The following is a 54751-nucleotide window of genomic DNA, read 5'->3' on the forward strand; positions in this document are numbered from 1 at the left end:
CCCCCGTCGCCGAGGTGCCCGAGTCCAGCGGGACCCGGCTCGTCGACCGTGTCTTCAAGATGCGCGAACTCGCCATCCTGGTCGTCTTCCTGGTGATGATCGCCGTCACCCAGGCCGGCAACAGCGAGTTCCTCTCCGAGCAGGGCATCAAGGACCTGCTGCTCAACGCGACCATCCTGGTGCTGGTCGCCACCGGCCAGTCCCTGGTGGTGATCACCAGGAACGTCGACCTGTCCGTCGGCTCCACCCTCGGCATCACCGCCTTCGCCGCCGGCGACTATCTGCACGGCGGCGGCAACCCGGTGGTCGCGATCGTCCTGGCCGTCCTCCTCGGCATCGGCTGCGGACTGCTCAACGGCCTGCTGGTCAGCCTCGGTCAGGTGCCCGCGCTGGTGGTCACCCTCGGCACGCTGTACATCATCCGGGGCGTCGACTCCATCTGGGTCGGCTCCCGGCAGATCACGGCGGCCGATCTCCCCGGCTCCTTCGTCGACTTCGGCTCCGGCGGACTGACGGCGGTCCCCTGGCTGGCACTGATCGCCCTCGCGGTCCTGGTCGCCACCGCCTACTACCTCAAACACTTCGGCAGCGGACGGGAGTTGTACGCGCTCGGCTCCAACCCCGAGGCCGCCCGGCTGGCCGGCATCCCGGTCCGCAAGCGGATCCTCACCGCGTACACCTTCTGCGGCGCCCTCGCGGGACTCGCCGGCGCCATGTACCTGGCCCGGTTCGGGAACGTCGACTCGGGCACCGGCAACGGCTACGAACTCACCGTCGTGAGCGCCGTGGTGGTCGGCGGCGTGGTCTTCACGGGCGGCTCCGGCAGCGTGTACGGCGCCGCGCTGGGCGCGCTGCTGCTGACCTCCGTCAACAGCGTGCTGCCCGCCCTCGGGGTCAGCTCCGTGTGGGTCCTCGCCATCAACGGCTTCCTGCTGCTGCTCGCCATCGCCGTCGACCGGGTCGTCGCGCTGCGGGTGGCGGCCGCGCTGAAGAAGAAGTCGGCCCTCAAGCGGACTGCCGTCAGCAAGGAGAACGCGAACCATGCCTGAGTCCTTGACCCGTGCGGTCCGCTGGGACACCGTCGTCGGCGCCCTGCTGGTGATCCTGCTGCTGGTGTCGTTCGGCTCCGTGGACGGCTTCGGGAACTCCCTCAACCTGTCCTTCCTGATCGGCAACACCCTTCCGATCGCGTTGATCGCGCTGCCGATGACCCTGCTGGTCGTCGCGGGGGAGATCGACCTGTCGGTCGCCTCGACCGCCGGGCTCTCGGGTGCGGTCATGGGCAAGCTCTGGAACGAGGGCATGGCCATCGAGACGATCATCCCGCTGTGCCTGCTCCTCGGGGTCGTCTGCGGGCTGGTCAACGGCCTGCTGGTGACCCGGCTGGGGCTGCCGTCGCTCGCCGTCACCATCGGCACGCTGGCGGCCTACCGGGGCATCGCGCAGATCGTGCTCGGCTCGGACGCGGTGACCGACTTCCCGGCGCAGTACCTGAACTTCGCGGCCGGGCGGCTCGGCGACACGTTTCTGCCGCGGGCCTTCCTGCCGTTCCTCGTGCTGCTGGCGATCGCCGTGGTGGTGCTGCACGCCACGCCGTTCGGGCGGTCGCTGTTCGCGGTGGGGGCGAGTGAGGAGGCGGCGCGGTTCGCGGGGATCCGCGTCAAGCGCAACAAGCTGATCCTCTTCGTCGCCACGGGGTTCATGGCCTCGCTGACCGGAGTCTTCTGGGCCCTGCACTACGCGAGTGCGCGGTACGACAACGCGACCGGGCTCGAACTGAGCGTGGTGGCCGCCGTGTTGCTCGGGGGGATCGACTTCGACGGGGGCAGGGGGACGCTCGGCGGGGCGATCGCGGGGGTGTTCCTGCTGGGGGCGCTGCAGAACGTGATGAGTCTGCTGAATGTGTCCGCGCAGTCGCAGATCGTCGTCACCGGTGTGTTGCTTGTCGTCTCGGTGCTGGGGCCTCGGGTTGCCCGTCAGGTCTCGTTGGCTCGGCAGAGGGCTGCGAAGGCCGTCTGAATGCGGCGGGCCGTGTGTGGCTGGTCGCGCAGTTCCCCGCGCCCCCGAGAAGGGGCGCTTCCACAGCCGTTACTCAAAAAGGAACCCGTCATGCGTAAGTCGTCCCTCCGGCGTGCCTCGATCGCCCTCGCCGTGGTCTCCGCTCTCTCGCTCGCCGCCACCGCCTGCGGCGGAACCACCAAGAACAACTCCAACAGCGACGAGTCGTCGGCGGCCACCTCGACCGCCAAGGCCGACCCGAACGCGGCCCTGAAGAAGGGTCTGACCGTCGGGTTCCTGCCCAAGCAGGTCAACAACCCGTACTTCACCTCCGCGGACAAGGGTGGCGAGAAGGCGCTCACCGAGCTGGGCAGCAAGTACAAGGAGGTCGGGCCGTCCAGCGCGACGGACACGTCGGGGCAGGTGTCGTACGTCAACACGCTCACCCAGCAGCAGGTGAACGCGATGGCCGTGTCCGCGCAGGACCCGGGGGCGCTGTGCACCGCGCTGAAGCAGGCCATGAGCAGCGGGATCAAGGTCGTCACCTACGACTCCGACACCAACGCCGGCTGCCGCAACGCCTTCGTCTCGCAGGCCAGCGCCGAGGACCTGGGCCGTACCGAGGTGCAGCTGCTCGCCGAGCAGATCGGGTACAAGGGCGAGATCGCGATCCTGAGCGCCGCGCAGACCGCGACGAACCAGAACACCTGGATCGGCTTCATGAAGGACGAGCTGAAGGACCCGAAGTACAAGAACGTCAAGCTGGTCAAGATCGCGTATGGCAATGACGACGCCCAGCAGTCCTTCCAGCAGACCCAGGGCCTGCTCCAGCAGTACCCGAACCTGAAGGGGATCATCTCCCCGACCACGGTGGGCATCAAGGCCGCCGCCCAGTACCTGTCGGGGTCGAAGTACAAGGGCAAGGTCAAGCTGACCGGTCTGGGCACGCCGAACGACATGCGCCAGTACGTGAAGAACGGCACCGTCGACGCCTTCGAGCTGTGGGACCCGGCCAAGCTCGGCGACCTCGCCGCCCGCACCGCCGTCGCGCTGGTCTCCGGGCAGATCACCGGCAAGGAGGGCGAGACCTTCAAGGCCGGCGACACGACGTACACCATCGGCAAGGACGGCGTGATCAACCTCGGCAAGCCGACCGTGTTCGACGCGAAGAACATCGACCAGTTCAACTTCTAGAGCATTCGACTTCCGGAAGGAGAGCGGTACTCATGCAGCGCGTCTGTTTCCTCCTCAAGGTCCGGCAGGACCGCCTCGCCGAGTACCGCGAACGCCACGCCGCCGTGTGGCCGGAGATGCGCGAAGCGCTCTCCGCCACCGGCTGGCACAACTACTCACTCTTCCTGCGCGACGACGGCCTGTTGGTGGGTTATCTGGAGACCGAGGACTTCGAGGCCGCCCTCGCCGGCATGGAGGCCACCGACGTCAACGCCCGCTGGCAGGCCGAGATGGGCCCCTTCTTCGAATCCCTCGACGGCGCCCGTCCCGACGAGGCGATGAAACCGCTCACCGAAGTGTTCCACCTCGCCTGACGCACCCCCGTCCCCCTCAGGAGCCGCTCGTGAAAAGACGTACCGTGCTCGGCGCCGCCCTCCTCGGAGCCGTGGCCACCCCCGCCCTCGCCGCCGGCACCGCCCGCGCGGCCGACCCCGGACCGTCGGTGAACAAGCAGCAGAGCACCCAACTCGACGCCCAGGCGATCTTCTTCGTCTCCTACGACGGCCTGGTCAACAACAACTCGTTCCAGAAGAACGGCCTGTTCACGTACAAGGGCTACCAGTACGCCGGCTGGTACACCTCGACCGGCTACGCGGTGATCGGGCGCCGGGTGCTCGGCGGGTCGACGTGGTCCACCGTCACCCTCTCCCACCAGCTCAAGTCCAGCGACTCGCACAACGTCATCTCGATGGGCGTCTCGAAGGTCGACGGCCGGCTCCACCTCAACATGGACTCCCACAGCGACGGCTTCTTCTACGTGAAGTCGGTCGCCGGGCTGCTGGACAGCCCCGCCTCCACCGCCTGGACCTCGGCCGTCTTCGGCGCCGTACAGACCTCCCTCGACGGGGTGTCGCTCACCTCGCAGTTCACCTACCCGCAGTTCGTCTCCACACCCGAGGGGAAGCTCCAGCTCAGCTACCGGGTGGGGATCTCCGGCAACGGCCGCAACGCCCTCGCGGAGTACGACGGTTCGAGCTGGACCGCGCTGGGGGAGTGGACCAGCTCGACGGGGACGTACACCAGCTCGCACGGTTCCAGCACGGCCCGGAACATGTATCTGCACGGCATCGACTACGACGTCAACGGGCGGCTGCACGCCTTCTTCACCTGGCGCGAGCAGTCGGCCGCCGTCATGTGCAACAGCGGGGGCATCACCAACCACGACACCGGCTATGTCTACTCCACCGACCGCGGCCGCACCTGGCTGAGCGACGCCGGCGCCCTGGTCGCCACCACCGGCACCTCGGACACCGTCGCCGTCACCGACTCCGGACTGGTCGTCGACTCGCTCAACCCCGACCACTCCCTGATGAACCAGGAGAGCCAGTGGACCGACTCCACCGGCCTCCCGCACGCGATCATCAGCTATGTCCCCGGCCGCTTCGGCCAGTGCACCACGAACTACGTCAGCGACCGCACCGCCAACGGCCGCGCCTTCCACGTCCGCAAGAACTCCTCCGGCACCTGGCAGAAGACCGAGATCCCCGTCGTACTGAACTCCAGCCAGCGCACCAAGCTGGTCCTGGACAAGTACGACAACGCCTACGCGGTCTTCCCCTACGGCCGCATCGCCGGCGCGTCGAAGTCCTCCGGGTACACCGACTGGGCGCTGCTCTACGACGGCAGCGACCTGAACGCCTTCGGCGAGGTCGTGATCGACGAGATGCGGGTGAAGGCGGACAACGTGCTGTCGTTCCTGTACCAGGAGACGTCGAGCGGTACGACGCCCTCCGCGCTCCATGTCGTCGACTTCGCGCTGCCCGGCTGACCCGCCCTGGTGTGCGAGTCATGCCGTAATGTGAAGCCCTTCCCGGTGTGCCCTTCCGTGCGCTGAAGGCGCCGCCCATGTTCCCTGGAGGTCTCGCCCGATGGCCCAGTCGGTGGGTATCAAGGACGTCGCCCGTGCCGCCGGAGTCTCGGTCGGCACGGTCTCCAACGTCATCAACCGCCCGGACACCGTCGCGGGCGAGACCCGGGCGCGGGTGCAGTCGGCGATCGACCGGCTCGGCTACGTCCGCAGCGAGTCCGCGCGCCAGCTGCGCGCGGGCCGCAGCCGGATCATGGGCCTGCTCGTCCTCGACATGGGCAACCCCTTCTTCGTGGACGTGGCCCGGGGCGCCGAGCGGGCGGCGCGGGACGCCGGGCTCGGCGTGATGGTCTGCAACAGCGCGCAGAACGCCGGCGAGGAGGCCGAGTACCTCTCGCTCTTCGCCGAGCAGCGGGTGCGCGGCGTGCTGCTCACCCCGGCCGACGCCACCGGCCGCAACATCGAGACCTTCCGCCGGCACGGCATCCCCTTCGTGCTGGTCGACCGGGTCGCGGAGGGCACCACCGAGTGCTCGGTCAGCGTCGACGACGTGGCGGGCGGGGCGCTGGCCGTGCGCCACCTCGTCGACGCGGGCCACCGGTCGATCGCGTACGTCAGCGGGCCGCCGGGACTCAACCAGGTCCGGGACCGCCGTACCGGCGCGCTGAACGCGCTCGCCGAGGCGGGCCTCGGCCCCGACGCGCTGCGCGAGCTGCCCACCGAGCGGCTCGACGTGGCCGCGGGCCGGGACGCGGGCGCCCGCCTGCTCGGCCTCGCCGACCGGCCCACTGCCGTCTTCTGCGCCAACGACCTGCTCGCCCTCGGCGTCCTGCAGGCCATGTACGCGGCCGGGGTGGTCGTCCCGGACGACCTCGCGATCGTCGGCTACGACGACATCGAGTTCGCCGCCGCGGCCGCCGTCCCCCTCACCTCCGTACGCCAGCCCGCCGTCACCATGGGCGCCATGGCCGCCGACCTCCTCCTTGAGGAGACCGAGGACCGCGAGGGGAAGGCCGCGCACGAGCACCGCCGGGTGGTGCTCCAGCCGGAACTGGTGGTGCGCCGCTCCAGCCTCGCCGCCCGCTGATCGGAGATTCAGTAACGATTTCTTGATCCCGGGCGCGACCGGGCCCCTGACGTGTGCTGAACTGGGTCGCGACCGTCCGTCCGTACCGGGAGAACCGTTGAGCCTCAGCTACCGCCAGCCCGGCGTCGTCCTCACCGACCGCCACTTCACCGTCCCCCTGGACCACGCCGACCCCGGCGGCGAGACCATCGAGCTGTACGCCCGGGAGGCGGTCGCGAGCGACAAGGCGGACCAGGAGCTGCCCTGGCTGCTGTATCTGCAGGGCGGGCCCGGCTTCGGGGCGAATCGTTTCGTCGGACGGCAGGCCTGGCTCGACCGGGCCCTGCGGGAGTACCGCGTCCTCCTCCTCGACCAGCGCGGCACCGGCCGCTCCACCCCGGTCAACCGGCAGACCCTCCCGCTGCGCGGCGGCCCGGCCGCCCAGGCCGCGTACCTGGCCCTCTTCCGCTCCGACTCGATCGTCCGGGACTGCGAGGCGATCCGCCCCCGGCTCACCGGCGGCGCCCCCTGGACCACCCTCGGCCAGAGCTTCGGCGGCTTCTGCACGGTGACATACCTGTCCTTCTTCCCCGAGGGCCTCAAGACCTCCGTGATCACCGGCGGCCTGCCCTCCCTGGACGGCCACGCCGACGACGTCTACCGCGCCGCCTACCCGCGCATCGAGCGCAAGGTCGCCGCGCACTACGACCGCTATCCGATGGACGTCGAGCGGGTCCGCCGGATCGCCGAGCACCTCCTCGACCGCGAGGTGCTCCTCCCCGGCGGCTACCGGCTCACCGTCGAGGCCTTCCAGTCCCTCGGCCTGATGCTGGGCACGGCCGACGGCAGCCACCGCCTGCACTTCCTCCTGGAGGACGCCTTCGTCCGCACCCCGGCCGGGCCCGAACTCTCCGACGCCTTCCAGGAACAGGTCCAGGGCCTGCTGTCGTACGCGAGCAACCCGCTCTACGCCCTGATCCACGAGCCCATCTACGGCCAGGGCACCCGCCCCACCGCCTGGGCGGCCGAGCGGGTGCGCGCCGAGTTCCCGCAGTTCGACGCGGCCAAGGCGCTCGCGGGCGACACCCCGGTGCTGTTCACCGGCGAGACCGTCCACCCCTGGGTCTTCGACACCGACCCCGCCCTGCGCCCCCTGCGCGAGGCCGCCGACCTGCTCGCCGCCCGCACCGACTGGCAGCCGCTGTACGACCCGGCCCGCCTCGCCGCCAACGAGGTCCCGGTCGCCGCCGCCGTCTACCACGACGACATGTACGTCGACACCGCCCACTCGCTGCGCACCGCCCGCGCCATCCGGGGCCTGCGCACCTGGGTCACCGACGAGTTCGAGCACGACGGACTCCGCGTCGGCGCGCCGAGGGTCCTCGACCGACTGCTGGCGCTCGCCCGCGACGAGGCGTAAGCGGCCGCCAGGCGCGGTGAAAGGGCGGTCAGACGGCGGCGGCCGAGGGCCGGTGCGGGCTCACGGTGCGGCCGTCGGGCAGGAGTTCACCGGTGTCGTCGAACACGATCGTGCCGTCGCACAGCAGGCTCCATCCCTGTTCGGGATGGGCCGAGACGATGACGGCTGTGTGGTTGTCGGGGCGGTCGGCGCCGGGGCACGGGGGCTGATGCCTGCACATGGTCCGTCTCCTGTCCTACGGGCTCCTGCCTCTGTGGTAGCCGAACTTGTTTTCCGTTGGATGAGGGGACCCCCACAGGGCCGGAAACTCGGCGGTGAGTTTCCGGCCCTGTGGGGGTCTCCGCGACGGAGATCCTCGCCCCGGAGGTGACGGTCTGGATCGACGGCGGGGGCGCCCGGCAGGCGGCCGGGCTGCGTCCGTTCCACGGCCGGGAGAGGGCCACCCGCATGCTGGCCGGCTACGCCCCCCGGCGCACCGGGGACATGGACGTCCACTACCGCCGGGTCAACGGGGACGACGCGGCCGTGCTGTTCGCGGACGGCGCCCCGTACGCGGTGATGGTCATGGACCTCACCCCGGACGGCGACCGGGTCCGCGGCGTCTACGCCGTCACCCACCCGGCCAAGCTCACCCACGTACGGGCCGACGAGGAGGACCCCGAACAGGCCCCGGCTCAGTAGCGGGCCGTGCTCGCCAGCAGCGGCGGATACACCGCGCTCGGCACCCCGTCGACGGTGGCCCCCGCGTACTTCAGCATCGCGCCGACCCGGCGGTTCAGGTCGTACGGGAAGTTGAGGGCGGGGGCCGACACCTCGTCCAGCAGTGCCGTCTGTTCGGGCGTCAGGCGTACGCCGAGGGCGGCCACGTTGGCCTCCAGGTGGGCGAGGGTGCGCGGGCCGATGAGGGTGGAGGTGACGCCGGGCCGGTTCTGGACCCAGGACAGGGCCACGGCGGCCGGGCTCGCGCCGGCCTCCTCGGCGACGCCGGCGAGCGCCTCGATCACGGTGAACTGCTCGGCCGTGGGCTGTCCGAGAACCGCCGACCGCTTCGCGTCCGCCGGCGCGGTCCGCCCCTGGCGGTACTTCCCGGACAGGAAGCCGTTCTTGAGCGGGCTCCAGGGCAGCAGACCCATCCCCGCGTCCTCGGCGAGCGGGATCAGCTCACCCTCGATGGTCCGTTCCAGCAGCGAGTACTCCATCTGCAGCGCGGTCACCGGCGTCCAGCCGCGCAGCAGGGCCATGGTGTGCGCCTTGGCGGTGAACCAGGCCGGGGTGTCGGAGAAGCCGACGTACCGGATCTTGCCGGCCGTCACCAGGTCGTCCAGGGTGCGCAGGGTCTCCTCGACGGGCGTGGCCCAGTCGTGGTTGTGCAGCCAGTACAGGTCGATGTGGTCGGTGCGCAGCCGGCGCAGCGAGTCCTCCAGCTGGCCGAGGATCGCCTTGCGGCCCGCGCCGCCGCCGTTGGGGTCGCCGGGGTGCAGGTTGCCGAAGAACTTGGTGGCCAGCACCAGCCGGTCGCGGAGGCCGGGGCGGGCGGCGAGGAAGTCGCCGAGGATCGCCTCCGAGTGGCCGTTGGTGTAGAAGTTCGCGGTGTCGACGAAGTTGCCGCCGAGGTCGAGATAGGCCTGGAGGATCTTCTCCGACTCCTCGACCGAGCAGCCGAAGCCGCCGTCCTCGCCGAAGTTCATCGCGCCGAGGGAGAAGGGGCTGACCTTGAGTCCGGACCGGCCGAGACCGACGTACGAGTCGAGTGCCATGGAATGCTCCGTGGAAGATGCGTGGGGAATCCGTCTCTTCGAGCAAACCAGCCTGAGCTGCGGGAACGTTAGGGCGATCGCGCCGCACGCTTGCACGATCCTGTCGATGTGCGCGGGGAGGGTGTTGCGGTCGGTCCCCGGCCGGCGTTTGAATCGGACGTGTCCCTCGACGAACTGCGCACCTTGATCGACCGGCACGCCCCGCGCGGCGCCGACGTCGTCCCCGCGATCGACGGCCTCATGCTGACCCGCGCCGAGCGGCCCACCGGACCCCGCTCCGGCATCACCGACCCCGTCTTCGCGCTGCCCGCCCAGGGCGCGAAACGGCTGACGCTCGGCGGCCGGATCTACGACTACGAAGCCGGCCAGTACCTCGTCGTCTCGGTCGATCTGCCGGTCTCCGGGCACTGCACCCGGGCCACCCCCGAGGAGCCCTTCCTGGGGTTCGGGCTGCGCCTGCGGCCCGCCCGGCTGGCCGCGCTGCTCCTGGAGTCCGGCATCGACCCGCAGGCCGGCGCCGCCCGCCGCCGTACGGACGACCTGCCCGCGCTCGCGGTCGGCGAGGCCGGCGCCGACCTGGTGGACGCCGTGGTCCGGATGGTCCGGCTGCTCGACCGGCCCGCCGACATCCCGGTCCTCGCCCCGATGATCGAGCGGGAGATCCTGTGGCGGCTGGTCACCGGCGCGCAGGGGCCGCTGGTACGGCAGATCGGGCTCGCCGACAGCCGCCTCACCCAGATCAGCCGGGCGATCCGCTTCATCCGCGACCACTACACCGAGCCGCTGCGCGTCGAGGACCTGGCCCGGCTCACGGGCATGAGCGCGTCCCCGTTCCACCGGCACTTCCGGGCGGTCACCGCGCTGACCCCGATCCAGTACCAGAAGCACATCCGCCTCCAGGAGGCCCGGCTGCGGCTGATGAGCAGCACCGACGACGTGGCCGACGTCGGCTACGCGGTCGGCTACGACAGCGCCTCCCAGTTCAGCCGCGAGTACCGGCGGCAGTTCGGCCGGCCACCGGGCGCGGACGCGGTCCGGCTCAGAAATGCGGACGAGGAAGTCCTCGCAGCTCAGTAGGGTGGACGGATGCCAGAACAGATATCCGGACGGGCCCGGCTGCGCGGGGACTGCGCCCGCTGCTTCGGCCTGTGCTGTGTCGCCCTGCCGTTCACCGCCTCGGCCGACTTCGCGGTCAGCAAGCCCGCCGGGCAGCCCTGCCGGAACCTCGGCGGCGACCACCGCTGCGGCATCCACACCGAGCTGCGGCAGCGGGGGTTCAATGGCTGCACGGTCTACGACTGCTTCGGCGCCGGGCAGCAGGTCTCCCAGGTGACCTTCGGCGGCCGGGACTGGCGGTCCGGGTCCGGGGAGGACGCCCGCCGGATGTTCGACGTCTTCCCGGTCGTCCGGCAGCTGCACGAACTGCTCTGGTACCTGACGGAGGCCCTGGCCCTGCCCGCCGCCCGCCCCGTCCACGCCGAGCTGAGGACGCTGCTGGAGACGACGGAGGAACTGACCCGGCGGACGCCCGGGGAACTCGTCGCCGTGGACGTGGCCGCCCACCGGCAGACGGTCAACGTGCTGCTGCTGCGGAGCAGCGAGCTGGCCCGGGCGGGGGTGCGCGGCCGGAAGAAGGACCGCAGGGGCGCGGATCTGATGGGTGCCCGGCTGCGCGGCGCCGACCTGCGGGGCGCGAGCCTGCGCGGGGCCTTGCTGATCGCCGCCGACCTCACCGGCGCCGACCTGCGGGGCGCGGACCTGATCGGCGCCGACCTGCGGGACGCCGACCTCACCGACGCGGACCTCACGGGCGCCCTCTTCCTCACCCAGCCGCAGGTCGACGCGGCCCGGGGCGGCGCCGGCACCCGGCTGCCGGCGTCAGTCACCCACCCCGTGCACTGGGCAGCCGCCGCCCTCTGAGACGGGCGTGTCCGGCACGGTCACCGGCGCCGGGGCGGAGCTGCGCCGGTCCAGCCGCAGCCGCAGGTTCTCCGGCATGATCGTCAGCCGCTCGGTGACCCGAAGGCGGTAGTCCGGGTCGGCCCCGAAGTCGTAGCGGCGCAGCAGCAGGCCCAGCACCAGGGTGGCCTCGTGCAGGGCGAACTGGCGGCCGATGCAGGCCCGGGCGCCCGTGCCGAACGGCTTGAAGGTGTGCGGGGCCCGGCCGCGCGCGGCCTTCGCCTCGAACCGGTCCGGGTCGAAGCTCTCGGCGTCCGGGCCCCACACCTCGGGGTCCCGGTGCAGCATCGGCGTCAGGACCAGCGCCCAGCCGCCCCGGCGCATCGGATACTCCCCGCCCAGCACGGTGTCCTCGACCGCCTCGCGGGCGAAGGCCGGGGCGGTGGGCCACAGCCGGAGCGACTCGTCGAGGACCCGGCGTACATACCGCAGTTTGGCCACCTGCTCGTAGCCCGGCGCGGGTGCGTCGCCCCAGACACGGTCCACCTCTGCGGCGGCCCGGGCGGCGATCTCCGGGTGCCGGGAGAGGAAGTGCAGGGCGAAGGAGAGCGCGCCCGAGGTGGTCTCGTGGCCGGCCACCAGGAAGGTGATCACCTGCCGCCGTACGTTCTCGGCGGAGAGCCGCTCCCCGGTCTCCGGGTGGGCCGTCTCCAGCATCCGGTCGAGCAGGTCGCCCTCCCCGCGGCCGGTCCGGCGCCGCTCGGCGACCAGGTCGTCGACCGTCCGGTTGATGTAGTCGATGTCGGCCGTGTTGCGCCGGGACGCCTGCCGCAGCATCAGCGGCGCCAGCGGCGAGGGCACGCTGTTGAGGCGCTGCGCGTAGGTGAGGGTGCCGATCATCGCGGTCACGAAGGGATGCGGCCGGTCCCGCTCGAACGACCCGAAGTCGTGCCCGAAGCCGGTCCGGGCGATCGTCTCCAGGGTCAGCTTGGTCATGTCCCCGGGCACGTCCACCCAGCGGCCGGCCGCCTGCTCCCGGTCCCAGTGGTCGGTCAGCCGCCCGGCCACCGACAGCATCATCGCGTGGTAGCCCTCCATGGCCTCCCGGCTGAAACCGGGGGCCAGGACATCGTGCGCCAGCTGCCAGTTCGGCTCGTGGTTGTACGCGGTGAACAGGCCGTCCCCGGCGATCGGGCGGAGATTGGCGACCCCGAGGCCCACGTGCTTGGCGAACCGCGACTCGTCGGCCATGTCGGCGGCCAGCGCGGCACCGCACACGAACACGAACTCGTTGCCGAACGCCTTGCGCCGGAAGATCGGGCCCAGCTCCCCGGCGAGGCGCATCGAGTCCTGCAGCGGGGTGCGCGGGTTGACGCCCAGGATGTCGCCGAGCAGCGGCAGCCGGCGCGGCGGGTGCGGGATGCGGCGCAGTTCCGGCCAGCCCTGTTCGGCGCCCCGGAACCCCTTCGGCAGCGGGCCCTGCGGCCCCGTCCCCGGCTGCGTGACCGTCTCCGCCATGACGCGATCTCCCTCGATGCTGCGGCAGGTTGAGCTAGTTGTACGTGGGTTCAATAAGCGGCTTCAGTCTCGACCTGTTGTTGAACCCGCGTCAAGTAAAGTGCGGACATGGTCGCGAACCAGGGTGAGCGCAGCCGCCGCAGACTCAGCACGGCGGAACGCCGCGAGCAGCTCCTCTCGGTCGGGGCCAGGCTCTTCTCCGAGAGCCCTTACGACGACGTGTGGATCGAGCAGGTCGCCGAGATCGCCGGTGTCTCCCGGGGCCTGCTGTACCACTATTTTCCGACCAAACGGGATTTCTTCGCGGCGGTCGTGGAGCGGGAGAGTGAGCGGATGCTGCGGATGACCGCGTCCGGGCCCGGCGTGCCCGCCCGTGAGCAGCTCACCGCGGGTCTCGACGTCTACCTCGACTACGTCCACACCCATGCCCACGGCTTCCGGGCCTTCCATCGCGCCGAGGCCTCCGGCGACCAGGCCGTGCGCCGCGTCTACCGGCGGGCCCAGACGGCCCAGGAACGCCAGATCCTCGCCTCCCTGGCCGCCGACCCCGAGTTCGGGCCGGCTCTCGAAGGGCGTCCCGACGCCCGGCTCGCGGTGCGCGGCTGGCTGGCCTTCACCACGCAGGTCTGCCTGGAGTGGCTGCGCACCGAGGAGCTGACGCGGGAACAGGTGCGGGACCTGTGCGAGCGGGCGCTGCTGGGCGTCATCTCCTGACGACGCGGAAGTCACAGCGGTTCTTCACGTCCGTGGCGCGCTCCGCGCTTGGCGTGCTCCCCGATCTTCGCTAAGTTAGGTGAGGCTTACCTAAGGAGGTTTCGGGATGGGTGACGAACAGGCGGCCTGGGCGGCCGGACCCGGCGCGGCCGAACAGGCCCGGTCGCTGCTGGCCACCGCGTGGTCGTGCTTGGTGACCGCGGACGGCGGACGCGAGGAGTTCGTCGGCGCGCACGCCGTCGCCGACGACGGCCGGGTGCTGCTGCATGTGCCCGAGGACAGCGCGCTGCTCGCGGCCGCGATCTGCGCCCCGCGCGGCGAGCCGTCCGCGGTCCTCGAGTTCGCCGACGTCGCGCCCGTACCGGTGCGGGGCCGGATCCGGGCCCGGCTCTGGATGGCCGGCTGGTTCGTCCTCGCCGACGGGCATCTCGTCTTCCACCCCACCCGCGTGGTGCTGCGCCGGCCCTCCGGGGCGGTCGTGGTCGACCTGGACGAGTTCACCGCCGCGCACCCCGACCCGCTGGCCGGCGCCGAGGCCAAACTGCTCACCCACCTCGCCGACGCCCACCCGGACGCGGTCGAGCGCCTCACCCGGCTCGTCGAACCGGAGAGCCTGCACGCCGCGACCCGCGTCCAGCCCCTCGCCGTGGACCGGCACGGACTGACCCTGCGCATCGAACGCACCCGGGCCCACGGCGACGTCCGGCTCGCCTTCCACGCGCCCGCCGACGACGTCGCCGAACTCACCGAGCGCATGCACGTCCTGCTGGCCCAGGCCAGCGCCGCCGCCTCCTGCCCGCGGACGCTACAGCGGCAGCGCGCAGACGGCGACCGGTGACGCGAACGGCTCGCCCGCGAGCCGGAGTTCACCGGTGCGCGGGTCGACGCTGAAGACACTCACGGTGCCGGACCGCTGATTGGCGGCGAACAGCAGCCCGCCGTCGGGGGAGAACGCGATCTGCCGGGGGAAGTCCCCCTGCACCGGCACCGTGTCCAGCAGCCGCAGCCGGGCCCCGTCGGCCTCGACCGCGTATCTGGCAAGGGTGTTGTCGCCCCGGTTGGCCAGATAGGCGTAGGCGCCGTTCGCGGTGACCAGGATCTGCGCCGGGTAGTTGGTGGTGCCCGGCGCGCTGCCGGTGGACTGCGGCGCGCCGATCGTGAGACGGCCGGAGGCCGGGTCGTACGCGCACACCGAGACCGTGTCGTCCACCTCGTCGGCCAGGTAGGCGTACCGCCCGCCCGGATGGAAGGTCAGGTGGCGCGGGCCCGCCCCCGGCTTCGTGTGCGCCTGGGAGACCTCGGTGAGCGTGCCCTTCGTCAGGTCGAGGCGGTAGCTGTAGACGGTGTCCGTGCCCAGGTCGACGGCGAGGACATGGCCGCCGTCCGGGCTGGTGACGAACTGGTGGGCGTGCGGGCCCTGTTGGCCGGGCCCGGGGGCCGGACTGGAGTGCGTGACCAGGGCCGTGCGCTCCCCGAGGGCACCCGTGGCGTCGATCGGATGGACGGCCACGCTGCCCGAGGCGTAGTTGGCGCTCAGCAGCCAGCGGCCGGTGGGGTGCACCGAGAGGTGGCAGGGCCCTGCCCCGCCGGTGCTCCGGCTGCCCAGGATCCTCCGGTCCGCCAGGCGTACGGCGGTCACGCTCCCGGCGGTGTGCTCGTTCACCGCGTAGAGCGTGCGGCCGTCCGGGTGGACGGCGAGATACGACGGGTCGGAGACGCCGGTGAGCGTGCCGGTCCCGGTGATCTCCCCGGTCGCCGGGTCATAGGTGGCCAGGCCGATGCCGGTGCCGCCGCCGTCCACGGAGGTGTAGGTGCCGAGGCAGAGCGGACGGGGGCGGGCGGGCGACTTCGCCGACGGGGTACTGGTGACCGCCGACGCCTCGGCGCGGGCCTCCTCGGGCGGAGCCGCCGGTGCCGGGACCGCCACCACCGCGGCGGCGCCCGCCATCACGCCGACGAACCGGCGCCTGCTCCAGCCGCCGCCCGTCACTTCCGTACCGCTGTCCATGCCCGCACCTCAGGTCGTCGGTCACCTCGGTCGTGACAGCAACCTTGGCGTGGAATCACGGTCGAAAGCAAGAAGGGCAACGGCTGTTGCATTCCCTGCAACGACGATCACCAGTCGCCGTCCTCCACCGGCTTGCCCGGCGCGTCCTTGAGGGGGAGGACCTGCCCCTGCGACGGCTGCTGCCAGGGCTCCAGGTCGTCGCCCAGCCAGTCGCCGACCGGCTTGACCGCCTCCAGGGCGTCCGTGGGCGCCAGGTCCCGGGCGTCCTCGTCGTAGTAGTCGTACCAGGGCAGACCCGCGCGGGTGTACGCCGCCCGGTCCACCGGCGACGGCGGGGGCGCCTCGCCCGTGATGCGGCGCCACTCCGGGGGCGTGACCAGGTGCACGAAGACCCGGCCCGCCGGGGTCTCGGCCCAGTCCCGCGACGGCCGGTCGTCCTGGTAGACCTCCTGGCGCATCGAGCCGCCGACCCCGAGGCCCATCCCGGCCGACCGGGACCGCGGGGCCGCGCCGGGTGCGGGTGCGGGTGCGGGTGCGCCGGGCGCGGGTGCGGCGGGTGCCGCGGACATCATCGGCAGGGCCGCGCCGTAGCCGCCGAGCGGTCCCGGCGCGGGCGTCCGCTCCTGCCGCAGCCGCTCCTGGCGCCGCCACGCGGCCAGCGGCTCCGCCTTGAGCGCGAAGGACTGCAACTGCACCCCGCCCCACACCTCCGCACCGGTGACCTGCCCCTCCACGGTCGCGCCCAGCCCGAGCGGGACCGCCACGAACTGGCGGACCGTGCCCTTCCCGGAGTTGATGCCGTCCAGCCAGGGCTGCCGGGGCAGGACCAGGTAGTTCTGGGGTTTCCGGGACAGCCGGTCGCTCCACGGCTCGCCGGACACCGCGCACACCTTTCCGACGCCGACCTGGAGCGCGGCCGGTTCCGACGTGCCCGCGAAGCTCAGCCACATCGCCTCGCGCAGATACACCGGCAGCATCACCCCGCCCCGCGCCAGCCACTCGGCCGGGGCGGTGCCGGGGTAGTCGCCCACCCGCCGGACCGGGAACTCCCCGAGCCCCGGCGGCAGCGGATGCGTGCCCGTCTCCGGCAGCCGCAGCGTGCGCACGAACCGCACCGCCACCCCGCCGGGCAGCCGCAGTGTGTTCCCGTCGATCCGTACCGCCGTGTCGGTCATCGGCGTGCCCCCTTCCGCGTCCTTCACAGAGAACGCCCCGGGCCGCCGCCCCGGTTCCGCCGCAGCCGCTCCGGTACGCCCACCCGCTCCCGCAGCCAGGTCAGCCACGGCGGCCGCTTGGCGCGCTGCTCGGCGGAGACCCGGTCCAGCTCCTCCAGCAGCCGGCGGGTGCGGTGCTCGGTGTCCAGCTCGTCCAGCAGCCGGTTGACCTCGGTCAGCACGGCGCCGAGCAGCTGCCAGTTCCGGTCGTCCCGGCGGACGTCGTCCCGGAGCAGCTCGGCGAGCTTGTCGCGGGTGCCGGCCGCGCTGTGCAGCTCGGCGGTGAGCCGGGCCTCGGCCGACTCGGCGCTCTCGCTGATGCTGGTGGTCACCAGCACCGCGAAGCTGACCACGGCGTCGGCGATCTGGGACAGCAGCCGCTCCACGGCCGCCCCCGCGTCCGAGGCGAACAGGGGTTCGGGTTCGCGGGCCTTGGCCAGGTCGGTGAAGGTACGGGCCAGCACCCGCAGCACGACCGTGCAGATCTCCAGCGTGTCCAGGCCGGTGCGCAGCACCACCCGGTGCAGCAGGCCCTCCCTGACCCGCGGATTGAGCCGCAGGCTGTCCTCGGCCTGCCGCAGCGCCGCGTCCACCTCCACGATGGCGTGGTCCAGCCGGCGCGCCTCGTGCAGCCGCTCGGCCGCCTGCTGCCACGGCGTGAGCCCCGCCGCCTCCTCGCCCATCCGCAGCATCAACTGCCGCAGCCGGCGCGCCAGGCCCTCGATCGACTCCCCGGCCTCGTCCACCCACACCGGCGGCGGGAGCAGCAGATTGCAGCCCATCCCGACGACCGCGCCGATCAGGGTCTCCACGATCCGCGCCCACGCCGTACTGCTGATCGTGGTGACCCCGAGCACCAGCATGGCGCTGATCGCCACCTCGGGGATGTACTCGTCGACGCGGACCAGATGCCCCACCGCCAGCGAGGCCACGATCAGCAGCGCCAGACTCCACCAGGTCAGCCCCACCAGCTGGCTGAACGCGATGGCGACCAGCACACCGGCCACCACCGAGTTGACCCGGCGGAAGCCGTTGGTCAGCGTGGCGTACAGGGTCACCTGCACCACCAGCAGCGCGGTCAGCGGGGCGGTGAGCGGGGCCGGTTCCGGGCTCAGATGGAGCGCGACGACATAGGCGATCGTGGCCGCGGTGGCCGACCGCAGCGTCTGGACGACCACCGGGTCCCGATGGCGCCGCAGCAGTCGCCGCAGCGCCTCGCCCCACTTCCGTACGTCTTGCATCCCTTGGCCTGTTCCCACTCGTGTGTCACGTCGAACGTATTGTCCACAGATCACTCACGCGCGCTAGTGGCTGGACGACCAGAGGTGATTACGGACGGTTTCCGCGGCCCGCCCGGCGGTGAAACGGCCGCGACGGGTCCGGCCGTGATCGGTTAGGGTCGGCCGACAGCGGACCGGCCGCAGGGGGAGGAGCCCATGGGGGAGGATCCGGGACACCCGGGCATCGGGACGGCACGGGCCGCGGCGGCGCTGCGGCATGTGGCCGCGCTGTCCTCGGGACCGCCCCTCGACCCCGGTCTGCGGGTCACCCTGAACTTCCACCCCGACCGGCTCTCGGCCGGCCTGCCGATCCTGCGGGCGATGGCCCGGGACGGCGTCTACCATTCGCAGTTCGTCACCGGCACCAGCAACGGCGGGCTCACCGCCCACCCCGGCGGCGACCGCCGGCGCTGGGAGAGCCGGATCTTCGGCGGGACCTACGACGACGCCCGCCCCGCCGAGCGACCGGTGTACGGCGCGCTGAACTTCCGCCGCCAAGTGGTCGGCGCCGCCCCGCGGTTCGGCTCCTCGCACCTGCGGCTGACCGGCCCGGCCCTGGACCGGGCCACCTTCTGCTACCCCGACAGCGCGGCCGAGCCGACGGACTTCGGCGTCGCCGCCGGAACGCATCTGCTCGCCCTGGCCGAGGCCGACGAGCAGGACGCCCTCAACGACTACATCGAGACCCAGGTGCACGGCGGGGTCCGGCTCGACCGGGACGTGGAGGCCCTCGTCCTGGACGCCGGTTACCGCTCCACCCCGGTGGCGACCGCCGCCCGCCTGCTGCCCTTCCCGGTGGAATGGCACCCCGGCTACCGGCTCACCGTCGCCGCCCTGCGCCGGCACGCCGACTACCGGGGCCCCGAGTACGCCGAACTCGGCGCCCTGATCGCCGAGAAGGGCGTGATCGACCCCCGGATCATCGGCGACGCGGCCCGCACCGGCCGCTACACGATCCAGGACCTCAAGATGGTCTGGCACACCCTCGCCCGCTTCGGCGCCCCGGAAGGCGCAGGCACCGCCTACTCCGTCGGGGCGGGCGGCCAGACACCCGGCCTGAGCACGCCCAAGGCATAGGCGCGGGCGACCAGTTCGGTGCGGTTCGCCGCGTCCCAGCGGGCCGACAGCCGACGCAGATGGTAGGTCACGCCGTCGCCGGTCAGGCCCAGCTCACGGGCGGCCTGCGCGGTCGAGGCACCCCCGGCCAGCAGCGCCAGCACCCGCCCCTCGACCGGGGTGACCCGGGCGGGCTCCGCCTCGGGCGCCGCGCGCTCGCCCGCCACCCGCAACATCACCAGCAGCGACGGCGTCTCACCCACCGCCTCGCTCACCGGGTCCGCCGTCAGCTCCCCGTACCGCTCGACCCCGCCGGGCGCCCGCCACCGCACCGACACCTGGTAGCGCGAGCGGTGCCGCAGCCGCAGCGCCTCGGCGATCCGCTCCACCTGGGCCTCCTCCTGCGGGCGGAACAGCTCCAGCACGTCCCGGCCGCGCAGCCGGCCCGGCGGTGTCCCGCACTCGGCGGCCATCGCGGGGTTGGCGAGCACCACCACGCCGTACACGTCGCACACCGCGACCGGCACCGCTACCCGGTCGAACAGCGTCAGGGCACGGTTGCGCCACACCACCCCGTCGAGCCCGCCCGTCGCCATGCCCACATCGGCTCCCTTCTCCCTCATCCAAGGCGAGCCACCAGGTCAGAGGCAACTCCACCGGTGGGGCGCAAGACCCGGCGGGCACTTTCGACTGCACGATCGTGTAGTGCGGGCGCGCCGGGCCGCGCCCTCCGAGGACCACGCTGGAACGCAGGACTTCCGTACCGCGAAAGGCAGTTGCCGCGCCATGCCCCCCACCGCGCCGTACCCCGTCACCGCACCCGCCCTGCCCGGCGTCCCCGTCGCCGACATCACCGCCACCGGCCCCGGCCGCACCCCGATCCAGCAGGTCATGGACCTGATGCGGGAGCACGGGCCGGTCCTGGTACGACGGCTGCACGGACGGGACACCCTGTTCGTCGCCGACGCCGACCTGGTCGCCGACCTCGCCGACGAGCAGCGGTTCGCCAAGCACGTCGGACCCGCCCTGGAGAACGTCCGCGCCTTCGCCGCCGACGGGCTGTTCACCGCCTACAACGACGAACCCAACTGGGCCAAGGCGCACGACATCCTCATGCCCGCCTTCGCGCTCGGCTCGATGCACACCTACCACCCGGTGATGCTCAAGGTCGCCCGCCGGCTGATCGACTCCTGGGACCGGGCCGCCCGCGACGGACGCCCGGTCGACGTCCCGGACGACATGACCCGGATGACCCTAGACACCATCGGCCTGGCCGGCTTCGACTACGACTTCGGCTCCTTCGAGCGCGCCGAACCCCACCCCTTCGTCGAGTCCATGGTCCGCTGCCTGGAGTGGAGCATGACCCGGCCGGCCCGCAGGCCCGGCGCCGACCACACGGCCGCCGACGCGGCCTTCCGCGCCGACGCCGACCACCTCGCCCAGGTCGTCGACGACGTCATCGCCTCCCGCGCCGGCACCGACCAGAGCGCGGCCCGGGACCTCCTCGGCCTGATGCTCTCCGCCCGCCACCCCGACGACGGCACCACCCTGGACCCGGCCAACATCCGCAACCAGGTCATCACCTTCCTCATCGCGGGCCACGAGACCACCTCCGGCGCGATGTCCTTCGCCCTGTACTACCTGGCCAAGCACCCCACCGCGCTCCAGCTGGTGCGGCGCGAGGTGGACGCCCTGTGGGGCGACACGCCCGACCCGGAGCCGACGTACGACGAGGTCGGCCGGCTCACCTACACCCGGCAGGTGCTCAACGAGGCGCTGCGGCTGTGGCCGACCGCGGCCGCCTTCGGCCGGCACGCCCTCGACGACACCCTGCTCGGCGGCCGGATCCCGCTCAGGGCCGGTCAGTCCGTCACCGTGCTCGCGCCGATGCTGCACCGTCAGCCCGTCTGGGGCGACAACCCCGAGCTGTTCGACCCCTCCCGGTTCACCCCGGAGGCCGAGGCGGCCCGCCCGGTGCACGCCTTCAAGCCCTTCGGTACCGGCGAACGCGCCTGCATCGGACGGCAGTTCGCGCTGCACGAGGCGACCATGCTGCTGGCCATGCTGGTCCACCGCTACCGGCCGCACGACCACGCGGAGTACACGCTCACGGTCAAGGAGACCCTCACCCTCAAGCCCGAGGGCTTCACCCTGACCCTCACCCCGCGCACCCCCGCCGACCGCGCACACCGGCCCCTGCCGGGTGCCGCGCCGACGGTCACCGCGGACCCGCGCGAGACGGCCGCCCTCCCCGCCCGCGTCCGCACCGGCACCGGCGCCCTCCTGCTGCACGGCAGCACCTACGGCACCTGCCGCGGCTTCGCCACCCAACTCGCCGACGAGGCCGCCGAGATCGGCTGTGCCACCGAGGTCGCGGCCCTGGACGCGTACGCCACCGGTCTCCCCACCGACCGGCCCGTCGTCATCACCGCCGCCTCCTACAACGGCCGCCCCACCGACGACGCCACCGCCTTCGCCGCCTGGCTCGACGGCGGCCCCGACCTGACCGGCGTGACCTACGCCGTGCTCGGCGTCGGCGACCGCAACTGGGCCGCCACCTACCAGCACTTCCCGACCCGCGTCGACGCCCGCCTCGCCGAACTCGGCGCCACCCGCCTCACCGACCGGGCCGCCGCCGACGCCTCCGGCGACCTGACCGGCACGGTCCGCGCCTTCACCGCCCGGCTGCGCACCGCCCTGCTGGAGCGGTACGGCGACCCCGACGCCACCCCCTCGGCGGGGCCGGAGCCCGCCACCGCCTACGAGGTCCGCACCCTGACCGGCGGCCACCTCGACGCCCTCGCCGACCGCCACGGGCTCGTCCCCATGACGGTCACCGAGGCGTACGACCTCACTTCCCCGGGACATCCGCGCACCAAGCGTTTCCTGCGCCTCGCCCTGCCCGAGGGCGTGCGCTACCGCACCGCCGACCACCTGACCGTGCTCCCCGCCAACGCCCCGGAACTCGTCGCCCGCACGGCCGCCGCCCTCGGCGTCGACCCCGACACCGTCCTGGACATCCGCGCCACCCGCCCGCGCCGCGACGGCCTCGCCGTCGACCGCCCGCTGACCGTACGCCGGCTCCTCACGCACCACGTCGAGCTGCAGGAACGCCCGAGCGCCCAGCAGCTGTCCCTCCTCGCCGAGGCCAACCCCTGCCCGCCCGAGCAGGCCGCCCTCGCCGCCCTCGCCGCTGCGGGCGACGACCCGCGCACCCTCGTCGAGATCATCGAGGACCACCCGGCACTGCGCGGCGCCCTCGACTGGCCCCGCCTCCTGGAGCTCCTGACCCCGCTGAGGCCCCGCCACTACTCGATCTCCTCGTCCCCGGCCGCCGCCCCCCGCCACGCCGACCTGATGATCTCCCTCCTGGAGACCCCCGCCCGCTCCGGCAAGGGCACCTACCGCGGCACCGGCTCCGGCCATCTCACCGCCCTGCGCCCCGGCGACACGCTGTACGCCCGCGTCCAGCCGTGCCGGGAGGCGTTCCGCGTCGACGCCGGCGCACCGGTCATCATGATCGCCGCAGGCACCGGCCTGGCCCCCTTCCGGGGCGCGATCGCCGACCGCACGGCCGCCCTCGCCGCGGGCGCCGAACTCCCGCCCGCCCTCTGCTACTTCGGCTGCGACGCGCCCGACGCCGACTTCCTGCACGCCGAGGAGCTGCGCAGGGCGGAGGCCACCGGCGCGGTGTCGATCCGCCCCGCCTTCAGCACGGCCGGCACCTTCGTCCAGCACCGCGTCGCGGCCGAGTCCGACGAGGTCTGGACCCTGCTGGCGGCAGGCGCCCGGGTGTACGTCTGCGGCGACGGCAGCCGGATGGCACCGGGGGTGCGGGAGGCGTTCCGTACGATGTTCCGGGACCGCACGCCGGGAGGAAACGCCGACGAATGGCTGAACTCCCTGGTGGCGGACGGCCGTTTCGTAGAGGATGTGTACGCGTCATCCTGATTGACGCCCTCGTCATCGGCGCCCTCGTCCGGAGCGCCCCGTCAGGGGCGCGGGGAACTGCGCGACAAGCCCCCACCGGCCCGTCGCCCGCACACCACCCGCACCCCTACCCCGCGACCCCGTACTACCCCCGCCTTAGCTCACAGCGTGAACTAAGGGTTGGGGAAAATATCGCTTCCGGCCCCCCGAAGGAGTATGTTGCAGGTCGGGCAGGGTTCGTGAAGGGAGCGGAGCCACATGACGGGGCGGAACGGGCGCACGGTACGCGACCTCAGAAGGGCCAACCGCACGGCCGTGCTGCAGCGGCTCTATTTCGACGGCCCGCTCAGCCGCTTCGAGCTGGGCCCGGCGACGGGCCTGAGTTCCGGCTCGGTCAGCAACGTGGTCGCCGACCTGGTCGCCGACGGCCTCGTCGAGGAGGCGGGCAGCGTCGACTCCGACGGCGGCCGCCCCCGCACCCTGCTGCGCGTCGCCCCGCACAGCGGCCACATGATCGGCGTGGACGTCGGCGAGACCCGCGTCCGCGTCGAACTCTTCGACCTCAACCTCACCGAACTCGCCCGCGTCGAGCGCCCCCTGGAACAGCAGGGCTACGACGTCGAGGTGATCGTCGGCCACATCCGGGACGGCATCGACGAGGTCCTCGCCACCGAGGGTGCCTCGCCCGAACTGCTGCTCGGGGTCGGTGTCGGCGTCCCCGGCATCGTCGAGCACACCGTCGACCGGGGCGCGGTGGTGCACGGGCAGACCATCGGCTGGGACGCCGTCCCGCTGGAGGAACTGCTCCGGACCGGCTGCCAACTCCGGGACTCCGTGCCGTACTTCATCGACAACGGCGCCAAGACCCTGGGCCAGGCCGAGATGTGGTTCGGCGCGGGGCGCGGCGCGGACAACGCGGTCGTGGTGCTGTTCGGCTCCGGCGTCGGCGCCTGTCTGGTCACCGCCGAGGTGGAGCACGGCCGGGCCGTCGAATGGGGGCACCTGACCGTACGGGTGCGGGGCCGCCGCTGCCGCTGCGGCGCGCTCGGCTGCCTGGAGGCGTACGCGGGAGCCGAGTCGCTGCTCGCCCGCTGGCGCGAGGAGGGCGGCCGGCCGGCCGAGGGCCTCGACGAGGAGTCCGCGCTCACCGCGATGCTCGCCGCCGCCTACCCGCCCGAGGGCACCGAGCCCGACCCGGTCGCGCTCGCGGTCCTGGAGGAGACCGCCGAGTACCTGGGCGCCGGCCTCTCCGACCTGATCAACCTCTTCCAGCCCGAGCGGATCCTGATCGGCGGCTGGGCCGGCCTCCAGCTGGGCGCCCGCTTCCTGCCCGCCGTACGCCGCTACGCGACCACGTACGCGCTACGCCACCCCGCCGAGCAGGTCACCATCGACCTCGGCCGGCTCGGACCGGACGCGGTCACCGTGGGCGCCGCGATCCTGCCTCTCGCCGACTTCTTCGGCCGGGGCGGACGCCGTGCGGAACCCGTGGCCGAGGACCGGCTGCCGGCCTGGCGGACGGCGCTGGAGGAGCGCTCCCCGCGCTGAGCCGGCCCGTTTGAGGACTCCCCGGCGAGGTACTCGCCCACCGCGCGGACCGACACGAGGGGAGTACGCCGTGGGCGACCGACGGGGCGAGCGGCCCGTACCCCGCGACATGCAGGACCAGCAGGCCGGGACCGACGGCCGGGATCCGTGGGACGTGGCCGAGGGCCGTCACCCGGACGGTGGCGACGACGCCGGCCTGCCCGAGACCGACGAGGCCGGGACCGGACCCCGGGGTGCACCGAGCTCGGGGGCGGTGCACCCCGGCGACCCGCTGCCGGACGAGCCGTCCGACTGATCCGGCCGAGGACCCGGTTACCGGGGCGCCGCGAGGATGCGGGCCGCAGGAAGTCCGCTGGCCGGCAACTGGCGGGAGATCTCCGGGAGTTCATCGACCCGGGTCGGGTGGCGCGGCGCGCGGCGGCCTGAGCGCCCCGGGGATCAGGCGAACGCGTTCACGCCCGTCAGCTCCGCCGACAGGTCCCAGAGGCGGGCGGCCTGCTCCGGGTCGACCGCCCAGGCCTTCACGCCCGTCGTCGCGCCCTCCACGGCGGGCTCGGCGATGTCGCAGTCCTCCAGGTACACCCCGCCCATGTCCGCCAGCTGCGGGGAGGTGGCGGCCCAGGTCTGGGTGGCCGCACCCTGCTCGGGCGTCTTGAAGCCCTCCGGGTTCAGGACGGTGCCCTGCTCGTCGATCCAGCCGCGCTCGATCATCTCCTCGCGGGGGATGTGGCGCTGCAGCGGGGTCATGATGCCGCCCGGGTGCAGGGCGAAGGCCCGCACGCCGGCGTCCCGGCCGAGCCGGTCCAGGTGCACGGCGAACAGCACGTTCGCGGTCTTGGCCTGGCCGTACGCCTCCCACTTGTCGTAGCCGTGCGTCCACTGGACGTCGTCCCAGCGCATGCCGGAGAAGTGGTGGGCGCGGGACGAGACCGACACGATCCGGGCGCCGCCCGGCTCGATGGCCGGCCAGAGCCGGTTGACCAGGGCGAAGTGCCCGAGGTGGTTGGTGGCGAACTGGGCCTCCCAGCCGGGGCCGACCCGGGTCTCGGGGCAGGCCATGATCCCCGCGCTGTCGATCATGAAGTCGACGGTCCGGCCGGAGGCCAGGAACCGCTCGGCGAAGCCGCGCACGCTGTCCAGGTCGCCGAGGTCCAGCTCGTCCACCTCGACCCGGTCGAGGCCGGTCAGCGCCTCCCGGGCGGCCTCGGCGCGCCGCGCGGGGACGACGACCTGGGCACCCGCCTCGGTCAGGGCCCTGGTGGTCTCCAGGCCGAGCCCGGAGTAGCCCCCGGTGACGATCGCCAGCCGGCCGCCGAGGTCGAGGCCCGCCAGGACGTCGGCGGCCGTGCTCTCGGCGCCGAAACCGGAACCGATCTTGTGCTGAGGAGTCGTGGTGTTCATGAGGGGAACGCTACGAATTGGAGCGCACTCGAAGTCAAGCGGAGCATCCGGGGGTGCCCCGAACGGCTCCCAACGGCTCCGGAGGGCCCCGAACAGGAGAAAGCCCCGGCCGCGACGGGGGATTCGCGGCCGGGGCGGCCAGGTGGTGGGCACGGATGGCGGTCGCCTCTCGGCGAAACGCTCCACAGGGCTTCAGCCGAACGATCGTCCCTGTGGGCAAAAGGTGAGGCCCGGGGACACTGTCCCATCCGCACCCACGGCTGGTTCAACGGGCAACCACCCTACGGTGTTCCAGACCCGCCCGTGATCCGCGTCACCCCAGGGAACCGCCGGTGCTCCGCGGCCCTCTCACTTCTCAAGTCCGCGCAAACATCCGGGCAAATCTCCGGCCGCCGAAGCGCTGACCAGCGGGGCCACCCCGCCGTCCGGGTGACTCGGGCAGGCCACTTCGGCCCGGGGAGATCTACCCTCGATTGCATGACCGAGATAGCGAGCCCCCACATCTCCCAGCCGCGGATCCTGGTGCTCGGGGTCATGACCGGCAAGCCGGGCTCCTCGCCCTTCCGCATCGTGGAGATCGACGGCGAGGTGGTCGCCGAGGCGAGGGACATCACCCAGGTGCTGTCGGTCGCCGCGGCCTACGGCATCACGGTCCACGACCTCGACGACCCGGGAGTGGTGTGCTGGGTGGGCGGGGACAAGTACACCTGGACGCCCCGCCCACCGCGCCGCTAGCCGACGGGCCGGACGCTCAGCCGACGGTCCACTTCTGGTTGGCGCCGCCCGTGCAGGTCCAGATCTGCAGCCGGGTGCCGTTGGCCGAGTTGTTGCCGGTGACGTCCAGGCACTTGTTCGCCTGGGGGTTCACGATGTCGTGCGCCGAGGAGACGGCCCACTTCTGGGCGGCGGTGCCGTTGCAGTCGTAGAGCTGGACCGTCGTGCCGTCCGCCGTGCCGCCGGAGGTGACGTCCAGGCACTTGCCCAGCGCGCGGATAGTCCCGTCGCTGCCGACCGTCCACTGCTGTGCGGCGGTGCCGTTGCAGTCGTAGAGCTGTACGGCCGTGCCGTTGGCGGAGTTCGCCCCGGCCACGTCCACGCACTTGCCGGCCAGGCCCTTGATGGCGACCCCGGCCGCGGTGTCGCCGGTCGTCACCGACACCGAGTCCACGACCAGCTGCTGCGGGAAGGAGGTGGAGCTGTCCGGGTCGCCCGGCCAGTAGCCGCCGACGGCCAGGTTCAGGATCAGGAAGAACGGCTTGTCGAACGCCCAGGTGTTGCCGCCCACGTCGGCGGGGGTGCGGGTCTGGTAGACGTTGCCGTCGACCGACCACTTGATCGAGTCGGGCGCCCAGTCCACCGCGAAGGTGTGGAAGGCGTCCGCGAAGGCCTGCCCGTTCGACAGTGAGTAGGCCGCGCCTATGCCGGCGGAGCCGGAGTAGCCGGGACCGTGGATGGTGCCGTGCACGGTCGAGGGCTCGTAGCCGACGTTTTCCATCACGTCGATCTCCCCCGAGTTCGGCCAGCCGACCGAACCGATGTCGGTGCCGAGCATCCAGAACGCGGGCCACATGCCCTGCCCGCGCGGGATCTTCATCCGGGCCTCGACATGCCCGTACTGGGCGCTGAACTTCCCGGACGTGTTCATCCGGGCCGAGGTGTACTGACAAGTGCCGTACCAGCACTGGTAGTTGGCGGGATTCTCCTTCTTGGCCGTGATGACCAGGTGGCCCTGGCCGTCGAGGGCCGCGTTGTTGGTGCCCGAGGTGTAGTACTGCCGCTCGTGGTTGTTGACGTTGTCGCCGGTCTCCATCGACCACTTCGAGGAGTCGACCGCCGAGCCGGCGGCCCCGTCGAAGTTGTCGGAGAAGGTGACGGCGGCCGCGCCGGCGTCGGCGGCCCGCGCCTGGCGGGCCGGGCCGACCGCGAAGGAACCGGCCAGTGCGGCGGACAGGACGGCGAACAGGCATCTGCGGAGCAAGCGTGGGGAGGCCACGGCTCCTCCTTCCGTACGGCGGCCGGGCGCGGGGAGGCAGCCGGCCGAGGTGGGGGGTGAAGGCGTCGCCTGTTGATTTAAGGAGTGAGATAAGTGACCCGTCAATACCTTGGTACGGACCAGTCTCGGACGTTCGGGCGGTCGTACTCCGGGCTTACGCCTTGCGCTTGCGCGCGTGCACCGCGCGGCCGAGCCGGCGGCCCAGCAGCAGCCAACCGACCAGCGCCCCGCTGGTGTTGAGGATGACGTCGTCCACGTCGAAGGCCCGGCCGGTGACCAGCGCCCCCTGCGCCAGCTCCACCAGCAGCATCACGATCGCGGTCAGCGCCAGCACCCGCAGGACGCTCCGGGCGCCGGGCGCCAGGACCGGCACCAGGATTCCGAACGGGACCCCGAGCAGGATGTTCCCGCCGATCTGTTTGACGGCGTCACGGAAGGCGGGCTGGTCCAGATAGATCTTGAGGGTGGCGCCGGGATGCAGATTGGTGTGGGCGATCGACACCGACGCCGGGGACGGATCGAGGGTCAGCTGGGCCAGGACGACGGCGAACGCCACCATCGCGGTGAAGGCGCACGTCATGGCCAGCAGCCGCAGCGGAAGGGGCAGCGGACGGCGGTCCGTACCGGACTTGGTCGCGGCCGCCTTACCGCCGCCCGAGCCGCCGGCCTTGGCGGAGGCGCCCTTACGGGACGCGCCGGCCGCCTTGCCAGTGCTACCGGCCTTGCCGGCGTTGCCCGCCTTGCCCTTCTTGGCGGTGCCGCCCGGTTTGGCGGCCGTACCCTTCTTCGGCGCGCCCTCCGGCTCGGCACGGCGGACCCGGACGACGCGTGCGGCCCTGGTGAACAGCCCGGCCCTGCCGCCGGTGCCCCCGTCCTTCTTCGTCTCCTCGGTGGTCCCGCCCTTGCTGGTGCGCGGGCGCGAGGCGGCGCTGGCCATGTCGGTCCTCCACTCTTCAACGTCTCGGCGTGGTAAGCCAGTTACCCAGGAAATGCCCGGCGATGCCGCCCCGCCCGGCGGTGGCCGGAGCACACCGCCGGGCCCTTGGCGCCCGCCCGTCAGACGGTGCCGTAGGACACATGCACCTCCGTGAAGCCGAGGGAGTGCAGCAGGCCCTCCAGCATGTTGGTGGTGTTGGTCTCGGCCCGGGTGGTCAGCCCGCTGTCCTTGGCCGCCGCCGAGATGTGCTTCACGGCCAGCTTCTGCACCGCCTGCTCGCTGTTGGGGTTGTCGGAGAACAGGTCGCCGAGCCGGTCCAGCAGGCCGCGCTCCTTGGAGACGGCGTAGGAGTGGTCGGGGTCCAGGGACGCCTTGCCGAGCTGCGCGTGCGGCAGCCGGATGGTCGCCTCGGTCCGGTCGCCGTTGACCGTCACGTCCTTCTGGTGGATCTTGCCGAGGTCGACATAGGCGTCGACATTGCCCGCCCCGACGTACAGGGTGCGGGTGCCGCGGATCGCGCTGGGCAGGTACTTGGCGTCCTTCTCCAGGTCCACGACGACCTGGAAGTTGCCGGACGCCGCGTCGTAACGGCTCATGTCCGTGATGGACTTGAGCAGCGCGGGACCCGTGTTGTCCCGGGTCTCGGTGCCGAACAGGTCCTTGATGCCCGGCAGCACCGCCAGCTTGATCCCGGCGAACAGCACCACGAGCACCAGCACGAACGCGGTGAGCAGTTTCGCCCAGCCGGGCATCCGCCGGGGCAGGGCCTTGACGGGCGTCTCCTTGGTGGAGCTCGCCTTGCTCTCCTTCGTGGAACTCGCCATGTGACGGTCCTCCTTTCCACCGAGACGAATGCCCGGCAGAAGCCTTGTCAGACCGCGCTGTCGGCCGATTGAGACAGCTGACGCAGGACTGGTACAGAGTGGCGTCCGGTCAGGCCGGTTCGGCCAGTTCGGCGATCCGTCCGGCCGACGGCGAGCCCGGATCCGCCGTGACGAGGACGACCTCCTGGTCGTCCTCCGGCACCAGCAGGACGTCGCAGTTCAGCCGCAGCCGCCCCAGCCCGGGATGGTCGAGGACCTTGGCGCGGTGCCCCGGGGCGTGCACCGGGTGCAGCGCCCAGATCCGCCGGAACTCCGCACTGCCCGCGTGCAACTCGCCCAGCAGGTCGGCGAGCCGGGCGTCGTGCGGATAGCGTTCGGCGGCCCGCCGCAGCCGGGCCACGACGATGTGCCCGAACTCCGCCGCGCTCGAACTCTCGTACATCCGGCCCTGGCCCAGAAAGCGCCGCCGGGCCAGGTTGACCGTCCCGTGCCCCAGGTCCCCGCCGAACAGCCGCTGGGCGAGCGGGTTCCAGGCGACCAGGCCGTACCCGGCGTCGGTGACGATCGCCGCGGTGCCGGGCAGCCGCTCCAGCATCCGGGACACGTGCGGGCGTACCTGCCGGGGCGCCGACGTGCCGGGCGGCGGGGCCGCCGAGCCGGCCAGCCGGAAGAGGTGGCTGCGCTCGGCGGGGGCCAGCCGCAGGGCGCCGGCCAGGGCGTCCAGGACGCGCGGCGAGGGGCGGGGGCCGCGGGCCTGCTCCAGCCGGGTGTAGTAGTCGACCGACACATGGGCCAGCTCGGCGACCTCCTCGCGCCGCAGTCCGGGCGTACGGCGCGGGACGGTGCCCGGCGCCAGGCCCACGGCGGCCGGCCGCAGCGCCGCCCGGCGCTCCCGCAGGAATCGGGCCAGTTCCTGCCTGGCCATACCGCCGCCTCCCCGGTCCGCCTGGTACATCCGCCTGGTACATCCGCCTGGTACAGACGGTCCCTGGCAGGACGGACGCGACCGGGGAACCGTGGCTGTCATGAACGATCGCACAGCACTCGTCACCGGTGCCAACAAGGGCATCGGCTTCCATGTCGCCCGGCTCCTCGCCGAGGAGGGCTGGACCGTCCACGTCGGCTCCCGGGACACCGGGCGCGGCGAGCGGGCCGCCCTGGAGATCGGCGGGGCCGCCCGGCTCCTCGTCCTCGACGTCACCGATCCCGGCAGCGTCGAGCGCGCCGCCGCCCGGATCGAACACCTGGACGTCCTGGTCAACAACGCGGGCGTCCAGCCGGTGACCGGCCCGCCCGCCGCAACCGGCGTCGAGGACCTGCGGCGGACCTACGAGACCAATGTCCTCGGGGTCGTCGCGGTCACCAACGCCTTCCTGCCCGCCCTGCGCCGCTCCGCCCACCCGCGCGTCGTGAACGTCTCCAGCGGCACCGCGTCCCTCACCTGGAGCACGCACCCCAATCCGCAGTTCGCCCACGGCAGCCCCCGGTCCGCCGCCTACCGCTCCTCGAAGGCCGCACTCAACGCGCTGACGGTGTTCTACGCCCAGGAACTGGCCGAGGACGGGATCAAGGTGAACGCCCTCGCCCCGGGGCGGCGGGCCACCGACCTGGTCCCCGGGATCACCGGCGGCGGTGACCCCACCGAGGCCGCGCGCGGCGCCGTACGGCTGGCGCTGCTGCCCGACGACGGGCCGACCGGCGGGTTCTTCTCCTGGGACGGCGCACCCGTGCCGTGGTGAGAGACCTCAAGCAATTTCCGGGCCGGTCTCAACCCGGCTGGCGCCGGTCGTGGAAGACCTGAGTCCGTGAGCGCCCTGTTCGACGAGCCGCGCAAGCTCTAGACAGGAAGGAGGAGTTGTAGCGCTGAACCGCGCTCGGCGGCACCGAGGCGGACGGGAGGCCCCCAGTGGCGAAGGCCAGGTTCGAGCGGACGAAACCGCATGTGAACATCGGCACCATCGGGCACATCGACCACGGCAAGACGACACTCACCGCGGCCATCACCAAGGTGCTGCACGACAAGTTCCCGCAGCTCAACCCGTTCACCCCGTTCGACCAGATCGACAAGGCGCCCGAGGAGCGGCAGCGCGGCATCACCATCTCCATCGCGCACGTCGAGTACCAGACCGAACGCCGGCACTACGCGCACGTCGACTGCCCCGGCCACGCCGACTACATCAAGAACATGATCACCGGGGCCGCCCAGATGGACGGGGCGATCCTGGTGGTCGCGGCCACCGACGGGCCGATGCCGCAGACCAAGGAGCATGTGCTGCTGGCCCGTCAGGTCGGCGTGCCCTACATCGTCGTCGCGCTCAACAAGACCGACATGGTCGACGACGAGGAGATCCTGGAACTGGTGGAGCTGGAGGTGCGCGAACTGCTCACCGAGTACGAGTTCCCCGGCGACGACGTCCCGGTGGTCAGGGTCTCCGCGCTCAAGGCGCTGGCGGGCGACCCCGAGTGGACCGCCGCGCTGCTCGAACTCCTCGACGCCGTGGACGAGTTCGTGCCCGAGCCGGCGCGGGACGTGGACCGGCCGTTCCTGATGCCGATCGAGGACGTCTTCACCATCACCGGCCGAGGCACGGTGGTCACCGGACGGATCGAGCGGGGCGTGCTGCGGGTCAACAGCGAGGTCGAGATCATCGGCATCCACCCGCAGAAGACCAGGACCACGGTCACCGGCGTCGAGATGTTCCGGAAACTGCTCGACGAGGGCCGGGCCGGGGAGAACGTCGGGCTGCTGCTGCGCGGGGTCAAGCGGGACGACGTGGAGCGCGGCCAGGTCGTCGTCAAACCCGGATCGGTCACCCCGCACGTGGAGTTCGAGGCGCGGGCGTACATCCTCTCCAAGGACGAGGGCGGCCGGCACACCCCGTTCTTCCAGAACTACCGTCCCCAGTTCTACTTCCGCACCACCGACGTGACCGGAGTGGTCACCCTGCCCCCGGGCACCGAGATGGTGATGCCGGGCGACAACACCACCATGCGCATCCAGCTGATCCAGCCGATCGCGATGGAGGAGGGGCTGAAGTTCGCCATCCGCGAGGGCGGGCGGACGGTCGGCGCCGGTCAGGTCACGAAGATCCTCACATAGCGTCCGCGGGACAGCGCCCGCGGACGGCGTCATAAGGTGCCGGACGTGGCCTCCGGCTGGTCCAGGGCCGCATCCAGCGTCGCCAGCGGCGGCAGCAGCCGCGACAGTCCCGTCACCCTCAGCACCCGCAGGGTCAGCGGGTGGGTGCAGACCAGCGTGAGCTGTCCGTCGCGCTCCAGCACCCGGCTGCGGGCCCGGTAGAGCAGCCGCAGCCCGGAGCAGTCGAAGAACTCGATGTGCCGCAGGTCGATCACCACCAGGGAGCTGTCCCGCGCGGTCACCCGGTCCAGGTACGGCGCCATCTCCGTGGCCGCCGCGATGTCGATCTCGCCGCGGAACTCCAGCACCGTGTGTCCGCGGTCCTGACGGATGCGCAGATGCCGGGTGAGCGACGCGGGGTCCTGTCGGGGTTCCTGGCGCACGACGGCATCACCTCCCACCCCTGCCGGTTCAATTCCGTTCCCCGCCCTGCAAGTTACCCTCGATGGAGGGAATTTGAGCATGTTCGATTGACATATGTCTGCTGCTTCGGCACGCCATTTTCTGTGGCGTGCGCGACAGTCGGCGAACGGGCACGTGGGAGCGGTACCGCTCCGCTAGGAAAGCGCGTGCCAGGCCTTGCTGAGCGCCTGGCGGAACTGCTCCTCCTGGTGCGAGGTGAGCTCCCGCACCATCCGTTCCTCCAGCTCCCGCACCGGCCCGGCCACCCCGGCGAGCAGCTCGCGCGCGGAGTCGGTCAGCAGGATCAGCAGCTCGCGCCGGTTGCGCGGATTGCGCTCCCGCCGGATCAGCCCGCGGCTCTCCAGGGACCGTACGAGATCGGCCATCGACTGGGCGGTCACGAAGGAGTCCCGCGCCAACTGGGCGGCCGACAGGCCGTCATGGCGCTCCAGGACGGTCAGGGCCGTGTACTGCAGCGCCGTGATCCCGGCGGGCTTCACCAGCTCGTCGAGATGTGAGCGCACCACCAGCTCCACCTGCTTGACCATGTACAGCAGCGAGGGGCCTGTCTTTGTACCGACCATGCGTGCACCCTAGAGCATTGACAGGAATCCTGTCTGTAGTGAGACTGCCCACCAACAGGAAACCTGTTTGTTGAAGGTTTGGCGATCAACGCTGGGAGTGGGCCAATGACGACCACCTTCGGGACCGGACCGGGACAGCTGTTCATCGCGGGGCAATGGCGGGAGGCCGCCGACGGGACCCGCACGGAGGTGACCGACCCGGCCACCGGCCAGGTGATCACCACCGTCGCGGAGGCCGGCGCCGCCGACGTCGACGCCGCCGTGCGCGCCGCCCGCGAGGCCTTCGACGCGGGGGAGTGGTCGGGGCTCAGCGGCCGGGAACGCGGCCGGGTGCTGCACCGGATCGCCGAGCTGATCCGGGAGAACGCCGAGGAGATCGCCGCCCTGGAGAGCCTGGACGTCGGCAAGCCGATCACGCTCGCCGGAGCCGTCGACGTCACCAACGCGGCCAACGACTACGAGCACTTCGCGGCGCTCGCCCACGCACTGGACGGCGCCGTCCGCGACGTCCAGCTCAACGCCCTCGCCTACACCCGCCGCGAACCCCTGGGCGTGGTCGCCGCCATCACCCCGTTCAACTTCCCCCTCATCCTGGCCGGTTCGAAGATCGGCCCGGCCCTCGCCGCCGGCAACACGGTCGTCCACAAGCCCGCCGACGAGACCCCGCTCAGCGCCCTCTACATGGCCCGGCTGTTCCAGGAGGCGGGTGTCCCCGACGGCGTCGTCAACGTCGTCACCGGCGCCGGACCGGTCGCCGGCGAGGCCCTGCTGCGCCACCCGGGCGTCGACAAGGTCGCCTTCACCGGCTCCACCGCCATCGGCCGGCACGTCGCGGGCACGGCGGGCCAGGCGCTCAAGCCGGTCACCGTGGAACTCGGCGGCAACGCGGCCCACCTCGTCTTCGAGGACGCCGACCTGGAGAAGGCCGTCGGCGCGGTCATCAAGGCCTTCGTCTTCAACACCGGCCAGTTCTGCATGGGCGGCCCCCGCCTCCTGGTCGCCCGCCCGGTCTACGCCACCCTGCTCGGCATCCTCGCCGAGGCCGTCCCCGGCGTCCCGGTCGGCGACCCGCGCGACCCGGCCACCGTCGTCGGACCGATGGCGGGCGAGAAGCACCTGCGCAAGGTCGAGGAGTACGTCGAACTCGCCCGCAAGGAGGGCGCCCGCATCGTCTGCGGCGGCGAACGCCTCGACCTGGACGGCGGCTTCTACTACCGGCCGACCGTCATCGCCGACCTGCCCAACGACTCCCGGGTGATCCAGGACGAGATCTTCGGCCCCGTCCTCACCGTGCAGCCCTTCGACTCCGAGGACGAGGCCGTCGCCCTCGCCAACTCCACTCCGTACGGCCTGGCTTCGGGCATCCAGACCGGCAACCTGGCCCGCGCGCACCGGGTCGCCGCCCGCCTCCAGGCCGGCATCGTCTGGGTCAACGACTGGGCGATGCTCGACCCCGCCGTCCCCTTCGGCGGCGTCAAGGCCTCCGGCTTCGGCCGCGAGTACGGCCCCGAGTCCCTCGCCGCCTACACCCAGGTCAAGTCCGTCGTCATCTCGCTCGACTGAGCCCGCAGACCAGGAGTCCGTACGATGTCCCTCACCACCCGAGCCGCCGTCGTCGAGTCCGGCGGCGCGCCCTTCACCCTCGCCGAGGTCGAACTCGACCAGCCGGGCCCCTACGAGGCGCTGGTCCGCATGGTGGCCACCGGCCTGTGCCACACCGACCTCGGTGTGGCCAGCGGCGGGCTGCCCTTCCCGCTGCCCGGAGTCCTCGGCCACGAGGGCGCCGGGGTCGTCGAAGCCGTCGGCTCCGCCGTCACCGGCGTGGCCCCCGGCGACCATGTCGTGCTGTCCTTCACCTCCTGCGGGGCCTGCCCCAACTGCCACGGCGGCCACCCCGCCTACTGCGCCACCTGGCTGCCGCTCAACCTGATCGGCGGCCGGCGCGCCGACGGCACCCACACCGTCAGCCGTGGCGGCGAGCCGCTCGGCGGCCACTTCTTCGGCCAGTCCTCCTTCGCCGAGCGGGCGTTGGTGGACGAGCGCAGCCTGGTCAAGGTCGACCCGGAGGTCCCGCTGGAGTCGATCGCCCCGCTCGGCTGCGGGGTGCAGACCGGGGTCGGTGCCGTGTGGAACGTACTGGAGCCGGCCACCGGCAGCACGATCGTCGTGCTGGGCGCCGGAGCGGTCGGCCTGTCGGCGGTCATGGCGGCCGCGCTCACCCCCGCCACCACGATCGTCGCCGTCGACCGGGTGGCCGAACGCCTGGAGCTGGCAAGGGAGTTGGGTGCCACGCACACCGTCGACGCGACCCGGGAGAGCGTCTCCGAGGCACTCGGGCGGATCTCGGACGGAGCCGGCGCCGACGGAATCGTGGAGACGACCGGCAGCACCGCCGTGCTGCGCCAGGGCGTCGACGCGCTCGCCGCCCGCGGCACCCTGGTCGTCGTCGGCGCCCCGCCCTTCGGCACCGAAGTCTCCCTGGACGTCAACGGGTTGCTGGGCGGCAAGCGGATCGTCGGGCTGACCCTCGGGGACAGCGAGACCCAGGCCTTCATCCCGGCCCTGGTCCGCCTGGTCCGCGAGGGCCGGCTGCCGCTGCACCGGCTGATCACGACCTACCCGTTCGCCGAGATCGACCGGGCGGTGCGGGACATGAGCACGGGCAAGGCGATCAAGCCCGTGCTCACCTTCTGACCCCCGACCGCGTCAGTCCACCACCAGGACCAGCTTGCCCGTGGTCCGGCCGGTGCCGCCCAGCTCGTGCGCCTTGGCGGCATCGGCCAGCGGGAAGGTCCCCGCGACGGTGGCCCGCAGCTTCCCCTCCTCGACCAGGGAGGCGACCGCCCGCATCCCGGCCCGGTCGGCGTCCACCAGCATCCGCACCGCCCGCACGCCGAGCCGCCCGGCCTCCTCGTACAGCTGGGGGCTGCCCACCGGCAGGATCGACACCAGGACCCCGCCGGGCCGCAGCACCCGCAGCGAGGCCGTCGCGGTGTCGCCGCCGACGGTGTCGAGCACCACGTCCACGTCCCGGACCGCCTCGGTGACGTCCACCGACCGGTAGTCGACCGGCTCGTCCACGCCGATCTCCCGCAGGAAGTCGTGCTTGCCCGCGCTCGCCGTGCCGATCACGTACGCCCCGCGCGCCTTGGCGATCTGCACCGCCACATGCCCGACCCCGCCGGCCGCCGCGTGGATCAGCACCCGCTGTCCCGCCCGCACGTCGGCGTACTCCACCAGCGCCTGCCAGGCCGTCAGGGACACCAGCGGCAGCGCGCCCGCCTGCACGTGGTCGATCACGTCCGGCTTGGGCACCAGGGCCCGGGCCGGCAGGATCGCGTACTCGGCGTGCGTGCCGTGCCCGAACGGGTAGGGCGCCATGCCGAAGACCTCGTCCCCGGGCCGGAAGGCGGCCACGCCGACACCGGTCTCCTCGACCGTGCCGGAGACGTCCCAGCCGAGGACGAAGGGCGGCTCGCCCAGGAAGGCGCCGAGTTCCCGGTGCTTCCAGTCGGTCGGGTTGAGACCGGCCGCCCGCACCCGGACCAGCACCTCGTTGGGGCGCGGCCTCGGCCGCGCCACCTCGACCACCTTCAGGACCTCGGGGCCGCCGAGGACGTCCTGGCTGATCGCACGCATCGTGTCCACATCGTTCATGGTCACCCAGCCTGCCCGGGCGCGCCCCTCCTGGAAATGGCACGATTGCCAAGCTTCGATGGAATCGTGCCAAGCGGTGGAACCCGGCGGACCCGCGTGAACGTTCCGGCCCGCTCCGGCGTCGAAGGGCGGCAGGGCGACGAGGAACAGGGGCGGGCATGCGCGGAGGTCTGGTGGCGGCGACGGTGCTGGTGATGGCCGCGGCGGTGGCCTGTGACGGCGGGATCCGGCCGGCCGTCGTGGTGGAGGGGACGCCGCCGGCGACGCCGTACCGGGGACCGCTGGACATCCCCACCAAGGAGGTCGACGAGAGCACCCCGCAGGCCCTGCGCACCGCCTCCGGGGCCGCGGGCCGGGCCCTGGAGTGCGACGGGGAGATCTACTGGGGCGGCGGACCCGACGGCTGGAGCAGCGACGACGGCGGCGACTCGCCCGAGGACGGCCTCCGGCTCTTCTTCCACCTGTTCGACCCGGAGGTACCGCGCGGCGGCTACCGCGTGGAGCGGCGGGAGGCCGACCGCGTCCTGTACTCCTACGACGTCGGCGGCCGCACCAAGGTGGCCGTCGTGGTCGCCAAGGACCAGCAGGACCGGCCCGGCTGGGGACCGGAGACCCATGCCACCTGCGACCCCTCCGAACTCCCGGCGAGCGTCACGTCGGGACCCGGGTGGCACGACATCTGGACGGACGCGCACGGCCGGCGGGTGCCGGTGGCCACGATCACCAGTTCCTCCGGGCCGGAGCACTGCGGCTGGCAGTCCGCGGTCTTCCTGACCCTCGGCGACCGGACGTACGTCCGCGATCCGCACGGCGTGTTCGCGGACGACCCGGCGCTCACCGGCCGCTACGAGGACGACGTCCCCATGCCCGCCGACGCCCACGACACCGGATACCGGCTCCGCGACTGGCGGCTGTGGCTGACGGACGACGGGGACACGGCATACGTGCGGACCTCCCACGGCGTCGAGGCCTGGCCGAAGGAGCGGCGCCGGTTCGCCTGCGCCTGAGGCTCAGCGGCTCATGTGCAGGGCGACCAGCAACTGCCACACCTGGTCGGCCACTTGCTCGGCGGTGGCGTCCAGCAGACCGTGCAGCCAGTCGGCCAGCACCCCGGCGAAGGTCGCCGCCACCGCCGAGGCCACCAGCGGGGCGTCCGCCGCCCCCGCCAGCTCCCGCTCGGCCAGGCTGCGCGCCCGCAGGTCCCGGTGGAGCACCCGGCCCAGCGGGCCCCCGCCGCCCGGCGCGAGCAACTCCCGGTACAGGGCCTGGTGCGGGACCAGCCCCGCGAAGAACTCCCGCAGCGCGGGCGGCGCGTGCACCGGATCGGGCCGGCCGCGCCAGGCGTGCAGCGCGTCCACCGCCTCCCGTACGACGTCCGCGCAGGCGTCGACCGCCAGCGCCGCCAGGTCGTCGTAGTGCACGTAGAAGGTGGCCCGGCCCACCCCGGCCCGGCGGGCCAGCGCGGCCACGCCCACCTCGGCGAGCGGCCGTTCGGCGCACTCCTCCAGCAGGGCCGCGCGCAGCCGGGCCCGGGTGCGGGCCGTCCGCGGGTCCTCCGGGGCCGGGCGTCCGGTCATCGGGCGGCGAGGACGGCGGCCAGGGCGAGCGCGCCGGGCAGCGCCTGGGCGAACAGGATCCGCCGGTTGGCCGTGACCGCGCCGTACACCCCGGCCACCACCACGCACGACAGGAAGAACACCTGGGCCCGGAAGCCGGTCGGGTCGGCCGCGATCAGTCCCCACACCAGGCCGGCCGCCAGAAAGCCGTTGTAGAGGCCCTGGTTGGCGGCGAGCGGCGCGGTCCGCCGGGCCAGTTCCGCGTCGAAGCCGTGGAAGCGCATCCCGGGCGCCTTCTGCCACAGGAACATCTCCATCACCAGGATGTACGCGTGCAGCGCGGCCACCAGGCCGACCAGCACGTTCGCCAGGATTTCCATGATCGTTGGACCCTCCCCATCTCTTGAACAGGTGTCCACTATAGCTGGACAGCTGTCCAGGAAATATCGGCGCGGTTCACTGGTGGACCGTGACGGAACCCTCACTTCCACGAGGCGCCGAGGTTGATCCTTTAGGGCTCAAACCCGATAAGCTCCACTGCGTCACTGCGAGTTGACGCACCCCACGGTGGGTCCGTCCCGCCGTGTGTACGCATGAGTGCGGCCTTCGCACACTGCCCTTGTTCGCTGATGTTCGATTGTGTTGCTCCGAAGGATGCAGATGGAACTCGCCACTCCGCCGCCGGCGGCGCGGGCCCCTGTCGCGTGGTACAGCTGGTGGCTGATGCCGCTGGCCTTAGGGGGCGGGACGGTCGCCGCCACGTTCATGAGCTCCGAGCGGATAACCGCGGCCGTCGCCGGCGCCGCGGCCACCGCGGCGAGCTCGGTGTGCGTGCGACTGCTGATCCGCTCGCAGCGCCGACTGCGCAGCGCCGAGGGTTCGTTCCGCAGCTCGCAGGCCGAGCACTCCCTGCAGTGGCAGCAGCATGTCTCCGGCCTGGAACGGAAGTTCACGGCCGAGCGCGCCACGCTGGAGGGCCAGCTCAACGAGCAGGCCGCCGGGTTTGACGCCCAGCTCGGTGAGCGGGCGTCCGCCTTCGAGACCCTGCTGGCCGAGCGGACCGCCCACTACGACGCCCAACTGGCCGAGCAGGCCCGGGCGTACGAGGAGCGGCTCGCCGACCAGCTGAAGTCCTCCGACGCCCAGCTCGCCGACCAGGCCGAGGTCTGGCAGGAGCAGCTGACGCACCAGCGGTCCGCGATCTCCCGGCTCGCCGGGGAACAGCTGCCGGACGCGCTGAAGCGGCTGCGCGAGGGTGACGCCGTCGACGACCTGCTGCCGGTGACCGATCAGTGCGCCAAGGTCGACAAGGACCTCCAGGCCGACCTGCGCCGCATCCTGCGCACCTCGCTGATCGGTGTGGAGGAGGAGTTCAACCGCTCCACCTCCGCCGAGCAGGCCGTGATCAGCATCGGCAACCGCATCCACGTCCTGACCAGCAAGCTGCGCGGCCGGCTGCACGAGATGCAGGGCGAGCACGGCAGGCTGCCCGCCGTGGCCCGCGGTCTCATGGAGCTGGACCAGGAGCTCGGCCCCGCCGACTCGCTCGCCGCCAGCATCGGCGTGCTCGGCGGCTCCGACCGCCCGGGCCGCCAGTGGCAGGAGCACCAGCGGCTGCTCAGCGTGGTGCGCGGCGGCATCGGCCGGATCAAGGACTTCCACCGCGTCGAGGTCCGGCACCTGCCCGAACTCGGCGTGGACGGCGGTCTGGTGGACCACCTCACGCTGATCTTCGCGCACCTCCTGGACAACGCGGCCCGCTACTCGCCGCCCACCGAGCCGGTCGTCGTCTCCGGCAAGGAGGTACCCAACGGCGTCGGCATCGAGATCCAGGACTCCGGCAAGGGCCTGAACGAGGAGAAGAAGCGCGAGGCCGAGCACTCCCTCGCCGGTACCGCGGCCGGACCCGGCATCGGCGGCATCTCCGAGGACGCCAACATCGGCCTCAGGGTCGTCGGCATCCTCGCCCGCCGCTACGGCATCCGGGTCACCTTCGCGGACTCGCCCTGGCTCGGCACCTCGGTCGTCGTCGTGGTCCCGCACAAGTTCTTCAGCCCGCTGCCCGCGGCCGCCCCCGCCCAGGTCCCCGCGTCGGCCGCCCCCGCCGCCGCGTCCCCGGCGCAGGCGCACGGCCCGGTCGCCGTCGAGACCGTCAGCCGGCCGGAGGCCGGTGAGGCCCCGGACACCACCCCGGGCGGACTGCCCCGCCGGCGCAGCCGGCGCCGTGAGGAGGAGGAGCGGCCCGAGCCGCGCACCGCCCGCACGGAGGGCACCGCGTTCACCGCGGTCCCGCCGGAGGAGTCCTTCGCGGGCTTGGCCGCCTTCGCCACCGCGGGCCGCGCGCCCCTGGCGGACGAAGAGACGGACAGCGAGGCCGAGTTGACCGGAGACCGAGACGCCGTGGCACCCGCGACCCCGGACGGCGCCGATGACGCCGCCGCCGGACGCGAGTCCACACAGCGCCGCACTGAAGAGAGCGACTAGTCCACATGACGCAACAGGGAACCGACGTGAGCTGGGCGCTCCGCGATCTGGTGGAGAGCATCCCGGAGATCCGTTTCGCCCTCGTGGCCTCCAGTGACGGCAAGGCCATCACCTCCTTCGGCGCCGAGGACCCCGACGACGTGGACCGCTTCGCGGCCGTGGTGGCGGGGCTGCAGGCCCTGGCCCAGCCGGTCGCCGAGCAGTTCCCCAAGTACGCGGGGCAGCTGCGGCTGGCGATGATCGAGGTCGACGGCGGTCACCTCTTCGTCGTACGGGCCGGTGTGGAGACGTATCTCGGGGTCCTCGCCCGCGAGGGGCTCGACCAGGGCCTGCTCGGGCATCAGATGAGGGACCTGTCCCGGCGGATGGGCGAGCTGCTCGGCACCTCTCCGCGCCTGGAGGAGCACTCTGGATGAGTGCTCCCCGCCGGCCAACGGATCCGTCCGGTCTCGAGCGTTACTACGTCCTCACCGGAGGACGCAGTGGACCGGGCGGGTCGGCGTCGAGCCTCGATGTGGCCACCCTCGTCGTCTCCCGTACCGCTCCCGTCCCGGGGATGCAGCACGAGCACGAGGAGATAGTCCGGCGCTGCCGTGATCCGCTGTCGGTGGCCGAACTCACCGCCCATCTCGGATTGCCCTTCAACATTCTCGCGGTGCTGTTGGCGGATCTGCTGGACGCAGGCCGTATTGAAGCCCGTGATCCCATTCCGGCCCACCACGCCGGCCGCGGGCCCGACCTCGCGCTCCTCCAGGAGGTACTCAGTGGACTTGAAAGGCTTTGACCATCCCGGCGACCCCGGTGCCGGGGGGACCCGCTCGGTCAAGGTGATGATCGCCGGGGGGTTCGGCACCGGAAAGACCACCATGGTCCGCTCCGTCAGCGACATCAAGCCGCTCACCACCGAGGAGACCCTCACCCAGGCGACCGTCGGCGTCGACAACCTCATCGGTGTCGCGGACAAGGCCGAGACCACGGTCAGCCTCGACTTCGGCAAGATCAGCCTCAACGAGAGCCTGATGCTGTACCTGTTCGGCACGCCCGGGCAGGAGCGGTTCTGGTTCCTGTGGAACGGCCTGTTCAAGGGCGCGCTCGGCGCGATCGTCCTGGTGGACACCCGTCGGCTGGCCTCCAGCTTCCGGGCGATCGAGGAGATGGAGCGGCAGAACGTGCCGTTCGTCATCGCCCTGAACGTCTTCCCGGACTCCGCGCAGCACCCCATCGAGGAGATCCGGGACGCCCTCGACATCTCCCCGCACACCCCGATCGTGGCCTGCGACGCCCGCGACCGGGCCTCCAGCCGGGACGTCCTCGTCGCGCTCATCCAGCATCTGCAGGAGCGCTCGGCGGTATCCCTGGAGTCCCGATGAGCGCGCCGCACGATCCGGGCGCCACCGGCGGCTGCCCGGTGGCCCACGGCGCCGGGGCCACCCGGCTGTACGGGCCGGAGGCGTCGACCGACCCGCTCGGCATCTACGAGCAGCTGCGCAAGGAGCACGGGTCCGTGGCGCCGGTGCTGCTGGAGGGCGACGTCCCCGCCTGGCTCGTCCTCGGCTACCGCGACAACCGGCGGGTGCTGGACAACCCGCGCCAGTTCAGCCGGGACGCCCGGATCTGGCGGGACTGGCGGGACGGACGGGTCTCCGAGACCTCACCGCTGATCCCGATGGTCGGCTGGCGGCCCGACTGCGTCTCCCAGGACGGCGAACCGCACCGCCGGTTGCGCGGTGCGGTCACCGACGGGCTGCTCGCGGCGTCCAGCCGTGGCGTACGACGGCACGCCACACACTTCGCGACCAAACTGATCGACGCGTTCGCCGACGCCGGGCGTGCCGACCTGGTGGCCGACTACGCCGAGCACCTGCCGATGCTCGTGCTCACCCGGATCCTGGGTCTTCCCGCGGGGGAGGCGCAACGCCTGATCGAGTCCTGCGCCGAGGTCTTCAAGGGCGGCGAGGGCGCCCTGGAGCACAACGACCGGATCATGCAGATCCTCTCGGAACTCACCGACCGCAAGCGGGCCGAGCCGGGCTCCGACTTCGCCACGGCCCTGCTGGAGCACCCGGCCGGCCTCGACCACGACGAGGTCGTCAGCCATCTGCGCCTCGTGCTGATCGCCGCGCACACCACCACCAGCAACCTGCTGGGCCGGGTTCTGCAAATGGTCCTCACCGACGCCGCCCGGCTGTCCGGCCTGGTCAGCGGACAGCTGAACATCTCTTCGGTGGTGGAAGAGGTCATGTGGGACACCCCGCCGCTGGCCGTGCTGCCGGGCCGGTTCGCGGCCGCCGATCTGGAGCTGGGCGGCCATCACATCCAGGAGGGCGAACTGCTCATCATGGGCCTGGCGGCCGGCAACCTCGACCCGGAGGTACGGCCCGACGCGGACGTCGCCGTGCAGGGCAACCAGTCGCACCTGGCGTTCAGTTCCGGACCGCACGAGTGCCCGGGGCAGAACATCGGCCAGTCCATCATCGAGATCGGCGTGGACGTCCTGCTGCACCGGCTGCCGGGCCTGCGCCTGGCCGTGCCGGCGGAGGAACTTTCCTCGACCGCCTCCACCTGGGAGTCCCGGCTCGACAGCCTGCCGGTCGAGTTCGCCGTCTGACACCACCGCCGCCCGGCCGGATCCCCGGCCGGGCGGCGCCGTCCGTCCCGGCCGGAACGGGCCGCGAACAGGCCTGAGCCCCGGCGTCAGCCGTCCAGCCAGTCGCCCGCGACGCTCGTGGGGCGGTATCCCGTGGCGTTCCAGAGGAAATGCGGGTGGGCGGCGCCGAACATGTAGGCGAGCAGCGCGGTGTCCTCCCGCCCGGTCCGAGGGTCGTGCAGGGTGTGGAACATCTCCGATCCGACCACGCCGGCGTCCTGCTGGATCTGCCGGGCGCGGGCCTTGGACGGCTCGGCGACGGATGCCTCCACGGCGGCGATGTAGGTGCGGCGCAGGATCTCCCACGTGCTGTCGACGTTGCCGGACCACGGGCCGTGTATCGCCTCGAAGGCATGGAGTTCGGCGTCGAACAGCGACCAGGCCCGGGAGTGCCGGGTCCGGCAGCGCCCGGACAGCTCGGCGGCCCGTGCGCTCAGCGCCGGCACGGTGGGCCGCGGGGCGATGGTGAGGTCGGTGCCGTCGGTGAGGATGCCGCTGCACGAGTTGGGCTGCAGGTCGCAGAGCGCGCAGTCCTCGGCCGGGGGGAGGCCCTCGGTGATGCCGTCGAACCACAGGGCGTGGCGGCCCGTGAGCCCCATCCAGACGATGGTGGTGGTCATCAGCCAGGTGTTCCACATCGGAGCGTGCGCCTCCGGCATGCAGCCGTACTTGACGATCGCGATGGCGCAGGCGGCGTAGAGGGCCTTGGTGTGGGTGGGCATGTCGGCGAGCCAGAAGTTGCTGATCTCGCCGGTGAGGGCGTCGGCCCGGACGTCGGCCATGTCGTCGATGGCCCGGCACAGCAGCAGGGAGGCGAGGTTCTCCTCCTGCCACAGCTCGGAGTCGGGCGCGACGTGCCAGAACAGGCAGTCCAGCATCTGCAGGAGCGAGTAGCCGCTCTGGCCGAGCGGGTTGGTCTGGGGGAGTGTGACCGTGCCCGAGTCGTGCTGCTGGAGCCAGTGCTCGTCGACGGATCGCTTGTGGGCCGCGAAGAGCCCGGAGACCAGGGCCCGTGCGCCGTTGGTGCTGAAGTCCTCGGCGAGGCGGTCCTCGACGTGCTGGGTGAGGCGCGTGGTGTCGATGGTGTCGATCACGCGTTTGTACTCGTGGAAGACGAGGATGTCGTCCTCGAAGCGGTGGCGGTGGCCGAGGTCTCGTTCGAGGTCGTTCATCTGCCGGGTCCAGGACCAGCCACCGGTCAGGACGCTGTCGAGTTCCCGGCGGTACGGCCAGGTCTTGGTGGCGAGGGGACGGCCGGCGCTCTGCCGCCACGCGTAGTCGTCCAGCGTGCGTTCGGGGGGTGTGGGCAGCCGACGGCACAGAGGGCAGGCGCAGGCGCTTGTCCGCTCCTCCACGCGCGGCGGGACGAATGCCCGGGTCCGCCAGGCGCCCTCCAGCATCGCGCAGCTCAGTCGGCAGACCTCGATATCGGCGCTGACCTGGGGAAAGGCCGCTTCGATCACGCTCAGGCCGGCGTCGAGGCGCCTCAACCTGGCGTGCCCCTCCTCGTCGGGCGGGAGGAACGCGGGCCGCGCCAGGTGGAGGGCCCCCTCCACCCGCAGCGTGGTGCCGGAGTGGGGAGGCCGGAGTGCGTCCAGCCGCCGCTGAGCGGCGTTCTGCCATATTCGGTACGGCTCCGTGCTCCCCTGCACGCGTTCCGCCAGGAGGCGGGCCAGGGCGTCCGCCGCCTCCGTGGACCGGAGCCGGTCGCCCGGCTGCGCCGGGAGCAGACTGTCGGCGGACGCCTTGGAAACAGCGCTTTCGAGTCGGGATATCACACCGGTCTCCCATCAAGCAGTGGTCATGGCAAAGGAAAGATCGACCGTGGTTTCCGGCCGGTCGTGTCCGGGGGATCTTCTGCGCCTTGCGCGACGGCCTCGCCGAACGGCCGGTCTCACACGACCGGTTCGGGTTCCCGTCGCGACTGTGAGGGGCGCGACCCCCGGATCCGCGATGCGCCGCTGCTCCGGGAAGGCCACCTGCCGGGACCACCTGCCAGGTGGGTTCCCGGGGTTGCGATGTGTTCGCCCGCCACTTCGGCCAAGCGGTCCGGCCGATGCGGTGTCGAACTGATCATCGAATGAGAAGGCCGGGGGGAGAAGTTCATCAGGGCGGTCATGTCCTCGGCCCAGGCGTGCGGAAGGGTGGGCGGCATGTGCTTCCTTTCGGGAGACGGAGCGCAGAGTCCCCCCGGCCCTGCGAACGGGTGGCCCGTCGGCCACCCGTGCACTCGAACTGGCCTTCGTGGCTCGAAAGTTGAGCCGTGAAGCGGTACGAGGCTGCCCAGAGCGTAAATGATCTACGCCCCGCCCACGCCGTGACGCCTGTTACTGCTGATCACTCCGGAGTTGAGTACACTCGCGCGCCCCCCACGTACGTGCGCGCGACGCGGGTGTCCGCGATGCCCTCCGGGTCCCCGGCGAACGGGTCGCGGTCCAGTACCACCAGGTCCGCGAGCGCCCCGACCGCCACCCGGCCGGTGTCGTCCAGGTGGTTCACATACGCCGAACCGGCCGTGTACGCCGTGACCGCGTCCGCCAGGGCCAGCCGCTCCCCGGGCAGGAACACCGGCGCGTCGCCGCCCGGTTCGACCCGGTTCACCGCGACATGGATGCCCTGCAGCGGGTCGGGACTGCTCACCGGCCAGTCGCTGCCGGCCGCGAGCCGCGCCCCGGAGCGCAGCAGCGACCCGAACGGGTACTGCCATCCGGCCCGTTCGGACCCCAGGAACGGGATCGTCAGCTCGTCCATCTGCGGCTCGTGCGCGGCCCACAGCGCCTGGATGTTCGCGGTGGCGCCGAGCCGGGCGAACCGCGGCACGTCGGCCGGGTGCACCACCTGGAGATGCGCCAGGTGGGGCCGCGTGTCGCTCGTCCCGTTGGCGGTCCGCGCCGCCTCGACCGCGTCCAGCGCGTCCCGGACCGCCCGGTCGCCCAGCGCGTGGAAGTGGCACTGGAAGCCGAGCGCGTCCAACTCGGTGACGTACTTGGGCAGGTGACCGGGATCGATGAAGCTCTTGCCCCGATTGCCCGTCGCGCAGCCGCACTTGTCCAGATACGGGTCGAGCAGCGCGGCCGTGCCGTTCTCGGCGACCCCGTCCAGCATCAGCTTCACCGTGCCCGCCCGGAACCGGCCGTGGCTGAACGCGTTCCGCATCTCCACCAGTTCGGGAATCTGCTCGGCGCCGCGCTCCCGGTCCCACCACAGCGCCCCCACCACCCGCGCGGTCAGCGAACCGTCCCGGGCCGCCGCGAGATACGCCTCGGCCGGGTTGTCCATGCCGAGGAACTCCCCGACCAGCGCGTCCTGCCAGGCCGTGATGCCGAGCGAGTGCAGATGCCGCTGGGCGTGCAGCAGCGCCGCCAGCCGGTCCGCCGGGCCCGCCGCCGGCGCGAGCCGCCCCACCAGCCGCATCGCCCCCTCCTGCAGCGTCCCGCTCGGCGCGCCGGACGCGTCCCGCTCGATCCGCCCGTCGGCCGGGTCGGGCGTGTCGCGGTCGATCCCGGCCAGCTCCAGGGCGCGGCTGTTGACCCAGGCCCCGTGATGGTCCCGGTTGGGCAGGTACACCGGCCGGTCCGGTACGACGGAGTCGAGCAGTTCCTTCGTCGGCGTACCGCCCGCGAACGCCTCCATGGACCAGCCGCCGCCCAGGACCCACTCCCGCTCCGGATGCGCCTCGGCATAGGCGCGGACGGCGGCCACCGTCTCCTCGGCGGTCCGCAGCCCGGACAGGTCGCACTGGGTCAGTTCCAGCCCCGCCGGCACCGGATGGACGTGGGCGTCCTGGAACCCGGGCAGCAGCAGCCGCCCGGCGAGGTCGACCACCTCGGTGCCCGGCCCGGCGAGTTCCCGGAGGTCCTCGGCGGACCCGACGGCGGTGATCCGTTCCCCGGTGACCGCGACGGCGGTCGCCGTCCGGCCCTCGGGGGTGAGCACGGGGCCGCCGGTGAAGAGGAGATCTGCGTGCATGTTTCCTGTTCCTTAGTTGGAGGTCGTGAGCAGTCGCGGCGCGTCGGCGTCCGTGCCCTCGCCGGTGCGGAAGTAGGGCGAGCGGCGCACGTACTTCGCCCAGGCGGCAGCGGCGAACCCGGACCCGATCATCAGCAGCGGGGTGGTCAGCAGGAACCAGCCGTTGTCCGGGCTGAGTTCGAAGTGGTCGGCCGAGGTGTAGAAGGACCAGCCGAGATAGCCGCCGAGCCCCAGCAGCGCGCAGGCGCTCAGCGCCGGGAGCACCACCGCCCGCAGGCCCTGCCGCCAGTCCTCGCGCAGCAGCGAACGGAAGCGCGCGGCGGCGGCGAGCGCGGTGAGCGCGTACGACAGCGCGACGACGATACCGACGGCGTTCACCGTCGCCATGATCATGTCGGCCAGCCGCGGGATCACCAGGGCGAGCGCGGCGACCGCCGTGGCCAGCGCCCCGATCAGCAGCGTCCCGGCCGCCGGGGTGCCGTACTTGGCGCTGACCCTGGACCAGACCGGCCCGAGGGTACGGTCCCGGCTCATCGCGAACATGCCCCGGGCCGTCGGGATCACCCCGGCCTGCAGCGAGGCCACCGCCGAGAACATCAGCGCCACCAGCGGCAGCGCGGCCCACGGCTGCGCGGCCAGCCGGTCGCCGAAGAACGCCAGCCCCTCGGCCCCGTGCCCGGCCAGCTCCTTCTCCGAGAGCACCCGCTGGAAGGCCACCGAGCCCAGCAGGAACAGCCCCAGCATGGTCACCAGGGTGATCAGGCCCGCCCGGGAGGCGTCCCGGGGGTCACGGACCTCCTCGTTCACGCTGAACGCGGCCTCGAACCCCCAGTAGCAGAACACCGAAAGGAGCAGGCCCTGGGCGAGCGCGGTCGCCGAGGGGATCGCGAACGGGTCGAACCAGCTCAGGCTGAAGGGGTGCGGTCCGGTGACGATGCCGTACCCGCAGAACCCGAGCAGCACCACGTACTCGAAGACCAGCAGCCCGGTCTGGAGCCGGGCGGCGGTGCGGATACCGGTGATCGCGGTCAGGGTGACGGCGATCAGCACGAAGATGCCGACGGCCGTGGTCTGCGCCGTCGAACCGGGATCCAGGGCGAGTGAGCCGACCCGGTGCACCCCGGCCTCGCCCGCCAGCTGCAGGATCGCCGAGCCGGTGACCGCCGTGGTGTACGCGAGGAAGGCCACCGTCGCCACGATGTTGACCCAGCCGACCAGGAAGCCGAGCCAGGGATTGAGCGAACGGCCCACCCACACATAGCCGTTGCCGGCGTTCGGCTCCACCCGGTTCAGCCGGGAGTAGGCACCCGCGATACCGAGCACCGGCAGGAACGCCAGCAGCATGATGGCCGGCAGATGCAGCCCGACCACCCCGGCCGTCACCCCCAGGCCGATGCCGATGCTGGTGGTGGCGGCCGTACTGGACGCGGCCACCGCGATGCCGTCGAGGACACCGAGGGATCTGCGCAACTCAGGGGGGTCGACTGTGTAGGGCTTGTCGGTCATGGCCAGCACTCCGCTCGCACCGGGGGGCCGGACTGGTCGGCCCCGGTGACCGGACATGAAACTGCCGGTGCACTTCACAGGTCAACGGTGTTGTCATAAGGTGCGGCGGCAGGAAGGGAGGCCCCATGAGCGAACGAGTCGTCGCGGCCGGCGCCCGGCAGCGCAGGCGCCCCACCAAACAGGGCGTGGTCCTGTCCGAGGAGCTGATCGTCGAGACCGCGATGCGGCTGATCGAGGAGCACGGCGCCGAGGCCCTGTCCGTGCGCCGCCTGGGCCGCGCCCTGGGCGCCGACCCCAGCTCCCTGTACCGGTACTTCCGGCACACCGACGACCTGATGCTGGCCGTCGCCGACGAGCTGATCGGCCGTACCCTGCGCCTCTGGCGGCCCACCGGCGACTGGCGCGCCGACCTGCGCGACCTGGGCCTGCGCATGCACGCGGGTGCCCTCGCGCATCCCCGCGCGGCCGGGCTCAGCGCCCACCGGGTGACCGGCCGGACGTACGAGATCCAGGCCGTCGAGACCATCCTCGGGGTGCTGCGCGGCGCCGGTTTCCCGGACCCGGAGGCGGTCCGCGTCTACCACGCCTTCGTCGACCAGGCCCTCGCCTACGGCGCCCTCGACTCCGCGACCACCGCCCTGCCGGAGCCCGCCCGGGAGGCCGAGGCGGACGTCTGGCGGGCGATCTACGCCCGGCTGCCCGCCGCCACCCACCCGAACATCGCGGCCACCGCCCGCCATCTCGTCGCCTCGATGCGGGGCAGCTCCTACCCGGCCGCCCTGGACCTGCTGCTGACGGCGGCGGAGGCCCGGCTCGCCCAGATCCGGGCGGCCGGCGGTGCCTGACGGCTACGACGGGAATCGACCGGCGGCCGACTGATTCCGGTGATCGGGGACAGACGCACCGGCAGGACCTGCCCAGGGAGGAAACATGGCACTGGTGACCGCGGCCGTCGTGGTGCTCGACTGCGCCGAACCCGAGAAACTCGCCCATTTCTACCGGCAGTTACTGGACGGCGAGCCGGGTGACACAGCCACCGACCTCATCGAGGTGCGCGGCGCCGACGGGGTCCGGATCGCGTTCCGCCGGGACGGCAACGCCACCCCGCCCAGCTGGCCGCGCCCCGAGGCCACCCTCCAGGCCCACCTCGTCCTCCTGGTCGAGGACCTGGACGAGGCGGAGCGCCGGGTGGTCGGCCTCGGCGGGCTGCCGACCGAGACCCGGGGCCCGGCCGGGCCGTACGAGGAGCGCAGCTGCTCCGACCCGGCCGGGCACTCCTTCACGCTCCGTCTTTCCCCGCCTCCGGCGGGCTGACCAGGTCCCGGCCGGCCTTGCGGGCCGTGGGCCACACCCCGGTGGAGCGCTGTATGGCCGTGGCGCCGGTGCGGTCCACGGCGCTGCGCGCCACCGCGAAGACGGCGCCCTGGAGCGCCGCGCCGAGCAGCACCTCACCCCAGCCGCGGTCGCGGTCCAGGGCGTCCGGCGCGTCGTCCTCGCCCCGCAGCGCCCGCCAGGTCCGGCGGAAGACCAGCGCGCCCAGCGCCCCGCCGGCCCAGCTCAGCACGAAGCCGAGGGGCGCGTAGACGAGGGGGAGCTTCAGCTTCTTCCTGCTCTTGGCCATGCCTGCCTCCGCGTTGTCAGGGCCGCCCCGTGGCCGGAACCTCCTCGCCGGCCGGCACCGGGCCGGGCGGAGTCCCGTCCCCGAAGGGCCGGCCGCCGAGCTCCGCCCGGTGATGGGGCGTCAGCCACCCGGTGAGATCCGGGCCGAGGGGCACGATACGGGTCGGGTTGATCCCGGTGTGGACCTGGTAGTAGTGCCGCTTGATGTGGTCGAAGTCGACGGTGTCACCGAATCCCGGTGTCTGGTAGAGGTCCCTGGCGTACGCCCACAGCACCGGGTTCTCCGTGATCTTCCAGCGGTTGCACTTGAAGTGGCCGTGGTAGACGGCGTCGAACCGGACCAGCGTGGTGAACAGCCGGATGTCGGCCTCCGTGATCGTGTCCCCGACCAGGTAGCGCTGCCCGGCCAGCCGCTCGGCGAGCAGCCCGAGCCGCCGGAACACCGCCGCGCAGGCCTCCTCGTATCCCTGCTGCTCGTGCGCGAACCCGGCCCGGTAGACACCGTTGTTGACGTCCCGGTACACCTCGGCCGTCACCGCGTCGATCTCGTCCCGGTGCCGCAGCGGGTACAGGTCCGGCGCGCCGTCCCGGTGCAGTGCCGTCCACTCGGTGGCCAGGTCCAGGGTGAGCTGCTGGTAGTCGTTGGTGACCAGCTTCCCGCTCGGCACGTCCACGACCGCCGGCACGCTCACCCCGCCCGGGTAGCCGGTCTCCCGCCGGTCGTAGGCCTCACCGAGGAAGCGGATGCCGAGCACCGGGTCACGGCCGCCCGGATCGAGCGTGAAACGCCAGCTGCGGTCGTCCTGGATCGGGTCGGCGACGGCCAGCGACAGGGCGTCCTCCAGGCCGAGCAGCCGCCGCGCCACCAGCGCCCGGCTCGCCCAGGGGCAGGCCCGGCTGACCACCAGCCGGTACCGCCCGGCCGCCACCGGCCAGCCGTCCCGGCCGTCCGCCGTGATCCGGTCCGCGAAATGACTCGGGGACCGGGAGAACGCCTTGTGCCCCAACGAGGTGTTGCCGTCACCGCTCATGCCTGCTCCTTGCCCGGGGGACGGGTCGAGGGCCGAAATGGGCCCGGTGCACCACATTCCCTGATTTCCGTCACGGGCACGGCGCGACGGCCCGGACCGGGGCAGACCGACCGCGCCCGGGCGCACGGGCCCGGCGGCCGGGGCAGGCACAAGAGGGCCCCGCCGCGACGGGGGAACGCGGCGGGGCCCTGACTTCCGGCTGCCCGGCGCGGAAGCGGTTCATGCGTGCCGGAAACAGATTTTTCTAAATTCCGACGGTCCCCGGCCGGAAAGGATTCCCGGAACCGTCAGTTCCCCGTTACTGCGGTTCCAGCACGAACACCGGGATCTCCCGGCTGGTCTTCTCCTGGTACTCGGCGTACGGCGGGTACGCGGCGACGGCCCGCTCCCACCACGCGGCCTTCTCCGCGCCGGTGACCTCGCGGGCGGTCATGTCCTGCTTCACCGGACCGTCCTGCAGCTCGACATGCGGCTGCGACTTGACGTTGAAGTACCAGACCGGATGCTTGGGCGCACCGCCCTGCGAGGCGACCACCGCGTAGGCGCCGTCGTGCTCCACCCGCATCAGCGGCGTCTTGCGGATCTTCCCGCTCTTCACTCCCAGCGTGGTCAGCAGGATGACGGGCATCCCGGTGTCCATCAGGGTGGTGCCCTTCGTCCCGCCCGAGCTCTCGTACAGCTCGACCTGGTCGCGCACCCAGGCGGTCGGGCTGGGCTCGTACTCGCCCTCAAGAGGCATGAGGTCCGTCCCTCGTCTCGTCGCTGCCATCACTGACGTCATGATTCAACACGCGGAGTGCCCGGGATCATCCGCACGACACCGGCCCGCTTACCCCACGGGTAATCGCGCACTCCGCGCGCCACGGGCACAGTCGTCCCCACACCCCGTCCGCCCGACACCTCAGGCAGGTCACCCATGTCCCGCTCCCGCGCCGTCGTCGAGGAACTGCTCCGCCGGATCGCCGCCGGCGACCCCGAGAGGACCGCCGAGCTGTACGCCGAGGACGCCGACTGGCGGCTGGACTGGCCCGAGGACGAGCACGACCGCCCGGCCACCCCGTGGATCACCCACCGCACCGGCCGCGCCGGAGCCGCCGCGCACTACCGCGACCTCGCCGCCCACCACGTCCCCGGGCAGGACGGCACCCGGATCGAACGGATCCTGGTCGACGGCGACGACGCGGTGGTGCTGGGCGAGATCCGGCAGACCGCCCGGAGCACCGGGCGCCCCTATCGCGCCGCCTTCGCCCTGCACCTCACCGTCCGGGACGGTCTGGTCGTACGGCACCACGTCTACGAGGACAGCCTCGCCGTGGCCCGTGCCTTCGCGCCCTGACCGCACCGGCCGTCAGCCCGGCGACAGCACCATCCGGGCCGCCAGCCCCAGCATCACGCAGCTCGACAGCAGTGCCGTGACCAGGCGCCCCCGGTGACCGGTCAGACCCCGGCCGAGGAGGGCGCCGCCGCCCGCCAGCAGCAGCTGCCAGCTGGCGGACGCGGCGAAGGCCGCGAGGACGAACACGCCCTGCTCCAGCGGCCGTACCGCCGCCGCGGAACGGGTCCCGACCACCAGGGCCGCGAAGTAGATGACCGTGGTGGGGTTGAGCAGGGTGATGCCGAGGAGGCCGAGATACGCCCGTCCGGGGCCGGGTACCGGCCGCTCGGCCCGGGTCGCCAGGCGCCGCTCCCGGTACTGGCGCGCCGCGAGCGCCGCACCGCGCACGGCCAGCGCCACCAGGACCAGGGCCGAGAGCAGCCGCAGCGGCCCGAGCACCGGCAGCAGTGCCGCCGCCAGCGCGGCGCCGCCGACCGTGGCGAGCAGGGCGTAGAGACCGTCCGCGCTCGCCACGCCCAGCGCGGCGCAGGCGCCGGTCCGCAGGGACGTGCGAGCCGTGAGTGACACTAGATATGTGCCGACCGCGCCGACCGGGACGGCGATCCCGTACCCGGCAAGCAGGCCGGCGACGAGCGCGGCCGTCACGGGCGTGCGGGCTCGGGCCTCCAGGGGCGCCCCGGCTGCTGCTGGACCCGCACCCGACGGACGGTCGCGGAGGTCAGCGGCGTAAGGGCGTCAGGAGTGTTCATGCGCAGATCCTGTGGCTCGCCGCGCCGCCCCGGCAAGCGAATTTCGGCGCGGAACCGTCCCCCGACCGCGTGCGGTTCGGCCAGATCACCCGATTCACCGATCTGGCTGAACTTGCGGTCGTCCTCTAGATGCCCCGGGCATCTAATGAAGATCGGCACGACGTACCACATTCGTCTGCGAGGTCTTCCATGAACGAACTGACGGACCTGACGGAACCCACCACTCCGGCCCCGGCCGACCCTGTGGCCTGGCCGCAGGACCGCACGTGCCCCTACCACCCGCCCACCGGCTACGACCCGCTGCGCGACGGCCGGGGGCTGTCCCGGATCACCCTCTTCGACGGCCGTCCCGTGTGGGCGGTCACCGGCCACGGCACGGCCCGGGCGCTGCTCGCCGACCCCCGGCTGTCCAGCGACCGCCGGCGGGACGACTTCCCGATGCCGACGGCCCGGGCCGCCGGGGTCCGC

55 protein-coding genes (2 of these 55 only partly in view) are annotated in these 54751 nt (G+C 72.3%); 31 read left to right on the forward strand and 24 right to left on the reverse strand.

Features of this window, described 5'->3' with window-relative positions; all coding sequences use genetic code 11:
* The 7 genes from ACGFZS_RS16975 to ACGFZS_RS17005 all read left to right on the forward strand — a co-directional run.
* Nucleotides 1-1049, forward strand: partial view of an ABC transporter permease gene (locus ACGFZS_RS16975; RefSeq protein WP_393795722.1) — the 3' portion only. Its footprint begins 25 nt before the window's first position; the window shows 1049 of its 1074 coding nt (coding positions 26-1074); its start codon lies off the left edge, out of view; it ends in the stop codon at nucleotides 1047-1049.
* Entirely contained in the window at nucleotides 1042-2019 is a 978-nt protein-coding gene (locus ACGFZS_RS16980) for an ABC transporter permease (protein ID WP_365694924.1), read from the forward strand. Before ACGFZS_RS16975 ends, ACGFZS_RS16980 begins: the two co-directional genes overlap by 8 nt.
* Nucleotides 2020-2109: 90 nt before the next feature.
* Entirely contained in the window at nucleotides 2110-3192 is a 1083-nt protein-coding gene (rhaS, locus tag ACGFZS_RS16985) for a rhamnose ABC transporter substrate-binding protein (protein ID WP_393795723.1), read from the forward strand.
* Nucleotides 3193-3224: 32 nt separating this feature from the next.
* Entirely contained in the window at nucleotides 3225-3545 is a 321-nt protein-coding gene (locus ACGFZS_RS16990; protein WP_393534637.1) for an L-rhamnose mutarotase, read from the forward strand.
* A 29-nt stretch (nucleotides 3546-3574) separates the two neighbouring features.
* Nucleotides 3575-4999 (forward strand): BNR repeat-containing protein, encoded by a 1425-nt coding sequence (locus tag ACGFZS_RS16995; protein ID WP_393795724.1) that lies wholly within the window; start codon nucleotides 3575-3577, stop codon nucleotides 4997-4999.
* A gap of 100 nt (nucleotides 5000-5099) precedes the next feature.
* Nucleotides 5100-6125, forward strand: coding sequence for a LacI family DNA-binding transcriptional regulator (locus ACGFZS_RS17000; RefSeq protein WP_393795725.1), 1026 nt, complete (start codon nucleotides 5100-5102; stop codon nucleotides 6123-6125).
* Between the two features lie 97 nt (nucleotides 6126-6222).
* Complete coding sequence (locus ACGFZS_RS17005) at nucleotides 6223-7524, forward strand: alpha/beta fold hydrolase (protein WP_393795726.1); 1302 nt, start codon at nucleotides 6223-6225, stop codon at nucleotides 7522-7524.
* A gap of 28 nt (nucleotides 7525-7552) precedes the next feature.
* Here the strand turns inward: ACGFZS_RS17005 and ACGFZS_RS17010 are convergent, their stop codons facing one another.
* Nucleotides 7553-7744: a DUF5999 family protein gene (locus ACGFZS_RS17010; RefSeq protein WP_355709291.1), complete on the reverse strand. Its 192-nt coding sequence runs from the start codon at nucleotides 7742-7744 to the stop codon at nucleotides 7553-7555.
* A gap of 110 nt (nucleotides 7745-7854) precedes the next feature.
* Between ACGFZS_RS17010 and ACGFZS_RS17015 the strand changes: the two genes are divergently transcribed.
* Nucleotides 7855-8205, forward strand: coding sequence for a hypothetical protein (locus ACGFZS_RS17015; RefSeq protein ID WP_393795727.1), 351 nt, complete (start codon nucleotides 7855-7857; stop codon nucleotides 8203-8205).
* Here the strand turns inward: ACGFZS_RS17015 and ACGFZS_RS17020 are convergent.
* On the reverse strand, nucleotides 8199-9281 hold the full coding sequence (locus tag ACGFZS_RS17020) for an aldo/keto reductase (RefSeq protein ID WP_393795728.1): 1083 nt from the start codon (nucleotides 9279-9281) through the stop codon (nucleotides 8199-8201). The genes ACGFZS_RS17015 and ACGFZS_RS17020 overlap by 7 nt on opposite strands.
* A 159-nt stretch (nucleotides 9282-9440) precedes the next feature.
* Here ACGFZS_RS17020 and ACGFZS_RS17025 point away from each other — a divergent pair, with 159 nt between their 5' ends.
* Both ACGFZS_RS17025 and ACGFZS_RS17030 read left to right on the forward strand, forming a co-directional pair.
* Complete coding sequence (locus tag ACGFZS_RS17025) at nucleotides 9441-10358, forward strand: AraC family transcriptional regulator N-terminal domain-containing protein (protein WP_393658730.1); 918 nt, start codon at nucleotides 9441-9443, stop codon at nucleotides 10356-10358.
* Nucleotides 10359-10367: 9 nt separating this feature from the next.
* A complete protein-coding gene (locus tag ACGFZS_RS17030; protein ID WP_393795729.1) occupies nucleotides 10368-11201 on the forward strand; it encodes a pentapeptide repeat-containing protein in 834 nt (277 codons plus the stop codon).
* Here the strand turns inward: ACGFZS_RS17030 and ACGFZS_RS17035 are convergent.
* A complete protein-coding gene (locus tag ACGFZS_RS17035; RefSeq protein WP_393795730.1) occupies nucleotides 11160-12698 on the reverse strand; it encodes a cytochrome P450 in 1539 nt (512 codons plus the stop codon). The two genes, ACGFZS_RS17030 and ACGFZS_RS17035, sit on opposite strands and share 42 nt — an antisense overlap.
* Before the next feature lie 108 nt (nucleotides 12699-12806).
* Between ACGFZS_RS17035 and ACGFZS_RS17040 the strand changes: the two genes are divergently transcribed.
* Both ACGFZS_RS17040 and ACGFZS_RS17045 read left to right on the forward strand, forming a co-directional pair.
* Entirely contained in the window at nucleotides 12807-13412 is a 606-nt protein-coding gene (locus tag ACGFZS_RS17040; protein ID WP_393795731.1) for a TetR/AcrR family transcriptional regulator, read from the forward strand.
* Nucleotides 13413-13518: 106 nt separating this feature from the next.
* Nucleotides 13519-14250: a DUF2470 domain-containing protein gene (locus ACGFZS_RS17045; protein WP_393658739.1), complete on the forward strand. Its 732-nt coding sequence runs from the start codon at nucleotides 13519-13521 to the stop codon at nucleotides 14248-14250.
* Here ACGFZS_RS17045 and ACGFZS_RS17050 read toward each other — a convergent pair.
* The 3 genes from ACGFZS_RS17050 to ACGFZS_RS17060 all read right to left on the reverse strand — a co-directional run bounded on the left by ACGFZS_RS17050 (nucleotide 14218) and on the right by ACGFZS_RS17060 (nucleotide 17875).
* Entirely contained in the window at nucleotides 14218-15420 is a 1203-nt protein-coding gene (locus tag ACGFZS_RS17050) for a lactonase family protein (RefSeq protein ID WP_393795732.1), read from the reverse strand. The genes ACGFZS_RS17045 and ACGFZS_RS17050 overlap by 33 nt on opposite strands.
* Before the next feature lie 107 nt (nucleotides 15421-15527).
* Complete coding sequence (locus ACGFZS_RS17055) at nucleotides 15528-16595, reverse strand: hypothetical protein (protein WP_393795733.1); 1068 nt, start codon at nucleotides 16593-16595, stop codon at nucleotides 15528-15530.
* Nucleotides 16596-16618: 23 nt separating this feature from the next.
* Nucleotides 16619-17875: an aromatic acid exporter family protein gene (locus ACGFZS_RS17060; RefSeq protein ID WP_393795734.1), complete on the reverse strand. Its 1257-nt coding sequence runs from the start codon at nucleotides 17873-17875 to the stop codon at nucleotides 16619-16621.
* Nucleotides 17876-18070: 195 nt separating this feature from the next.
* On the opposite strand from ACGFZS_RS17060, the gene ACGFZS_RS17065 reads away from it, so the two are divergent.
* Nucleotides 18071-18991 (forward strand): DUF3626 domain-containing protein, encoded by a 921-nt coding sequence (locus ACGFZS_RS17065; protein ID WP_393795735.1) that lies wholly within the window; start codon nucleotides 18071-18073, stop codon nucleotides 18989-18991.
* Here ACGFZS_RS17065 and ACGFZS_RS17070 read toward each other — a convergent pair.
* A complete protein-coding gene (locus tag ACGFZS_RS17070; RefSeq protein ID WP_393795736.1) occupies nucleotides 18937-19566 on the reverse strand; it encodes a PAS domain-containing protein in 630 nt (209 codons plus the stop codon). The genes ACGFZS_RS17065 and ACGFZS_RS17070 overlap by 55 nt on opposite strands.
* A 190-nt stretch (nucleotides 19567-19756) precedes the next feature.
* Between ACGFZS_RS17070 and ACGFZS_RS17075 the strand changes: the two genes are divergently transcribed.
* From ACGFZS_RS17075 to ACGFZS_RS17085, 3 genes are all read left to right on the forward strand, one after another.
* Entirely contained in the window at nucleotides 19757-22921 is a 3165-nt protein-coding gene (locus ACGFZS_RS17075; RefSeq protein ID WP_393795737.1) for a bifunctional cytochrome P450/NADPH--P450 reductase, read from the forward strand.
* 237 nt (nucleotides 22922-23158) lie between these two features.
* Complete coding sequence (locus ACGFZS_RS17080; RefSeq protein WP_393795738.1) at nucleotides 23159-24448, forward strand: ROK family protein; 1290 nt, start codon at nucleotides 23159-23161, stop codon at nucleotides 24446-24448.
* Between the two features lie 70 nt (nucleotides 24449-24518).
* A complete protein-coding gene (locus ACGFZS_RS17085; protein WP_393795739.1) occupies nucleotides 24519-24743 on the forward strand; it encodes a hypothetical protein in 225 nt (74 codons plus the stop codon).
* A gap of 143 nt (nucleotides 24744-24886) precedes the next feature.
* Here the strand turns inward: ACGFZS_RS17085 and ACGFZS_RS17090 are convergent, their stop codons facing one another.
* Nucleotides 24887-25849 (reverse strand): SDR family NAD(P)-dependent oxidoreductase, encoded by a 963-nt coding sequence (locus tag ACGFZS_RS17090; RefSeq protein WP_393795740.1) that lies wholly within the window; start codon nucleotides 25847-25849, stop codon nucleotides 24887-24889.
* 477 nt (nucleotides 25850-26326) lie between these two features.
* On the opposite strand from ACGFZS_RS17090, the gene ACGFZS_RS17095 reads away from it, so the two are divergent.
* The gene (locus ACGFZS_RS17095; RefSeq protein WP_365694945.1) at nucleotides 26327-26584 is read left to right on the forward strand and encodes a hypothetical protein; all 258 of its coding nucleotides are present in this window, start codon (nucleotides 26327-26329) and stop codon (nucleotides 26582-26584) included.
* A 16-nt stretch (nucleotides 26585-26600) separates the two neighbouring features.
* Here ACGFZS_RS17095 and ACGFZS_RS17100 read toward each other — a convergent pair whose 3' ends face one another.
* The 4 genes from ACGFZS_RS17100 to ACGFZS_RS17115 form a co-directional block, all read right to left on the reverse strand.
* A complete protein-coding gene (locus ACGFZS_RS17100) occupies nucleotides 26601-27842 on the reverse strand; it encodes a ricin-type beta-trefoil lectin domain protein (protein WP_393795741.1) in 1242 nt (413 codons plus the stop codon).
* A gap of 154 nt (nucleotides 27843-27996) precedes the next feature.
* Nucleotides 27997-28449, reverse strand: coding sequence for a VanZ family protein (locus tag ACGFZS_RS17105; RefSeq protein WP_365695017.1), 453 nt, complete (start codon nucleotides 28447-28449; stop codon nucleotides 27997-27999).
* Between the two features lie 449 nt (nucleotides 28450-28898).
* Nucleotides 28899-29531, reverse strand: a complete 633-nt coding sequence (locus ACGFZS_RS17110; protein WP_393659269.1) for a DUF4230 domain-containing protein — start codon at nucleotides 29529-29531, stop codon at nucleotides 28899-28901.
* Nucleotides 29532-29712: 181 nt separating this feature from the next.
* Entirely contained in the window at nucleotides 29713-30528 is an 816-nt protein-coding gene (locus ACGFZS_RS17115; RefSeq protein ID WP_393795742.1) for a helix-turn-helix transcriptional regulator, read from the reverse strand.
* A 100-nt stretch (nucleotides 30529-30628) separates the two neighbouring features.
* Between ACGFZS_RS17115 and ACGFZS_RS17120 the strand changes: the two genes are divergently transcribed.
* Both ACGFZS_RS17120 and tuf read left to right on the forward strand, forming a co-directional pair.
* Nucleotides 30629-31342 carry an SDR family oxidoreductase gene (locus ACGFZS_RS17120; RefSeq protein WP_393795743.1) on the forward strand — a complete coding sequence of 238 codons (714 nt, stop codon included), beginning with the start codon at nucleotides 30629-30631 and terminating at the stop codon, nucleotides 31340-31342.
* A gap of 167 nt (nucleotides 31343-31509) precedes the next feature.
* Complete coding sequence (tuf, locus tag ACGFZS_RS17125; protein ID WP_393658765.1) at nucleotides 31510-32703, forward strand: elongation factor Tu; 1194 nt, start codon at nucleotides 31510-31512, stop codon at nucleotides 32701-32703.
* Nucleotides 32704-32732: 29 nt separating this feature from the next.
* Here tuf and ACGFZS_RS17130 read toward each other — a convergent pair whose 3' ends face one another.
* Nucleotides 32733-33125 (reverse strand): anti-sigma factor antagonist, encoded by a 393-nt coding sequence (locus ACGFZS_RS17130; protein ID WP_393658767.1) that lies wholly within the window; start codon nucleotides 33123-33125, stop codon nucleotides 32733-32735.
* 174 nt (nucleotides 33126-33299) lie between these two features.
* Entirely contained in the window at nucleotides 33300-33728 is a 429-nt protein-coding gene (locus ACGFZS_RS17135) for a MarR family winged helix-turn-helix transcriptional regulator (protein WP_393795744.1), read from the reverse strand.
* Nucleotides 33729-33833: 105 nt separating this feature from the next.
* Here ACGFZS_RS17135 and ACGFZS_RS17140 point away from each other — a divergent pair, with 105 nt between their 5' ends.
* Together ACGFZS_RS17140 and ACGFZS_RS17145 are read left to right on the forward strand one after the other, a co-directional pair.
* Nucleotides 33834-35291, forward strand: coding sequence for an aldehyde dehydrogenase family protein (locus tag ACGFZS_RS17140; RefSeq protein WP_393795745.1), 1458 nt, complete (start codon nucleotides 33834-33836; stop codon nucleotides 35289-35291).
* A 24-nt stretch (nucleotides 35292-35315) separates the two neighbouring features.
* The gene (locus ACGFZS_RS17145; protein ID WP_393795746.1) at nucleotides 35316-36422 is read left to right on the forward strand and encodes an NAD(P)-dependent alcohol dehydrogenase; all 1107 of its coding nucleotides are present in this window, start codon (nucleotides 35316-35318) and stop codon (nucleotides 36420-36422) included.
* Between the two features lie 12 nt (nucleotides 36423-36434).
* Here ACGFZS_RS17145 and ACGFZS_RS17150 read toward each other — a convergent pair whose 3' ends face one another.
* Nucleotides 36435-37385, reverse strand: a complete 951-nt coding sequence (locus tag ACGFZS_RS17150; RefSeq protein WP_393795747.1) for an NADP-dependent oxidoreductase — start codon at nucleotides 37383-37385, stop codon at nucleotides 36435-36437.
* A 158-nt stretch (nucleotides 37386-37543) separates the two neighbouring features.
* On the opposite strand from ACGFZS_RS17150, the gene ACGFZS_RS17155 reads away from it, so the two are divergent.
* Nucleotides 37544-38392, forward strand: a complete 849-nt coding sequence (locus ACGFZS_RS17155) for a hypothetical protein (RefSeq protein ID WP_393795748.1) — start codon at nucleotides 37544-37546, stop codon at nucleotides 38390-38392.
* A gap of 3 nt (nucleotides 38393-38395) precedes the next feature.
* Here ACGFZS_RS17155 and ACGFZS_RS17160 read toward each other — a convergent pair whose 3' ends face one another.
* Complete coding sequence (locus tag ACGFZS_RS17160) at nucleotides 38396-38962, reverse strand: TetR/AcrR family transcriptional regulator (protein ID WP_393795749.1); 567 nt, start codon at nucleotides 38960-38962, stop codon at nucleotides 38396-38398.
* A complete protein-coding gene (locus ACGFZS_RS17165; protein ID WP_365694958.1) occupies nucleotides 38959-39321 on the reverse strand; it encodes a DUF1304 domain-containing protein in 363 nt (120 codons plus the stop codon). The genes ACGFZS_RS17160 and ACGFZS_RS17165 overlap by 4 nt, the downstream gene beginning before the upstream one ends.
* 280 nt (nucleotides 39322-39601) lie before the next feature.
* On the opposite strand from ACGFZS_RS17165, the gene ACGFZS_RS17170 reads away from it, so the two are divergent.
* Genes ACGFZS_RS17170 through ACGFZS_RS17190 form a run of 5 tightly spaced genes read left to right on the forward strand, consistent with a single transcriptional unit; the run spans nucleotide 39602 to nucleotide 44033 of the window.
* Entirely contained in the window at nucleotides 39602-41425 is a 1824-nt protein-coding gene (locus ACGFZS_RS17170) for an ATP-binding protein (RefSeq protein WP_393795750.1), read from the forward strand.
* 5 nt (nucleotides 41426-41430) lie between these two features.
* Complete coding sequence (locus ACGFZS_RS17175) at nucleotides 41431-41841, forward strand: roadblock/LC7 domain-containing protein (protein WP_046733906.1); 411 nt, start codon at nucleotides 41431-41433, stop codon at nucleotides 41839-41841.
* On the forward strand, nucleotides 41838-42209 hold the full coding sequence (locus ACGFZS_RS17180; RefSeq protein ID WP_355709351.1) for a DUF742 domain-containing protein: 372 nt from the start codon (nucleotides 41838-41840) through the stop codon (nucleotides 42207-42209). Before ACGFZS_RS17175 ends, ACGFZS_RS17180 begins: the two co-directional genes overlap by 4 nt.
* A complete protein-coding gene (locus ACGFZS_RS17185) occupies nucleotides 42190-42795 on the forward strand; it encodes an ATP/GTP-binding protein (RefSeq protein WP_365694960.1) in 606 nt (201 codons plus the stop codon). The genes ACGFZS_RS17180 and ACGFZS_RS17185 overlap by 20 nt, the downstream gene beginning before the upstream one ends.
* On the forward strand, nucleotides 42792-44033 hold the full coding sequence (locus tag ACGFZS_RS17190; RefSeq protein WP_393795751.1) for a cytochrome P450: 1242 nt from the start codon (nucleotides 42792-42794) through the stop codon (nucleotides 44031-44033). The genes ACGFZS_RS17185 and ACGFZS_RS17190 overlap by 4 nt, the downstream gene beginning before the upstream one ends.
* A gap of 86 nt (nucleotides 44034-44119) precedes the next feature.
* On the opposite strand, the gene ACGFZS_RS17195 is transcribed toward ACGFZS_RS17190, so the two are convergent.
* From ACGFZS_RS17195 to ACGFZS_RS17205, 3 genes are all read right to left on the reverse strand, one after another.
* Nucleotides 44120-45850 (reverse strand): hypothetical protein, encoded by a 1731-nt coding sequence (locus ACGFZS_RS17195; RefSeq protein WP_393795752.1) that lies wholly within the window; start codon nucleotides 45848-45850, stop codon nucleotides 44120-44122.
* A 559-nt stretch (nucleotides 45851-46409) separates the two neighbouring features.
* Nucleotides 46410-48041 (reverse strand): amidohydrolase, encoded by a 1632-nt coding sequence (locus ACGFZS_RS17200; RefSeq protein ID WP_393795753.1) that lies wholly within the window; start codon nucleotides 48039-48041, stop codon nucleotides 46410-46412.
* Between the two features lie 12 nt (nucleotides 48042-48053).
* Nucleotides 48054-49547, reverse strand: a complete 1494-nt coding sequence (locus ACGFZS_RS17205; RefSeq protein WP_393795754.1) for an APC family permease — start codon at nucleotides 49545-49547, stop codon at nucleotides 48054-48056.
* A gap of 125 nt (nucleotides 49548-49672) precedes the next feature.
* Here ACGFZS_RS17205 and ACGFZS_RS17210 point away from each other — a divergent pair, with 125 nt between their 5' ends.
* Together ACGFZS_RS17210 and ACGFZS_RS17215 are read left to right on the forward strand one after the other, a co-directional pair.
* Nucleotides 49673-50392, forward strand: coding sequence for a TetR/AcrR family transcriptional regulator (locus ACGFZS_RS17210; protein WP_393795755.1), 720 nt, complete (start codon nucleotides 49673-49675; stop codon nucleotides 50390-50392).
* An 85-nt stretch (nucleotides 50393-50477) separates the two neighbouring features.
* Nucleotides 50478-50861, forward strand: coding sequence for a VOC family protein (locus ACGFZS_RS17215; RefSeq protein WP_393795756.1), 384 nt, complete (start codon nucleotides 50478-50480; stop codon nucleotides 50859-50861).
* On the opposite strand, the gene ACGFZS_RS17220 is transcribed toward ACGFZS_RS17215, so the two are convergent.
* The 3 genes from ACGFZS_RS17220 to ACGFZS_RS17230 form a co-directional block, all read right to left on the reverse strand.
* The gene (locus ACGFZS_RS17220) at nucleotides 50827-51168 is read right to left on the reverse strand and encodes a DUF4235 domain-containing protein (RefSeq protein ID WP_393795757.1); all 342 of its coding nucleotides are present in this window, start codon (nucleotides 51166-51168) and stop codon (nucleotides 50827-50829) included. The two genes, ACGFZS_RS17215 and ACGFZS_RS17220, sit on opposite strands and share 35 nt — an antisense overlap.
* 16 nt (nucleotides 51169-51184) lie before the next feature.
* Nucleotides 51185-52198, reverse strand: a complete 1014-nt coding sequence (locus ACGFZS_RS17225) for a glutathione S-transferase family protein (protein WP_393795758.1) — start codon at nucleotides 52196-52198, stop codon at nucleotides 51185-51187.
* A 298-nt stretch (nucleotides 52199-52496) separates the two neighbouring features.
* Entirely contained in the window at nucleotides 52497-52937 is a 441-nt protein-coding gene (locus ACGFZS_RS17230) for a nitroreductase family deazaflavin-dependent oxidoreductase (protein WP_365694969.1), read from the reverse strand.
* 177 nt (nucleotides 52938-53114) lie between these two features.
* Between ACGFZS_RS17230 and ACGFZS_RS17235 the strand changes: the two genes are divergently transcribed.
* Nucleotides 53115-53534, forward strand: coding sequence for a nuclear transport factor 2 family protein (locus tag ACGFZS_RS17235; protein WP_393795759.1), 420 nt, complete (start codon nucleotides 53115-53117; stop codon nucleotides 53532-53534).
* A 12-nt stretch (nucleotides 53535-53546) separates the two neighbouring features.
* On the opposite strand, the gene ACGFZS_RS17240 is transcribed toward ACGFZS_RS17235, so the two are convergent.
* On the reverse strand, nucleotides 53547-54179 hold the full coding sequence (locus ACGFZS_RS17240; protein ID WP_393795760.1) for a LysE family transporter: 633 nt from the start codon (nucleotides 54177-54179) through the stop codon (nucleotides 53547-53549).
* 293 nt (nucleotides 54180-54472) lie between these two features.
* Here ACGFZS_RS17240 and ACGFZS_RS17245 point away from each other — a divergent pair, with 293 nt between their 5' ends.
* A protein-coding gene (locus ACGFZS_RS17245) for a cytochrome P450 (RefSeq protein ID WP_393795761.1) crosses the window boundary here: on the forward strand, nucleotides 54473-54751 show its 5' end (the start). It continues 957 nt past the right edge of the window; the window shows 279 of its 1236 coding nt (coding positions 1-279); it begins with the start codon at nucleotides 54473-54475; the stop codon falls past the right edge of the window.

The sequence above is a fragment of the Streptomyces sp. NPDC048288 genome (genome assembly GCF_043201555.1).
GTDB lineage: Bacteria > Actinomycetota > Actinomycetes > Streptomycetales > Streptomycetaceae > Streptomyces.

Excerpts from the sequence above, each read along its gene's own strand:
- ACGFZS_RS16980 (WP_365694924.1), top strand. The coding sequence starts at position 1,042 with ATGCCTGAGTCCTTGACCCGTGCGGTCCGCTGGGACACCGTCGTCGGC.
- rhaS (WP_393795723.1), top strand. The coding sequence starts at position 2,110 with ATGCGTAAGTCGTCCCTCCGGCGTGCCTCGATCGCCCTCGCCGTGGTC.
- ACGFZS_RS16990 (WP_393534637.1), top strand. The coding sequence starts at position 3,225 with ATGCAGCGCGTCTGTTTCCTCCTCAAGGTCCGGCAGGACCGCCTCGCC.
- ACGFZS_RS17000 (WP_393795725.1), top strand. The coding sequence starts at position 5,100 with ATGGCCCAGTCGGTGGGTATCAAGGACGTCGCCCGTGCCGCCGGAGTC.
- ACGFZS_RS17010 (WP_355709291.1), bottom strand. The coding sequence starts at position 7,744 with ATGTGCAGGCATCAGCCCCCGTGCCCCGGCGCCGACCGCCCCGACAAC.
- ACGFZS_RS17020 (WP_393795728.1), bottom strand. The coding sequence starts at position 9,281 with ATGGCACTCGACTCGTACGTCGGTCTCGGCCGGTCCGGACTCAAGGTC.
- ACGFZS_RS17030 (WP_393795729.1), top strand. The coding sequence starts at position 10,368 with ATGCCAGAACAGATATCCGGACGGGCCCGGCTGCGCGGGGACTGCGCC.
- ACGFZS_RS17035 (WP_393795730.1), bottom strand. The coding sequence starts at position 12,698 with ATGGCGGAGACGGTCACGCAGCCGGGGACGGGGCCGCAGGGCCCGCTG.
- ACGFZS_RS17040 (WP_393795731.1), top strand. The coding sequence starts at position 12,807 with ATGGTCGCGAACCAGGGTGAGCGCAGCCGCCGCAGACTCAGCACGGCG.
- ACGFZS_RS17045 (WP_393658739.1), top strand. The coding sequence starts at position 13,519 with ATGGGTGACGAACAGGCGGCCTGGGCGGCCGGACCCGGCGCGGCCGAA.
- ACGFZS_RS17050 (WP_393795732.1), bottom strand. The coding sequence starts at position 15,420 with ATGGACAGCGGTACGGAAGTGACGGGCGGCGGCTGGAGCAGGCGCCGG.
- ACGFZS_RS17055 (WP_393795733.1), bottom strand. The coding sequence starts at position 16,595 with ATGACCGACACGGCGGTACGGATCGACGGGAACACACTGCGGCTGCCC.
- ACGFZS_RS17060 (WP_393795734.1), bottom strand. The coding sequence starts at position 17,875 with ATGCAAGACGTACGGAAGTGGGGCGAGGCGCTGCGGCGACTGCTGCGG.
- ACGFZS_RS17065 (WP_393795735.1), top strand. The coding sequence starts at position 18,071 with ATGGGGGAGGATCCGGGACACCCGGGCATCGGGACGGCACGGGCCGCG.
- ACGFZS_RS17070 (WP_393795736.1), bottom strand. The coding sequence starts at position 19,566 with ATGGCGACGGGCGGGCTCGACGGGGTGGTGTGGCGCAACCGTGCCCTG.
- ACGFZS_RS17075 (WP_393795737.1), top strand. The coding sequence starts at position 19,757 with ATGCCCCCCACCGCGCCGTACCCCGTCACCGCACCCGCCCTGCCCGGC.
- ACGFZS_RS17080 (WP_393795738.1), top strand. The coding sequence starts at position 23,159 with ATGACGGGGCGGAACGGGCGCACGGTACGCGACCTCAGAAGGGCCAAC.
- ACGFZS_RS17090 (WP_393795740.1), bottom strand. The coding sequence starts at position 25,849 with ATGAACACCACGACTCCTCAGCACAAGATCGGTTCCGGTTTCGGCGCC.
- ACGFZS_RS17095 (WP_365694945.1), top strand. The coding sequence starts at position 26,327 with ATGACCGAGATAGCGAGCCCCCACATCTCCCAGCCGCGGATCCTGGTG.
- ACGFZS_RS17110 (WP_393659269.1), bottom strand. The coding sequence starts at position 29,531 with ATGCCCGGCTGGGCGAAACTGCTCACCGCGTTCGTGCTGGTGCTCGTG.
- ACGFZS_RS17115 (WP_393795742.1), bottom strand. The coding sequence starts at position 30,528 with ATGGCCAGGCAGGAACTGGCCCGATTCCTGCGGGAGCGCCGGGCGGCG.
- ACGFZS_RS17120 (WP_393795743.1), top strand. The coding sequence starts at position 30,629 with ATGAACGATCGCACAGCACTCGTCACCGGTGCCAACAAGGGCATCGGC.
- ACGFZS_RS17135 (WP_393795744.1), bottom strand. The coding sequence starts at position 33,728 with ATGGTCGGTACAAAGACAGGCCCCTCGCTGCTGTACATGGTCAAGCAG.
- ACGFZS_RS17140 (WP_393795745.1), top strand. The coding sequence starts at position 33,834 with ATGACGACCACCTTCGGGACCGGACCGGGACAGCTGTTCATCGCGGGG.
- ACGFZS_RS17145 (WP_393795746.1), top strand. The coding sequence starts at position 35,316 with ATGTCCCTCACCACCCGAGCCGCCGTCGTCGAGTCCGGCGGCGCGCCC.
- ACGFZS_RS17150 (WP_393795747.1), bottom strand. The coding sequence starts at position 37,385 with ATGAACGATGTGGACACGATGCGTGCGATCAGCCAGGACGTCCTCGGC.
- ACGFZS_RS17155 (WP_393795748.1), top strand. The coding sequence starts at position 37,544 with ATGCGCGGAGGTCTGGTGGCGGCGACGGTGCTGGTGATGGCCGCGGCG.
- ACGFZS_RS17160 (WP_393795749.1), bottom strand. The coding sequence starts at position 38,962 with ATGACCGGACGCCCGGCCCCGGAGGACCCGCGGACGGCCCGCACCCGG.
- ACGFZS_RS17165 (WP_365694958.1), bottom strand. The coding sequence starts at position 39,321 with ATGGAAATCCTGGCGAACGTGCTGGTCGGCCTGGTGGCCGCGCTGCAC.
- ACGFZS_RS17170 (WP_393795750.1), top strand. The coding sequence starts at position 39,602 with ATGGAACTCGCCACTCCGCCGCCGGCGGCGCGGGCCCCTGTCGCGTGG.
- ACGFZS_RS17175 (WP_046733906.1), top strand. The coding sequence starts at position 41,431 with ATGACGCAACAGGGAACCGACGTGAGCTGGGCGCTCCGCGATCTGGTG.
- ACGFZS_RS17180 (WP_355709351.1), top strand. The coding sequence starts at position 41,838 with ATGAGTGCTCCCCGCCGGCCAACGGATCCGTCCGGTCTCGAGCGTTAC.
- ACGFZS_RS17190 (WP_393795751.1), top strand. The coding sequence starts at position 42,792 with ATGAGCGCGCCGCACGATCCGGGCGCCACCGGCGGCTGCCCGGTGGCC.
- ACGFZS_RS17200 (WP_393795753.1), bottom strand. The coding sequence starts at position 48,041 with ATGCACGCAGATCTCCTCTTCACCGGCGGCCCCGTGCTCACCCCCGAG.
- ACGFZS_RS17205 (WP_393795754.1), bottom strand. The coding sequence starts at position 49,547 with ATGACCGACAAGCCCTACACAGTCGACCCCCCTGAGTTGCGCAGATCC.
- ACGFZS_RS17210 (WP_393795755.1), top strand. The coding sequence starts at position 49,673 with ATGAGCGAACGAGTCGTCGCGGCCGGCGCCCGGCAGCGCAGGCGCCCC.
- ACGFZS_RS17215 (WP_393795756.1), top strand. The coding sequence starts at position 50,478 with ATGGCACTGGTGACCGCGGCCGTCGTGGTGCTCGACTGCGCCGAACCC.
- ACGFZS_RS17220 (WP_393795757.1), bottom strand. The coding sequence starts at position 51,168 with ATGGCCAAGAGCAGGAAGAAGCTGAAGCTCCCCCTCGTCTACGCGCCC.
- ACGFZS_RS17225 (WP_393795758.1), bottom strand. The coding sequence starts at position 52,198 with ATGAGCGGTGACGGCAACACCTCGTTGGGGCACAAGGCGTTCTCCCGG.
- ACGFZS_RS17230 (WP_365694969.1), bottom strand. The coding sequence starts at position 52,937 with ATGCCTCTTGAGGGCGAGTACGAGCCCAGCCCGACCGCCTGGGTGCGC.
- ACGFZS_RS17235 (WP_393795759.1), top strand. The coding sequence starts at position 53,115 with ATGTCCCGCTCCCGCGCCGTCGTCGAGGAACTGCTCCGCCGGATCGCC.